This window comes from Vibrio sp. JZG120 (genome assembly GCF_053890955.1).
The window spans coordinates 56,901-114,571 of record NZ_JBSRRK010000003.1 but is presented as its reverse complement, the minus strand read 5'-3'; the positions used below and the strand labels follow the sequence as shown (position 1 = coordinate 114,571).

The window sequence follows — 57,671 nt, the reverse complement described above, 5'->3', positions numbered from 1 at the left end:
GCAATGCTCGCATCAGCGCCATCCACCTCTTTAATGGTTACTGTGAAAGATTCTGTGCCCTCATAAATACCATCGGTGAGCGTCAGTAAGTCAAGAGCAGCTGAAGATTGACCCGCAGGAACTTCAACACTCAGAACGCCAACAAAATCTTTTCCATCTTGGGCCACGCCACTATATTCGACATGAACCGTAACGCTCTCATCTGCAACTTTATCAAGTGTCAGCGTAAAGCCTGCCGTTTCACCTTCATTTACGCTGTTTTGATCGGCACTAATACTAACTAAAGGTGCAGGATCAGAATCCACAATATTTGCGTTACCAGTTGCAATACCATTACTGGTGACACTACCGATTTCCGTAACCGTCAGACCAAAGCTCTCATTACCTTCATGGACATTATCTAGTTTGGTCGGGACTGCGACTTTAATTTCAGCGACACCTGGAGGTATAGTAACGTCTCCATTAGGCGCTATATCTAATGCTTGAGTTTGACCATGAGTATCCACATAGGTCACTACCATAGTGCCTAGATCAACATCTTCTGCAGTATAGCTATCATTTGTTGTTGACTTCAGATTGACGACAACGGCCTCTTGAACAGGGTTAGAGAGTAAAACGGTAAATATTGCGTTAGTTCCTTCAATGACATCGCCGGCATCTACTACGCTAAGTTCTGTACTATCATTATCAAGAACTGTTGCCGTCCCCGTTTCACCGCCGAGCTCAAGAACGATCGTTTCACTGCTTTCCACAACCAAATCATCAATAGTCGGAATCGATATTTCGAAGCTACTTATACCTGCAGGAACAATCAAGTAACCACCTAAGAAAACAACACCATTTGTGTAGGTTGCATTTGATAGATTTACGTCATTCTTATCAACTGAAGAACCTTGAGCAAGCATATCAACTTGGTACTTAACAGCAGTACTGGTGACTTCATCTAGAACAACCGAAAACGTGACATTGTCACCCTCAGTCACGCTATCACCGACCACAGACAGACTTGGCCCATTTTCAGCAACATTACCATCTAGCATTTCATTAACGATATTGACTGTAGATGGATCGCTAACGCCACTTTCAGAGTCGACGGCCGCATATCCAAAGCTGTCTTCGGCAGGAACACCTTCTACATAACGTAACTCCCAGTTACCTTCATTTTTCGTAGAAAAATCTAACTGAGTAATGACCGAACCTTCAGGAAGAGCTAGATCTTTCCCATAACCAACGCTTGTTTCTTGGAATAGCATGAAGTTGCCTTCAGGCTTCAAAAACTCGAACGTTTGAGTCTGTTGGACATTATTTGAATCTAAGTATGTAACCGTAATAAGCGCTGCGTTGTCATCACCGTAATCAAACAATCCACCTAGTCCATCTAGTCCAAGGTTTACGCTGCCCACAGGGTTGTTAGACAAATCGATCGTAATCGTTTCACCCTTCTCAATACCTTGCCCATCATTGTCAGCGATACCATTGCCGATGTGTGACACCTGGCGGTTGTACTGCGCAAGCTCACCGCTATCAGAAGAAATAGTGATAGAGGCTCCATTTGCTAAATGCTCAGTACGGGAATGTGATGGACCACCATCTTCACTTAATCCCCAGTTATTGAAATCTGTTGTAGATTCCGAGCCATTAGGCGTATTTGGACGATCTTTGATACCTAATAAGAAGCCAACATTATCAGCTTCATAGTAAAGGCTGTCTTTGTCATAAAGCGTATCGCTTACTTCTTTAATTTCGTGCAACTCACCATCACTATCTTTAAAGAACAACGTACCTGAGGTTGGCAGTTCAGTAATTCGGACATGTAGATCGTTGCCTTTTAAGTCGTCTTCAACATCCGCGATATGATCTTGAGAGTCACCGCTACCCAGAGGGTTCGTATCGGTATCAAACACAACGTGCGTAAGCTGATCATCGGCCACATGCGTAAAGTCTTCACTGTCAGGTTTGTCGTTTACTGGCGTGACATCAACTTTAACAATGGTGGATTCACTGACACCACCGGAGGTGACGATATAGGTGAAACTGTCTACCCCGTGGTAGTTGTCGTTCGGCGTGTAGGTCACGGTGCCATCAGGGTTGACCGAGACAGTACCGTTAGCTGGGCCTTTATTGGTATCAAGCGACACTACTTTATCGTCGCCGTCAAACGTGTCGTTACCTAAGACTTTAATGATGGTTGGCGTGTCTTCCACGACTGTCGCGCGGTCAGATTCAATATCCGCCACAGGTGCAACCATGAAGTTCACCGTTTGGCTGATGCTTTCACCACTTGGATCAGTAGCAGTAAACGTTAGGGTTTCTGAGCCGTTCCAGTCTGCAGTCGGAGTGATATTGGCAACGCCATTCACAATAGAGACTTGGATGTTGTTATTGCCAGAGACGGAGAATTCTAGCGAGGAATCGGAATCTTTAAATACTTCATTCAAGTCGATCGTGTATGCATCGAAATCTTCCGATAAAACTTGGTCTGCAATCGCATTTTCAACAGTTGGTGCATCGTTAACACGATTCACAATCAAACTATCACTGTCGTTAGCCGTTGGATTAACACCATCCGATACTGACGCGCTTATAGTCAGATCTTTAAGGTTGAGTTCATCGTTGTTAACTGCATCAACACCCGCTTGAGTTAGTTTGACTTCATTGCCAACCAACACGAAGTAACCGTTTGAATTGTTTTCTAAAGAAACGGTTAATTGGTCTTCTGGCGTATCAGAATCAGCGACTTCCAACGTCGCCACTACCGTATCCGTGTTCACTGCGTCTTCAGTAATGCTTTCCACGGCATCGACCTTGATGGTTGGCGCATCGTTTACTGGATTAACGGTAACGGTCACCTTCGCTTGATCAGTCAGCACACCGTCGGTGATGGTGTAAGTGATCTCAGCATCACCATTGAAGTTTTCTCCCGGAGTGAAGACGAGTTTTCCATCCACCACTTCAACCGTACCCTGCTCTTTAGGTACAGAGGCTGATTCAATACTCAGCTTATCGCCATCCACATCGCTGTCGTTTGGCAGGACATCAATCGTCACTGGTGTGTCTTCGTCAGTAATCGCCGTGTCATCTTTTGCCACTGGCGCATCGTTGACTGGCGTCACATCGACGTTCACCGTGGTGGATTCCGATACCCCACCGGACGTAACGATGTAGGTAAAGCTGTCTGCCCCGTGGTAGTTGTCGTTTGGCGTGTAGGTTACGCTGCCGTCCGGGTTGACCGAGACCGTGCCGTTAGCTGGGCCTTTATTGGTATCAAGCGACACTACTTTGTCGTCGCCGTCAAACGTGTCGTTACCTAAGACCTTGATGATAGTTGGCGTGTCTTCAACAACCGTCGCTTTGTCTGCCACGATGTCCGCCACAGGCGCTACCGTGAAGTCCACCGTTTGACTGACGCTCTCGCCGCTTGGATCGGTAGCAGTAAACGTTAGGATTTCTGAGCCGTTCCAGTCTGCGGTTGGTGAGATGGTCGCGATGCCATTTTCAATCGAAACCAACACGTTGCTGTTGCCGGACACTGAGAAGCTAAGCACGGAGTCGCTGTCTTTAAATGCGTCGTTTAAATCAATCGTGTAGGTCGCGAAATCTTCCGATAACACTTGATCTGTAATGGCATTATCAACTGTTGGCGCATCGTTAACACGATTCACAACCAAGCTATCACTGTCGCTAGCCGTTGGATTAACACCATCCGACACTGACGCGCTGATAGTCAGGTCTTTAAGGTTGAGTTCATCGTTGTTAACCGCGTCAACACCCGCTTGAGTTAGCTTGACTTCATTGCCAACCAACACGAAGTAGCCGTTTGAGTTGTTCTCTAAAGAAACGGTTAATTGGTCTTCTGGCGTATCAGTATCACGAACCGTTAAGGTTGCGACTACCGTATCAGTGCTCACTGCATCTTCAGTGATGCTTTCTACGGCATCAACTTTGATAGTTGGCGCATCGTTTACTGGATTAACGCTAACTACCACTTTCGCTTCGTCGGTCAATTGACCATCCGTTACGATGTAGGTAATTTCAGCGTCGCCATTGAAGTTTTCTGCAGGAGTGAAAACGAGTTTTCCATCCACCACTTCAACCGTACCCTGCTCTTTAGGTACAGAGGCTGATTCAATACTCAGCTTATCGTCATCCACATCAGTGTCGTTTGGCAGAACATCAATAGTAACTGCGGTGTCTTCTTGTGTCGTAGCGATGTCATCTTTCGCCACTGGCGCGTCGTTGACCGGCGTCACATTGACTTCAACGGTAGTGAATTCGGATACACCGCCTGATGTCACGACATAAGTGAACGTATCTTTGCCGACGTAGTTGTCATCTGGTGTGTAGGTCACCGTGCCGTTGTTATTCACAATGACGGTGCCATTTTTAGGACCATTATCGGCGTCCAAAGACACCACTTTATCAGTGCCTTCGAACGTGTCGTTACCTAAGACGTTAATGATGGTTGGTGTGTCTTCGACTACATCCGCACTATCAGCCTCAATGTCAGCTACTGGTGCTACCGTAAAGTTCACCGTTTGACTGATGCTTTCACCGCTTGGGTCTTTAGCTGTGAAAGTAATTGTCTCTTTGCCATTCCAATCCGCAGTCGGAGTGATGGTAGCAACACCATTCACAATAGAAATTTGGATGTTGTTATTGCCAGAGACTGAGAATTCTAGCGAGGAATCGGAATCTTTGAATACTTCATTCAAGTCGATCGTGTATGCATCGAAATCTTCCGATAACACTTGATCTGTAATGACATTATCAACTGTTGGCGCATCGTTAACACGATTCACAACCAAGCTATCACTGTCGCTAGCCGTTGGATTAACACCATCCGACACTGACGCGCTGATAGTCAGGTCTCTAAGGTCGAGTTCATCGTTGTTAACCGCGTCAACACCCTCTTGAGTTAGCTTGACTTCATTGCCAACCAACACGAAGTAACCGTTTGAGTTGTTTTCTAGCAACACCGTAAGCTCATCTTCCGGCGTGTCAGTATCGCGAACCGTTAAGGTTGCCACTACCGTATCAGTGCTCACTGCGTCTTCAGTGATGCTTTCCACGGCATCAACCTTGATGGTTGGTGCATCGTTTACTGGGTTAACGGTAACGGTCACCTTCGCTTGGTCAGTCAGCACACCGTCGGTGATGGTGTAAGTGATCTCAGCATCGCCATGGAAGTTCTCTGCCGGTGTGAACACCAGTTTTCCATCAATAATTTCGACTGTACCTTGTGTTTCAGGTACAGACGCTGATTGGATAGACAGCGTATCGCCATCCACATCGGTGTCGTTTGGCAGGACATCAATCGTCACTGGCGTGTCTTCGTCAGTAACAGCGGTATCATCTTTTGCCACTGGCGCATCGTTGACTGGCGTCACATCGACGTTCACCGTGGTGGATTCACTGACGCCCCCGGAGGTAACGATGTAGGTGAAACTGTCTGTACCGTGGTAGTTGTCGTTTGGCGTGTAGGTTACGCTGCCATCAGGGTTGACCGAGACCGTGCCGTTAGCTGGACCATTGTTGGTATCCAGCGACACCACTTTATCGTCGCCTTCGAACGTGTCGTTATCTAAGACCTTGATGATGGTCGCCGTGTCTTCCACAACCGTCGCTTTGTCTGCCACGATGTCCTCCACAGGTGCAACCGTGAAGTTCACCGTTTGGCTAGCACTCTCACCGCTTGGGTCGATGGCTGTGAACATTAACTCTTCTGAGCCGTTCCAGTCCGCGGTTGGGCTGATGGTCGCAATACCGTTCTCTATTGAGACATTTACATTACTATTACCAGAGACGCTGAAGGTCAGATCGCCATCCACATCGCTGAAAGCGGTATTTAGATCGATGGTGTATGGCGTGAAATCTTCCGCCAAGGTTTGGTCTGCGATGCTACTTTCAACTACAGGCGTGTCGTTCACGGCATTCACCGTAACTTTTACAGTCGCTTGGTCAGCTAGAGAACCATCAGTAACGGTATAAGTGATTTCAGCGTCGCCATGGAAGTTCTCTGCCGGTGTGAACACCAGTTTTCCATCAATAATTTCGACTGTACCTTGTGTTTCAGGTACAGACGCTGATTGGATAGACAGCGTATCGCCATCCACATCGGTGTCGTTTGGCAGGACATCAATCGTCACTGGAGTATCTTCGTCAGTAACAGCGGTATCATCTTTTGCCACTGGCGCATCGTTGACTGGCGTCACATCGACGTTCACCGTGGTGGATTCACTGACGCCCCCGGAGGTAACGATGTAGGTGAAACTGTCTGTACCGTGGTAGTTGTCGTTTGGCGTGTAGGTTACGCTGCCATCCGAGTTGACCGAGACCGTGCCGTTAGCTGGACCATTGTTGGTATCCAGCGACACCACTTTGTTGTCGCCTTTGAACGTGTCGTTACCTAAGACCTTGATGATGGTCGGCGTGTCTTCCACAACCGTCGCTTTGTCTGCCACGATGTCCGCCACAGGCGATACTGTGAAGTTCACCGTTTGGCTAACGCTTTCGCCGCTTGGATCGGTAGCAGTAAACGTTAGGGTTTCTGAACCGTTCCAGTCCGCGGTTGGAGTGAACGTAGCAATGCCATTGACGATCGCCACTTGAATGTTGCTGTTGCCAGAGACGCTAAACGTTAACTCGCCATCGGCGTTATCCACATCGCTGAAAGCGGTATTTAGATCGATGGTGTATGGCGTGAAGTCTTCTGCCAAGGTTTGGTCTGCGATGCTGCTTTCAATCACAGGCGTGTCGTTTACCTCATTCACCGTGACTTTGACCGTCGCTTCGTCAGTCAACGAACCATCGGTGACGGTGTAAGTGATCTCAGCGTCGCCATTAAAGTTTTCTGCCGGTGTGAACACCAGTTTGCCATCAATAATTTCGACTGTACCTTGGTCACTCGGCACAGACGCCGATTCAATGCTTAACGTATCACCATCGATGTCAGTGTCGTTTGGCAACACATCAATCGTTACTGAGGTATCTTCCTCTGTAATTGTTGCGTCATTAAGGGCAATAGGCGCATCGTTAACTGAGTTTACTGTTACCGAGACTTGAGCTTCATCCTCTAGCTCACCATCTGAGATGGTGTAGCTAATAGTTGCATTACCATTGAAGTATTCAGCCGGAGTGAAAACAAGCTTACCATCGACAATCTCAACGATACCTTGCTTTTCTGATACAGAAGCAGAAGTAATGGATAAATCGTCACCTTCAATGTCACTGTCGTTAGCGAGCACATCAATTACAACCTGGGAATCTTCGTCAGTTTGAATCGCATCGTTAGTCGCTATTGGCGCGTCATTAACAGGCTTAATATCTAAATTAGCAGTGCCATTAATAACACCCCCATCGTCATCAATGATGTCATAGGAGAATGACACTTCAGTATCATCATCAGCTTCTGGGATATAAGTCCAAGATCCATCGTTGTTATCAATTAAAGTGCCATTCCCACTCTCAATAGTGACGTTTGTAACGATAAGAGTATCAGCATCGTCAATATCGACATTCGATAGTAATTCTTCGGTAGTTATCGTGATGCGATCGCTATCTTCTTCGATAGCGCTTAATGTCACTGGAGAATTAGTAAGTGGTTTATTTGAGCCATCTCCACTGGTTTCTATATTTGTTGCGAAAAAGTCATTTAAGGTCAACGCTTGTGTTTCAGATAAACCGAGGGATTCCAAGCCAATAGTTTCAAAATTTGTTGAGGCCAGTACTTCAGTGCCATCCCGTGCAATCGTGGCACTATTTTGTAAACTTGAACCACTGTTTTCACCCGCAGCTGGCGCGAGTTCTTCATCAACTATAGAAGGGTCTTGACCTTGCTCAATAGCACCAATAATTCGTGCCACATCATCTGAAATATCTTTTGAGCCTTGCTCTTCAGTTAGTTGAATGTTCAAATTTAGAGGTGCAGCATCTGTCGTTGCCACTACCACTTCACCTGGTAGGGGCTGTTGTCCTTCTGTTAGGACTCTCAGCTCCCCATCTAAACCTATTACGACGACTTGATTACCGAGTGACACTAACGCTGTACGATCCATATAAATCTTAACCCTAAATAACTGTCAAGTTTTTGACTAACAATACTAATTTGCTATATATTGCCTGATTATATAGTGCAATAACAGCAATTTGATGCTCAATTAAGTAATTATGTGTCATACATCAATAGGAATCTATGCGCATATTTATCTTGTTTTAATAAAAGCCACTCAACTCTTGTTAAACATCAATTTCACTTTAAAATCGGGATCCTTATTCAAAATTTAGACCCACCAAATGAATTGATTTATCAAGAATGAAACAAATGAACAATGAATCAACAGGTTACTTCTTCGTGTATTAATGTTATTGTGCGCTAAATTATTGACGCCCTTATAGGTATCCCACTTATAAGCCCTCTCACCTCGAGAAATTTTATTATTATCTAGGAGAATCACAGTGAAGTGGACTCGTGCCAACGCCTTTTGCATTGGTGTGTTCGCAGCTAGTCATGCTTTTGGGCAAACACTAGAGCAAGCGGTTGAAAACACATTAAAAACCAATCCTGACATCAAAAGTGCGTTCAATGAATTCGTTAGCAAGCAGTATGTGAATGAAGCATCTGGCGGTGCTTACCTCCCATCCGTAGATTTAGACGCCGGTATCGGTTATGAAGGCATTAACCCAGCAGAAGCAGGGCGAGATTCAACGGATCTGACAAGAAAAGAAGCGACCGTGACACTAACCCAGTTGATATGGGACGGTTCTGCGACACTTAACGATATGGATCGAACAGCAGCTGACGCAGAATCAGTTCGTTATCAACTGCTCGCTGATGCTCAAGACACGGCACTCGAAGTGGCAAAGGTTTACTTAGATTCAGTAAAAGCTTATGAAATTCTTACACTTTCAGAAAACAACTTGAAGGTTCATAAGAAGATCTACGAAGACATTAAAAAGCGAGTTAACTCAGGACTTGGGTCTACCGCTGACCTAACTCAAGTAGAAGCTCGTTTAGCAAAAGCTCACGGTAACTTGGTGGCGGCTCAGAACAACTTATATGACAGCCACACCACGTTTACACGCCTTGTCGGACAGTCCCCACAAGGATTGATTTTTCCGCGAGCGGACCAGAACTTTATTCCCTACACCATAGATGAAGCAATTGACTTGGCATTTGAATCGCATCCAGTAATCAAAATTTCGATGGCAGATGTAGACTCAGCTAAGTTCCAATATAAGCAATCTAAGGGAACTTACTATCCAACGATATCTGTAGAAGCGGCTCAAACGTGGCGTGATGATGCAAGCGGTATCGAAGGAAGCAGTGATGAAACGACAGCGATGCTGCGTATGCGTTACAACCTCTTTAATGGTGGTAGTGATGTCGCCAATGCTGAAAACTTTGCCTATCAACTAAACAAAGCCAAAGATTTACGAGAACGCGCATACCGCAGCGTTGAAGAAGGGCTTCGTCTATCATGGAGCGCGTTAGATTTAACGCTTCAGCAAAAAGAGTTTCTGGCGGATCACGTAGATTCGGCATCTGAAACTGTTATCGCCTACGAGAAACAGTATCGCATCGGTAAACGAACCCTTTTGGATTTGTTAAATACTGAAAACGAGTTATTTGAAGCGAGAAAAAACTACTTGGATGCTCGATATTCAGAGCAATACGCGAAATACCGTGTAATGAATGCGACCGGCCAATTGTTAAATGCCTTGCGAGTCGATGTGCCTACGGAATGGAATGAAAAGGTGGAGTACTAATCATGAAACCAATGAAAATTCTATTTGCATTAAGCCTTCTCGCCGTTACTCAACAGGTTGTTGCTGAAGACGAGTATGACTATCGACCTGTACCAAGTGCAGAGCAAATCGCTGACCTTCAAGATGAAGATAACGATGGCGTCATCAACGCTCGAGATATGTGCCCTGGAACACCGGAAGGCTCAGAAGTCGACAATGACGGTTGCGGCGAATACATTAAAGCATCAGATAACATGCAAGTGAGAATACTTTTTGCCAATGATTCTGATGAAATCAATCCCGTGTTCAGAAGACAAGTACGTGAACTGTCCGATTTTTTAAAAGAATACCCTACTACGTCTATCGAACTGCACGGCTACGCGAGTAAAGTTGGTGGCTCTCAGCACAACCAAGATCTATCAGAGAGACGAGCGCGCAATGTCCGTGAGGCGCTATTGAGCTACAACATCGAACCGAGCAGAGTTCGTATTGTTGGCTTTGGTGATACTCACCTAGCGCAACAAGGCACCGATGAAGTCAGCCACGCTTTAAACCGCCGAGTAACTGCTTCTGTCGTTGGTTATAAAGGCGAGATTAAAAAAGAGTGGACAATATTCACTACCCTCCCTGAAAGGTAAAAATGTCTGTATTAATGTTTGTTTAAACAAGCATTAATAAATCTAGGACGACATAAGAAAAGGAGCTTCGGCTCCTTTATTTTTACTCATTGCAATAACCGTATTATGCTTTAGGAATCGGCACTTTAGTGTTACCCTAGCGGCGTCATAACAACGAGAGTTTTGAAATGAGCAAACTTACATCAGATATCCAAGCAAACCTTGACCTTTTTGTTGCAGAAACGAAAGAAAACCAACTGGTTTGGGGTTTACGCAATGAAGAAGGTTGGCTATCTTGCGATTCAACTGAATTCGAAAACAGTGAAGTCATGCCTTTCTGGTCTTCGAAAGAAGATGCAGAAGCGCACAATGTTGAAGAATGGGCTGACTTCACTGTACTAGAAATCCCACTAGATATCTTTGTTGAAGATTGGCTTTTAACTCTTGCAGAAGATGGTGTTCTTGTTGGTACTAACTGGAACGATCAGCTAGAAGGCAAAGAAATGGAGCCTCAAGATCTAGCAAAGCTTTACATTGCATAACGATTTCTAGACCTCAACTTTATGTTGGGGTCTTTCTTTTGATGCTCTTTTTTTGATATATCGACCAAGTGCATAGTTTTCCTATTCTTTTTCTTCGTACACCCAACTCAATCACAACGCTGATCAATTAATAGCGCTATGATTCTCCAATTCCAAAGCAACAAAAGAACATAAGGCACGTTTAAATATGCGCACGCTCTATCCTTTGCTTGCGTCACTCTTACTCGCCCCGGTATATGCTAGTGACACTCAAGATATTGAGCCAGAACAAAATATCACGCAGTGGCACGCCGTTTATCAAACCACATTGAGAAGTAATCCTGACTCAGCATTAAGCATGCTTCAAGATCGATACCACACCGCGAAATCGCACAGCGAAAAACTCTACGTCAGCGGGCTGATTTATGAATACATGTCGAACATAAAGCAGCCGTACTATGGAAGCAGCCAAGTTCTCAACAATAACTTTGCTCAGTTAGAGTCAGAGTACATTCTTGCCTTAAATGAACGTAAGCATGGTAGTTATGACGCCTCAGTAAATAGCTTTTCTTCATTGCGACAAAAAATGAAGCAGACTTCAGATTCTGAAGGCAAAGCTTTGATGAACTATCAGCTCTGTTATACGTTGAATCAACAAGGTCGTTATCACAAAGCAAACTTTTATTGCTCGTCGTTAGAAAGCCATCTAAGTCAACAACACCAAGAAAACTTCCCTATTGATCTCGCGTTACGTGTGGTAGCGAATAACTATAACTATCGTGGTGACTATGAAAAAGCGCTGAGCCTTTATAGAAAGCTGCTGGCCAACATGTCTGCTCAAAGCGATCCTTCTGGCATTTACAATGACGTCGGAAATTTGCTAGCAGAGCTTGGGCAGTTTGAACAATCAGAACAATATCTCATCCAAGCCCTACTCGCTCGTCAAGATGAAGGGACACCACTCAAAGTCGCCCAGGTCGAACATAGCCTTGGGGCAATGTATAAGAAATCCAAAGAATTCGATAAAGCCATCAATCATTATCAAAATGCATTAACAATACTCAACCAGCTCCAATACCCATATGGTCAAGGGTTAAGCTACTTAGGGCTGTCTGCGGTTTTAGCCGAAAGTGGGCAACTGGATACCGCAGTAGATTACATTAGAAAAGCTTTAGACATTGCTGAAACGTATGAAAATACGCACCTCGAAACGGAAGGGCATTTAGCTGCTGGGTTCGCGTATTTGAAAAACCATGCTACTGAAAAATCGATTGCACATGGCAAAGTCGCGTTAACACTAGCGATCAATAACTCTAGGCCATTATTACAGGCACAAGCTCAATTACTCCTTTCCAAAGCGTACCAAGCCCAAGGTGATTATAAACTGGCATTAGAGCACCACGAAGCCTATTCAAACATTGAATTGGCCAACCGAGACGCTAGCAATATTAAAGCATTAGAGGCATTAGACCTCACAAAGAAAGAGTACGAATATGATCTTCAAGTCGCTCGGTTGAATAATGAAAAAAGCTTAAATCAGCATCAATTTGAGAAGCTTACCGATCAAAAGCGCACTTATAATTTTGTGGTTTCCTGTTTGTTGGTCTTGCTCATTCTGGCATTGATACTTCAGCGACAAACACGACAAAAAGCTAAAATAGATAGTCTAACATGTTCGTTGAATAGAGCGGCAATTATAGAGACCATCAAAGGCCAAACCTCCAAAGCGGACGAAGACTTCCGCTATGTTATAGCATTAATCGACCTTGATGACTTTAAGACGATAAATGATCAATACGGTCATCCGACTGGCGACTTGGTGTTACAGCAAGTTTGCCAAGTGCTTAAAGCTAAGCTCAATAAGGGAGAGTATATCGGCCGTTTGGGTGGAGAAGAGTTTATCTTATTATTGAAAAACGTCGATGAAATTGACGTTCCTTTCCGGGTGCAAAGCCTACACAAAACGATTTCAGAGAAGCGCGTACGCACGGTAAATAATAGTGATCTGAGTGTAACTGCTAGCTTGGCCTATCTATCAACATCAATGCCGCTTACCAACTTTGATGAACTTTATTCGATACTAGACCAAGCTTTATACCAGGCTAAAAAGCAGGGAAAAAACATCATTATAGACGCATACGATGAGCCAATTAGCCTAAGTTCTGACTATGTTAGCCAGTAAAACAAGGCACGACTAAACGTCAGCAGCCTGCTTGTTCACAAGAGACTGCATTACGGTCTCTTTATTGTTTAGGTAATCATCTAAGCCAGCTTTGCGCAAATCGCACGATGGGCAATCACCGCAACCATCACCAATGACCCCGTTGTAGCAGGTCAACGTATTTTCACGAACCAGTTGCAACGCGTCATATTGATCAGCTAACGCCCACGTTTCTGCTTTATTTAGCCACATTAGCGGTGTTTTGATCGTCAGATTACGGTCCATCCCTTGCACCAAAGCCGTGTTCATTGCTTTCACAAAATCGTCACGACAATCTGGATAACCACTAAAGTCAGTTTCACACACGCCAGTAATTACGGTTTCAGCCCCAATTTGGTAGGCGTAGATTCCTGCGAGCGTTAAAAATAGGATGTTCCGGCCAGGAACAAAAGAGTTTGGTAGGCCATTTTCTTGCAATTCGTGTGAGACAGGGATGTCATCACGCGTGAGAGAGCTAATCGCAAGTTCGTTTAAAAGGCCAACATCCATCACTTTATGCGCTTTGACGCCAAGATCCTTTGCGATCTTTTGTGCCACTTCTATCTCTAACCTGTGGCGCTGACCATAATCAAAAGTAATGGCATGAACTTCATCAAACTCTTTAAGTGCTTGAACCAGACAAGTCGTGGAATCCTGACCACCACTAAAAACAACAACGGCTTTTTTCATTTCTCTCTCCGCTCTTAAGCAATACTTAGGTATTTATGAGTTTGAACAGACAAACGCCAATTGCGAGCGATGCACGTTTCAATACACAATTGCGTTGCACGAGGCTTTTGGCTAATAGGCTGCAATGCAATGACAGTCTCAACCGTGACATTCGCATTTGCCAATAGCTCATCAAGATGGTCGATGTCTTTTTGCGTACCAACTGGGTGCTTAATCTCATTCGCACGTTCTAACGCGCTATTGAGAACTGGCAGTTTACCCTTCATTGCCACTTTTGGGGACACGGTCACCCATGTATTTTCTGACGTGATGACTTCTGATGTGCCACTGGTTTCGATTTGGCATTGGCAACCCATATCCTCAAACGCCTTTGTTAAAGGGCGTAGATCATAAATACAAGGCTCCCCACCAGTAATCACGATATGTTTAGCATTAAAGCCTTGCAGTTGATATTGCTCTACGATGTTCTCGGCAGATGCGACGCACCATGTCGGAGAATCTTCCGTCTTCACCAAAATATCACCAATTTGACGTTGGTCATTCTCATCTGCATACCAAGTTTGTTTGGTATCGCACCATGAGCAACCAACCGGACACTCTTGAAGGCGAACAAAAACAGCAGGTACTCCAGTGAAAACCCCTTCCCCTTGGATGGTTTCAAACATCTCATTTAGCTTATACAACGTAGAACTCACTCAACTCATAATACTTCGAGGCGAAGACCTTAATGGACACACGTGTCTAGGTCAATTTAAACCAAAAATTAATTGTTAAAATAGACCATTTTGTAGTTTCATAGTCGCGGTGAGCGTAGGTTTCTGGTTAGCGTTATACCAAACCTTATTCACTTACAGTTCCCAAAAACTTTAAGGTAAGAAATGATGTATAAACTGATCGCATTAGATATGGATGGCACACTGCTTAATAGTGATAAAGCAATCTCTGAAGAAAACAAACAAGCGATCGCAAAGGCTCGAGAAGCAGGCGTTACTGTCGTTCTCGCTTCTGGTCGCCCATTAGAAGGAATGCAAGGCAAGCTCGACGAACTGAATATCCATTCCGATAAAGATTTTGTCCTTTTCTACAATGGCTCTATGGTTAAGAACGTAGGAACAAATGAAATCATCCACCAGCAAATCATTGATGGTAAGGCAGCAAAATTAGTCGCTCGTAAAGCGAAAGAATTAGGCGCTTATGTGCACGCATTCAGCCAAGTACATGGCTTGATCACCAATGAGAAAAACCCATACACTGACATCGAAGCCAACATTAATGGCTTAAATGTAACAGAGATTAATTTTGAATCGCTAGAAGATGATCATCCAATCATCAAAGCAATGATGGTTGCCGAGCCAAGTAAGTTAACTGAGGTCATCGCTGCGCTGCCGTCTGAAATGCGTGAAGAGTTTACGGTGGTTCAAAGCGCTCCGTTCTTCCTGGAATTTCTTAACCCAGCGAGCAACAAAGGTATTGGTGTTGCTGCAATTGCTGAGTATCTAGGTATTCAACCGGAAGAAGTGATCTGTATGGGTGATGCTGAAAATGACCACCACATGCTGAAGTACGCTGGCCTTGGTATCGCGATGGCAAATGCAATGGAAGAGACCAAACAAATCGCTGATTACATTACGGCAAGTAATGATGAACACGGTGTAGCTAAAGCGATTGAAAAATTCGTCCTTAACGCTTAATTCCTCCGCCGCAATGGCGTCAGAGATACGCAAAGCCACATTGTTGAGCTACTCAACGTACAAAAAAGCCTTGCTGTAAAGCAAGGCTTTTTTTTACTCGTATGCCTGAGAAAGAAAGCATACAACCATCAATCTAGCACTGTTTCTCTCTGTTGTTTTTCATGAATCAGCTTTCTTGCAAGCAAGATAAACAGCAACATCAACAATGGATAATGCAACGTCGACAATACCAATGACCACAAACCACTAAACGAGACAACAGAGATTGAGTATAAATAAAGTTGCTCAACGAATACCAACGCAAGCGTTACAAAAATCATCTGACGAGAATCCAAATGCACTTTTGACTCTCTAAACGTCATAACCAATGCTGATGCCGTAATTAAAATAGCCAACCAACGACCAAACACAGGTAATGGCCAGATAACAGAGATGACCGCCGTTACCGCAGTCATAATGAACCAGACGCCTTTTGAGCTCAGCACTTGATCAACATTCACGTCTTGATTTGTTTCCAATCGCAGAACATGCCAGGCCACCAAGCTTCCTAACAGCGCACCAAACAACATATCTAAGAAAAAGGCGCTACCAAGGAAAAACTTACATAACATAATAGTAAGCGTGATGAGCATCATGACAGCGGTCGTACCATTCAAACCGAAATAATGTGTTCTCTGAAATAAAAAGGTTAAAACACAAAACCAAACGGCAATAGGCAAACTTGGAAAACTAAATCCAAAGCTGTGTGTTAACTCCATCATTGGTATATAGACATGCGGGCGAGGAAGCGCAAAGCCCTGTTGAGCTACAAGTACCATCAGGGACGTCGCGCTAATAGCGAAAAAGAGTCGGAATACAAATCGACTGCCAAAACGCATCATTACTAACGGAAATAGAAAAAGCAGTATCGTAGGTTCTGTCAGTTCTATAACAAGATTTGAGATCTGATTCGCTACCTCGAAACTCGTTTCTGATAAAGCTCCTACCCAGCTTTGTAAGTCTTTCATCCACCTCAATTCAATCTGACGAAATGAAGGCGCGGATTCGATCAGCTGAGTCACATAAGATGCGGACTGCTGAGTAGCTTGTTCAAAAAACTGAATGGCTTGTGGCCATTGAGCGGGATAGCGGTACAAAAATGATGGCAGCTCGGATGGTCCAAGTAACATTGCAGATGCGATTTCTACTCCGTAGTGAGGAGCAAACCAAATAGGTAACTCATTCCCACCTAAGGAATTGTTCATCGAAAAAGCAATAATCTCAGAGTCTGATATGCAATCGTAATAAACCGCGGTGTCTGTTCTGCCAAGTTCCTCCCCAACCGTGACCACTAAACCCGTTTCTTCCCACGTTTCTCGTTGAGCAGCAACTTTGGGGGATTCTCCATCAATAATTGTCCCACCAGGTAGAGAAATCTTATCCGTCAATATTTCATGAACTAGCACTAACTTGTCGTCAGCACGAACAACGCAGAGCGCCCCTTTTACTTCGCTCGCGGCAGCTTTAGCCGTAGAGATTGGTGAAACAGGTAACAAAATAAAACAAAGGATGAGTAATAACAGCTGTCTCAACACAAAATATGACCTTAAGTAAACATTATGATAGCCAATGAATAATGGCAGTTAATCTTATCTTTTTCGATAAAAATTAAGTAACGAGTTATGCCAAACAACGTTGATCGAATAAAGCATGATCTTGAAGCTCATTGGAGAGTAATTTAATGCAAACCTGACAAAAATCAGACAAAACATGAAATGTTGATCGCAATTCTGCCAGTTATATGAAGGTAGCGTCAGGATAAAGTCATACACATTTTATGGGTTCTCAAAGTTGGAACAATAAAAAAGGGCTTATTATTCGAAAACAATAAACCCTGCTTATGATAATTATGCGCTGTTCGTTGAAACCAAGAATGAATTCTACCTCAAGTCACCAACGAATCAGCTTTTGAATGCTTGATGGTTAGTTAGACTTGCAATGTGCGTCGCGAACTTCTTGCCAAACACCCCAAGGTCCAGAGTCTGCTGGGTTATCGCCTTTAGTCCACCACTGCGCCTGCCACACTTTGCCATTCCAAGTAACGTTATCCCCTTTGAGATACACCGTACTCGCTTGCCATTCTGCTGCGCAGTTATCTGTTGGAGGCGTTGTCACTGTTTTCGCTTGAGCCGACACTAGCGCCTGATATTGTGTGCTGGTCTTATCAACGTTGAAGTTCAAAGCAACTCTTGCTTCTCCCGCCTGAGCTGCTCCAAATTCGACATCGACACGACAACTTGCATTCATGGCTAACGTCGCCTGAGAACACTGATCATTAGCAATAACGGCAGCATCAGCAACGCCAGAAGCAAGCGCGCGAACGTTTTCTACAGTGAACGTCGTGTTACCTGAATTTTTGATAACAAAACTATGTTGCTGCAACTCGCCAACATTAAATGATGCCAATATCTGTTCGGTGGTATACCCAACAGAAACATTCTCTTTCGGAGGTGTAGTCGTGCCAATGACACCATTAACAAAATTACGCATGGCGGCGATATCGCTATAAACACCATACATACCCGGACGAGCACAACCTATTCCCCAACTGACCACACCAAGTTGAGTAATTACGCCACCACGATTAATAACGATTGGACCACCGCTATCTCCCTGACAGGAATCTATCCCGCCTTGAGGAATTCCCGCGCAGAAAGACACCTCTCCAACGGTTGTGTAATTACCACCGGCTTGACGACAAGTCGAGTCCGACACGAGCGGAACGTCAACCTCTTGCAACCGAGATGGAGAGCTTCCTCCTTCAGAGGTTCTCCCTAAACCTGCGACTGTAAGCCAATCTCCGATGCTGGCGTATTGCGTTAGACTGCCATCGGCAATTTCAACCGCAGCAACACCTTGAGGTACAGAGTCTAACTTTAAGACTGCGAGATCATGAGAAAGCGTTGCTCGGCGATATGCCGGGTGCATGTGGATTTCACTGACGTTAGCTCGAACACCGTCAGTGCCATTGTAAACGACGCCACCGATTTTAACCGCAATCTGATTCGGTGAATCACCCTCGACACAGTGGGCCGCAGTCAGGACGTAGCCATTCCCAATATAACTGGCACCACAATATGATCGGTTACCATAACGGCTGACAATTTGGGTGTAGAATCTCCACTCACTAGGATCAGCAGTGATGCCGCCTACGATCTGGGGTTGTATAGTGTGATTTTGTGTCTGTGACAAATCATCAGCACTTGCGAACATTGGCAAAACAGCCAACGCAAGTAACGATTTTGTTAGTTTCAAAATATTGTCCTCTTGTTTTTGTAAGCACGATCCTCGTGCTACTAATAAACAAGCAGACAAAAACGCCAATACCAATGTGGGCGCATATTAATTTACTAACATTGCGAGCAACTTATAGAGAAAAGTCTATTGACGAACTGAATGATTTCAATTCGCTAGAATGTGTATCACAATATTAAAATTAAGCATGGTCATTAGCTCAACGGCTTTCTTAGATAGTGAATATGGTGTGCAAACCCTTGTTTTTCATACAAAGAGACTGCACCTTGGTTAAAGTGCCATACTTCAACAAACATCTGTTTTGCACCGTAATCAGAGAACGTTAACTCAATTTTGTTAATCAATGCCTGAGCCGTGCCTTGTTTCCGAAACTCAGGTAACACATAGAGCTCATCCACACTTCCCATCATAACCGGCTGACTGACGGTAGAAACAAGTTCACAGAAATGACCAGAGATAAAACCAATAATTTCATCTCCTTGTTTTGCTACATAAACAAGACATTCAGGATCATCAATGTATCGAGCAATACTTTTTTCTTGCTCTATCTCCTCTGCAGTTTTGAACAGCTCAGGAGATTGAAGATGATGCTCATCATGCAGCTCAAACATAAGGTCGTTGAGCGACTCAAGGTCGCTAAAACACGCAGATTTAATTACAAACGTGGTCATACAAAGGGTCACTAAAAATTGAATGGCTGTAGTTTGTGAGGAAAATGCCGTATTGGCAAGTCACAAAATTGCCTGCACGAGACGTTTACGTTATCTACAAACAAAAAAGCCCCTGCACTTAATAAGCGTACAGAGGCAGAACCAACCTACAGAGTTCGAGGATCAGGGGTTAGTTAGAATTGAGTTTTAATTAACGTCTTAACACTCGTTCAATTTCGTTCAAGCTACTTGGGTCATCAATCGTTGACGGAACGGTGTATTTTTCACCATCGGCTATTTGACGTATGGTTCGGCGCAGAATTTTACCCGAACGTGTTTTCGGTAGGCGATCTACAACCAATGCATGCTTAAAGCAGGCAACTGCACCGATCTCACTACGTACCTTGCCAACAAGCTCACCTTCAAGATCAAGCTCGTCCACTTTGACACCATCTTTAAGTACCACAAAGCCCAGTGGAAGCTGTCCTTTCAGGTCATCGTGAATACCAACTACCGCACATTCTGCGATGGCTGGGTGTCCACCGACAATTTCTTCCATTTCGCCTGTCGATAAACGATGCCCCGCAACGTTAATCACATCGTCGATACGACCCATAATAAACAGGTAACCATCTTCATCCAGATAGCCGCCGTCACCCGAGACATAGTAACCCGGGAACTGGCTAAGATAGCCGGTATCAAAACGGTCATGGTTACGCCAAACGGTCGGTAAACAGCTTGGTGGTAACGGACGTTTTAGCGCGACAAAGCCTTGTTGATTTGGTTTCACCGGTTCACCAAGCTCATTCAGAATCTCGACCTGATAACCCGGAATTGGCTTCGTCGAAGAACCCGCTTTAACTGGCATCATTTCAACACCTGTTGGGTTGCCCGCGATAGCCCAACCCGTTTCCGTTTGCCACCAGTGGTCAATAACGGGTTTGTCTGCTTTGCTCTGAACCCATTCCAGTGTTGGAGGGTCAAGGCGTTCTCCTGCCATAAAGATGGTTTTCAATTTAGAGAGATCATACTGTTTTAAAAACTCACCTTCTGGGTCTTCTTTCTTGATCGCACGGAACGCTGTCGGGGCAGAGAACAACGCATCTACTTTGTATTCGTCACACACTCGCCAGAACGCGCCAGGATCAGGTGTTCGGACGGGCTTGCCTTCGAATAGGATTGTTGTGCAACCGTGAATCAGTGGCGCGTAAACAATGTAAGAGTGCCCTACTACCCAGCCAACATCAGATGCCGCCCAAAATACGCCATCTTGAGGAATGTTGTAGATTGCGCTCATAGAGTACTTCATCGCGACGGCATGGCCACCGTTGTCACGCACAACGCCTTTTGGCTTACCTGTCGTACCAGAAGTATAAAGAATGTAGAGTGGATCGGTTGCCAACACCGGAACACAACCGTGTGGCAACGCTTGGTTGTACTCTTGCTGCCAATCCAGATCTCTTTCTTGGTTTAGATCGGCTTCGCACTCAGGACGCTGGAATATAAATACTTTTTCAGGCTTCCATCGGCTGTCCATAATGGCCTTGTCTACCATTGGCTTATATGGAATAACTTTGTTGATCTCAATCCCACACGACGCCGTCATGATGACTTTCGGCTCTGCATCTTCAATTCGTACAGCAAGCTCATTAGGTGCAAAACCACCGAATACAACGGAGTGAATCGCCCCCAAACGCGCGCAGGCTAGCATCGCCATTGCGGCTTCTGGAATCATCGGCATGTAAATAACGACTCGGTCGCCTTTTTCAACGCCTTGGGCAGACAGCATGCCGGCAATTTTTGCCACTTGGTCACGCAGGTTACTATAGGTATACGTGGTTTTATTGCCGGTTACTGGCGAGTCATAAATGAGTGCCGTATTATCACCGCGTCCTTGCTCGCAATGGTAATCCAATGCTAACCAGCACGTATTCATTACTCCATCTGGGAACCAACGTTCGATGCCGTTCTCATCAGATTTCAAGATGGTTTTAGGAGATTCGAACCAATCGATATTCTCCGCTTGAGCGCGCCAAAAACTCTCCGGTTCATTCTTCGCCCATAAATATTCTTTTTCGTATGAAGACATATTGCTTCCTCCAGTATGTCCTGACATTGCTCTCGTTCTATTCAAAGACCGTTCTTTTCACTCAAAGACATCAGAGGGTACACGCACAAATCCCTCCATTAGTATTCTCGCACTTCGGCTCATGATGGCTTTTTGTACCACCCAGCCCTGTTCAGCTTGCTTCGCTTGTGCTCCAACTTTTAACGTTCCTGAGGGGTGGCCAAAAGTCACTGACTCTTTTTCACCGCCACCAGCAGCCAAGTTCACCAGCGTCCCCGGCACACACGCCGCTGAAGCAATCGCCACAGCTGCGGTTCCCATCATTGCATGGTGAAGTTTGCCCATCGACAACGCACGAACCAACACGTCTATGTCTGTATCATTGACCGCTTTGCCACTTGAAGACTGGTAACTTTTCGGTTTAGAAACAAACGCAATTTTCGGTGTGTGCTGGCGTGTTTGAGCTTCTTCTAAACCAGAAATCAGACCCATTTTTAATGCGCCATGTGCACGGATAGATTCGAACATCGCCAATGCTGCATCATCGTTGTTGATATCGTCTTGTAGCTCAGTGCCCTGATAACCAATCGATTCAGCATCAATAAAAATGGTTGGAATGCCCGCATTTATAAAGGTGGCGTTAAACGTACCTACGTCCGGTACCACTAAATCATCGACTAAGTTGCCTGTTGGGAACATGCTGCCTTCGCCATCAGAAGGATCAACGAAATCGACTTGAATCTCGGCGGCCGGAAACGTCACGCCATCGAGCTCAAACTCGCCGGTTTCTTGGACGAATCCGTTCACAATCGGCACATGAACCAAGATAGTTTTGCTGATGTTCACCTGCCAAACACGCACCGTCACAATGCCATTTTCTGGAATGCGATCTTGTGGAATCAGCCCAGCATGAATGGCGAAAGGACCGACAGCGGCAGACAAGTTGCCGCAGTTACCACTCCAATCGACGAATGGTTTGTCGATCGACACTTGTCCAAACAAGTAGTCAACATCGTGATCGGCTCGGCTACTGCGAGAAACAATTACTGTTTTACTGGTGCTTGACGTCGCACCACCCATGCCATCAATTTGCTTTGCGTACGGATCTGGGCTGCCGATAACACGCAACAAGAGTTTGTCACGAGCTTCGCCTGCCACTTGTGCTTCTTGTGGCAAATCGTCGAGGTTAAAAAAGACCCCTTTACTTGTACCGCCACGCATGTACGTCGCCGGCACTTTGATTTGGCTCATTTGATTCGGAGTTTTGCTTTCCATACCCACTCCTTATTGCGCCAAGAAATCTTGCGCGAAACGCTGCAAAACACCACCTGCGTTGTACACGTGAACTTCGTCAGCGGTGTCTAGGCGGCAGGTAACAGGAACGTCAACTTTATCGCCGTTGCTACGCGTGATAACCAAGGCCAGATCCGCACCCGGCTTGATTTCACCAACCACGTCATACAGTTCCGTACCATCCAGTTCTAACGTATTACGGTTTACACCTGGTTTGAATTGCAACGGCAGTACGCCCATGCCAACCAAGTTAGTACGGTGAATACGCTCAAAGCCTTCAGCAACAATGGCTTCTACGCCTGCCAAACGAACACCTTTTGCTGCCCAGTCACGAGATGAACCCTGACCGTAATCCGCGCCGGCGACAACAATCAATGGTTGTTTACGATTCATGTAGGTTTCAATCGCTTCCCACATGCGTACAACCTGGCCTTCTGGTTCGATTCGCGCTAGAGAACCCTGAACCACTTCACCGTTCTCTTTCACCATTTCGTTAAACAGTTTCGGGTTAGCAAAGGTCGCACGTTGCGCCGTTAAGTGATCGCCACGGTGAGTCGCATAAGAGTTGAAGTCCTCTTCCGGAACGCCCATTTTCGCTAAGTATTCACCTGCCGCGCTGCTCGCCATGATAGCGTTGGATGGTGACAGGTGGTCAGTCGTGATGTTGTCGCCCAGAATCGCTAATGGACGCATGCCAGACAGTGTTCTTTCACCCGCCAGCGCACCTTCCCAGTAAGGTGGACGGCGAATGTAGGTACTCATCGGACGCCAGTCGTAAAGCGGACTAGAGCTTTTCTCTGCGTCATCCAGCTTAAACATCTGAATGTAAACTTGCTTAAACTGCTCAGGTTTAACATGAGTACCGACAACTGCATCGATCTCTTCATCGCTTGGCCACAAATCATTGAGATAAATTGGTTTGCCGTTTTGGTCCGTGCCCAATGCATCGCGTTCGATATCGAAACGAATCGTACCCGCTAGCGCATAAGCGACAACCAATGGTGGTGATGCAAGGAAAGCTTGTTTTGCGTAAGGATGGATTCGGCCATCGAAGTTGCGGTTACCAGACAGAACGGCTGTCGCATATAAATCGCGATCAATGATCTCTTGCTGGATTTTTGGATCCAACGCGCCACTCATGCCGTTACAAGTGGTACATGCGTAACCGACGATACCAAAGCCAAGCTTTTCTAACTCTGGTAATAGGCCCGCTTCTTCCAGGTACAAGCGTGCAACTTTAGAACCCGGAGCAAAAGACGATTTCACCCAAGGTTTGCGTACAAGGCCGAGCTCATTGGCTTTCTTCGCTACAAGACCAGCCGCAACCACGTTTCTTGGGTTACTGGTGTTTGTACATGATGTGATAGCTGCAATGATAACTGCACCATCTGGCAACTCGCCTTCTTTCTCTTCCCACGCACCAGAAATGCCACGCTGCGCCAACTCAGATGTTGGTAAACGGCGGTGAGGGTTTGACGGGCCGGCCATGTTACGACTTACTGATGATAAATCGAATTCCAGTACACGCTCGTAAACCGCTGTATCAAGATCGTCAGCCCAAAGACCGGTTTGTTTTGCGTATTTTTCTACTAGAGCAACTTGCTCTTCATCTCGGCCAGTTAGTTTCAAGTAATTGATGGTCTGCTCATCAATATAAAACATGCCAGCTGTCGCGCCGTATTCTGGTGTCATGTTGGAAATGGTTGCACGGTCTCCAATCGTTAGATCGCGTGCACCTTCACCAAAGAATTCAAGATATGAAGAGACCACACGCTCGTTACGTAGGAACTCAGTAATCGCCAGAACAATATCCGTTGCGGTAATGCCAGGTTGACGTTTACCCGTTAGTTTTACACCGACAATATCAGGTAGACGCATCATTGATGGTCGGCCAAGCATTACGGTTTCAGCTTCCAGACCACCAACACCGATCGCGATAACACCGAGGGCGTCTACGTGAGGCGTGTGACTGTCTGTACCCACACAGGTATCTGGGTAGGCAATACCCTGCTTCGCTTGCACCACAGGAGACATTTTCTCCAAGTTGATTTGGTGCATGATGCCGTTACCCGCAGGAATCACACTGACGTTTTCAAACGCTGTTTTACACCACTCGATAAAGTGGAATCGGTCTTCATTACGGCGCTCTTCAATCGCGCGGTTTTTGTCGAAGGCGTCAGGGTCAAAGCCCGCATGCTCAACCGCTAAAGAGTGGTCGACGATCAGCTGAGTCTCAACCACAGGGTTCACTTTTGCAGGATCGCCACCCTGATCCGAAATAGCATCGCGCAGACCCGCTAAATCGACTAGAGCAGTCTGACCAAGAATGTCATGACAAACAACGCGTGCTGGATACCAAGGAAAATCAAGATCACGTTTACGTTCAATTAACTGTTTCAGGCTATCCGTCAATGTGTTCGGATCACAGCGACGGACCAGTTGCTCAGCTAGCACGCGGGAGGTGTAAGGGAGTTTTTCATAGGCTCCAGGAGAAATGGCATTGACGGCTTCGCGTGCATCAAAGTAATCCAGTTGAGTTCCCGGAAGCGGCTTACGATATTGGGTATTAATATTTGTGTTCATGGTTTGCTTCCATTCAGTCTGTACATCTTGCCTTCATCAACGTTTTCCATTGCTCCAGAAACATCGTGATGAGAGGGGCTCCTTCCTCTGTCAGAGAGAGGTACAAAGGAAGGAGGTGGTCAATCAAAGCGTATGTGCCCTAATTGACCTTCGCGCTAGCGATTCTCGATAGGTACCCATTCTTGATGATCTGGGCCTGTGTAATCAGCACTTGGGCGAATGATGCGGTTATTGGCACGTTGCTCATAAACGTGTGCCGCCCAGCCCGTTAAACGACTCATCACAAAAATTGGTGTGAACAGCTTGGTTGGAATGTCCATGAAGTGGTAAGCCGATGCATGGAAGAAGTCCGCATTACAGAACAGACCTTTCTCTCGCTTCATCACTGATTCCACACGCTCAGAAACAGCATATAGATGTGTATCACCGACTTGCTGTGACAGCTCTTTCGACCATCGCTTAATCAACGCGTTGCGAGGATCACTTTCGCGATAGATGGCATGGCCAAAGCCCATGATCTTGTCTTTGTTGGCCAGCATTTTCATGATGTTCGCTTCAGCCTCGTCTGGCGTTTGCCAATCTTCAATCATTTCCATCGCCGCTTCGTTTGCGCCGCCATGAAGTGGCCCGCGAAGCGTACCGATTGCTGCCGTGATACAAGAATGAATGTCTGATAACGTTGATGCACAAACACGCGCTGCAAAAGTTGATGCGTTGAATTCATGCTCAGCGTAAAGGATTAAGGAACAGTGCATCACTTGCTTGTGCAGCGCTGATGGCTTTTTATCTGTAAGCAATCGCAAGAAGTAACCGCCGATGCAGTCTTCGGTTTGATCTTCTGTATCGATACGAACGCCATCGTGACTAAAACGATACCAGTAACAGATGATAGCTGGGAAAAGCGCTAGCATACGTTCCGTCGAATGCAATTGCTCATCGAAGCTCATTTCTTGCTCTAAGTTTCCTAACACAGAACAACCAGTGCGCATCACATCCATTGGATGAGCAGTAGCAGGAATAAGCTCTAACGCTTGCTTAAGCTCAGTTGGTAAGCCGCGAAGGTTTAAGAGATGTGTCTTGTACGCATCCAGTTCTTTCTGAGTTGGTAAGTGACCGCGTAACAGAAGATGTGCAACTTCTTCAAATTGAGCATTATTGGCAAGGTCAGTAATATCGTAACCGCGATAAGTCAGACCGGTCCCCGTTTTTCCGACAGTACATAAAGCTGTGCTTCCGGCGCTTTGACCGCGTAGGCCTGCACCACCTAACTCTGCTTTCTTTTCTGCAGTTTGAGACATTGTTTGAACTCCTTTTCTGTCTGGCTTTGCCCTCTTTGGAGCGTTTTTTAGCCAGACGAATTTCACGTTATTGAATTAGATAAATTCCGATTATCTTTTCTTGGGCTTCCGTCTATCTTTTCTTTTCCCCGCTATTTCCCTTCAGAGAATAGCTGGTCAAGTTTGTCTTCGTAATCGTGGTAGTTCAGGTGCTGATACAACTCTTTGCGTGTTTGCATTGAATCAACCAAAGCTTCCTGATTGCCCACTTCTAGCAAATGCTTATAAACCGTTTCAGCGGCTTTGTTCATGGCACGGAACGCACTTAATGGGTAAAGCACCATATCGACTTTCGCTTTTGCAAGCTCATCGCAGCCGTACAGTGGCGTTGCGCCGAACTCGGTAATGTTGGCCAGAATAGGAACGTGCTTTCCAGTTGCTTGCTCAAGTGCGTTTGAGAACTGAAGGTACTGATCCAGCTTGGTCATTGCTTCTGGGAAGATCATATCTGCGCCTGCTTCCACACAGGCAATCGCACGCTCAATTGCACTGTCCATACCTTCAACAGCTAGCGCGTCAGTACGAGCCATAATCACAAAGCTTTCATCATTGCGTGCGTCAACCGCGGCTTTTACGCGATCAACCATCTCTTGCTGGCTGACTATTGCTTTGTTCGGACGATGCCCACAACGTTTCTGTGCGACTTGATCTTCCATATGAACCGCAGCAGCACCCGCCTTTTCCATTGCTTTGATCGTGCGAGCAATATTAAATGCGCCTCCAAAACCGGTGTCGATGTCGACCAATAGCGGTAAATCACACGCGTTAGTGATGCGGTCAACATCGACTAGTACGTCGTTCAATGTTGTAATACCGAGATCCGGCAATCCGTATGACGCGTTTGCAATACCGCCGCCAGACAAATAAATCGCTTGATGCCCCAAGTTTTTCGCCATCATGGCGCAGTAAGGGTTAATGGTGCCGACAATTTGCAGCGGATTGTTTTGTTCAATGGCGAGTCTGAACTTCGCTCCCGGTGTTAAGCTCATGACGAATTCCTTCTAGTCTTTGTCTAAACTTTCTGTATGTATAATTTGCGATTGGATGAGCTTTCGACTTCCTGAGATGTGTCTTCTCATCAGCATTTCTGCAAGCTCTTCATCGCGATTGCGAATGGCTTCCAGAATGAATTTGTGTTCAGTCAGCGCTTCATTTGGACGAGATTGCGCGCGCGGTGACTGATAGCGGTACATGCGTAACAAGTGGTAAAGCTCGTCGCACAGCAGAGAAATCAGCTTGCTGTTTCGGCTTGCTTGGATGATGCGATAGTGAAAATCAAAATCTCCATGCTGATGGAAGTAAGAGGCTCCTTCCACTTGATCAATGTGCTTAGAATGTGTCGACAATAGCATTTCCAAGCTCAAGAGCTCCTCTTGCGTAATATGTCGCGCTGCTAACCTTGCCGCCATACCTTCTAGCGCTTCGCGAACCGCATAGAGTTCTATCAGCTTTTCTGGAGAAAAAGTGGTCACTCTAGCCCCGACATGAGGAATACGTTCAATGAGCCCTAGCCCCTCTAAACGCATTAATGCTTCACGCAAAGGACCCCGGCTGACTTGATATTTCTTCGCCAGTTCAGGCTCCGAGATTTTATGACCAGGCTTAACATCGCCATTCACAATGACTTCAATCAGTGTTTCTGTCAGTGTTTCTGACTTGGTGTGTTCTTTCTCAGAACCCAGTACTTTATAACGAGTTTTCAACTCAGAGTTCATACTCAGATACTCACGTTACCGACATCAAAATGTCTACAATTTCTTAACCTGAATATAAAGTAGTCGATCAAAGTGTCGACAATCAAGTAAATTGTCGACAATTTAGACTAAGGTCGTAATTTAAATCGAAGAAAATCGTCTATTACGGGCTTAATGGAGGGATAATTGCGAAGGAAAAAATAAATTGTCGACAGCAAAACACCTCTTAACATTATGATATAAAAGAAAAACAATTAAGCTGTCGAACAATTAAGGATACAAAAGGCTATTCTTTAGATGAAAATTGCTCAAAAACTTGCTGCGATGTCATCTTTTGTGAGGTGGGATTGAGGTCATAATACGCGGGCTTTTCATCGGTAAAGATCTCTAATGAGAGTTTGAAATCTGGATTGTCGAACAAACCAGCGGAGAGAATGTACTCGCCTGTCGGTAACAAATGATAGAAAAGGTTTGTGCCGCATTCGCCACAAAAACCTCTCACCGCCCAGTCAGACGATTGATAACGCTTTGGCTCGGCCCCCTTAAACGTTACGTTAGGACCACAATGCACAGCATGGAGTGCTCCACTCGACCATTTTCGACACATCGAGCAGTGGCATAGACTCACTTCATTCTTAGCATCTGCGATCACTTCAATAGCGCCGCACAAACATGTCCCTTTCATTCTCTGTTTCCTTATTCGTTTGATGTCATTCCATTATGACGCAATTGTTAGCACGCACGCGTGATGTGCAACCAATTTTTCAGCGTGAACTTTATGAACAAAATACCCATTATGCTCAATATTCTCTTTATCGACGTTTTAAAGACATCGATTTAACACTTAATTAACCTTTGATACATCAGTATCCAGTTCGAGTTAAAGGCTGAAACAAAAATAAGACTCATCAAAAAATAGAGTCACCAACATAAGGAACGTGAACATGTTAAAGGTAATCAAACCGACGCTCGCCGCATCGATCATCGCAGCTTCATTTTCATTTAACGCTTTTGCTGCTGATGTAGAAAAAATGCATTTCTTGATCCCTGGAGGTGCCGGTGGCGGCTGGGATATGACCGCACGAGGTACAGGTGATGTGCTACTCAAATCAGACATCGTTGAGACGGTATCTTTTCAAAACCTTTCTGGTGGCGGCGGCGGTAAAGCCATTGCGCACTTGATTGAAACGGCAGATCGCCAAGAAGATACGCTGATGGTGAATTCAACACCGATCGTCGTTCGCTCTCTAACAGGTATTTTCCCTCAATCCTTTAGAGATCTCACTCCCGTTGCAGCCACCATTGCGGATTACGGTGCCATCGTAGCCTCTGTTGATTCGCCATACAATTCTTGGGAAGACGTAGTAAAAGCATTTGAATCTAACCCTCGCAAAGTGAAAATTGCGGGTGGCTCTGCTCGTGGCTCGATGGACCACCTCGTCGTTGCCGCCGCATTTAAAGGCGAAGGATTTGATGCGCGTAAAGTGCGTTACATCGCTTACGATGCGGGCGGTAAAGCCATGGCAGCCCTTCTTTCAGGCGAAACTCAACTGCTCTCTACGGGCCTAGGTGAAGTATTGGAGATGTCAAAATCTGGTCAAGTCAAAGTGCTAGCGGTAACTGCACCAAAACGCCTAGAAGCCGCACCAAACATCCCTACGCTAACAGAATATGGTAACGAAACTGTCTTCGCTAACTGGCGTGGATTCTTTGCTGCACCAGGTACTAGCCAAGAAAAGCTGGATGAATGGAATGCAGCATTTACCAAAATGTACAACACTGACGAATGGCAAGTCGTCCGTGACCGCAATGGTTGGATAGACAACTACAAGGCGGACAAAGCGTTCTTCGCGTTCCTTGAAGAGCAAGAGCAGCAAATGGGTGACTTAATGCGCGAGTTAGGCTTCCTAAAGTAACAGTCGAACTGGGTCCCTCAGATACCAACCTCACCCAATAACGTGGGGTTGGTATTTCCCCAACTGTATTTGCACTCTAAGTTTCACCGTATATGGATATTGTCGACAATCGGCATGCACACTCCTTTGTTTATATACCCAAAGCAGCTCGACTAGCAGCGAAATGCTTAATTGTTAATGGTTTAGTTTATTCATTAACGTCCATATGCGGTCTTTTTTATTTTTGTTAGGAGTTGAATATGTCTCGTTCAACCAACTTTTTCACCAAAGAATATTTGCTCTGTCGTGACCGTGTCGGCGCAATGATCTTTCTACTCTTCTGTCTTTGCTATGGTTATCAAACCTCGCAAATTCCATTGTTCCCTGGTGATGAATACGAACCGTTCACCGCACGTACTTTGCCAACCATCCTGACCTACGTTGGTGCAGGCCTTTCTTTGTTATTACTGGTAACAGGACAACCAGATAAACAAAGTGGCGCGGTGCTGACCTTTAATTGGAAGTTACTGATCGCTTTCTTGGTTTTGATGGCGCTTTACGGCGTGGGCCTGACTTACCTAGGCTTTGTGATAGCTACTGGCTTCTTTTTATTGGCTGGCTTTTATCTGCTGGGGGAAAGACGTAAACCCGTTCTGTTCGGCGCGTCGTTTCCATTCGTGATCGCGTTCTATTTATTACTCACTCAAGGTTTGGACATCTATCTCGAACCGGGTTTGATTTTCACCATCTGGTAGACAAAGAAAGGACTGAATTATGTTAGATGGAATTCTACAAGGTTTATCCACTGCAGTAATGCCAATGAACATCATGATGGTGATCGTTGGTTGTTTCGTCGGTACATTTATCGGCATGTTACCTGGGCTTGGGCCGATCTCAGCCATTGCTTTGATGATCCCAATTACTTATGGCCTAGAGCCATCTTCTGGCCTTATTTTGATGGCGGGTGTTTATTACGGTGCGGTATTTGGTGGTTCTACGTCGTCGATTTTAATTAACGCGCCGGGTTGTTCTTCAACCGTGGTGACAGCATTCGACGGATACCCAATGGCTCAAAAAGGCCAAGCAGGTAAAGCATTAGCTTTGGCAGCTTATTCTTCTTTCACTGGCGGTACGCTATCTGCCATTATGTTGCTTGTCGCAGCTCCGGCATTGGCTAGCGTTTCACTTAGCTTCCAATCGTCGGACTATTTTGCGTTGATGCTACTTGGGTTATCAGCAGTCGCAGCTTTTGCTGGGAAAGGTCAGGTAATCAAAGCGTGGATGATGACCATTCTTGGTTTGATGCTATCTACAGTTGGAATCGATAAAGGCGTAGGCGTTGAACGCTTTACCTTCGGTTTAACGGATTTAATGGATGGCTTTAGCTTCTTGTTGCTTGCAATGGCGACATTCGCACTGGGTGAGACGCTGATGGGCATTCTTAAACCATCAAAAGACACCAGCGATGAAGAACAGGAAAAGCTGAGTAACATTGGCTCAATGAAAGTGACGAAGGAAGAAATCAAAGACGTCGCGCCTGTTTCAATTCGCTCTTCAATATTAGGTTTCTTCACTGGCGTTCTTCCTGGCGCAGGAGCAACCATTGCGGCTTTTTTAAGCTATGGTATGGAGCGCAACCTCGCACCTAAAGAGAAAAAGGAAGAGTTCGGTAAAGGCAGTATCCGTGGTTTAGTCGCGCCAGAATCAGCGAACAACGCAGCGTCTAGTGGTTCATTTGTTCCACTGCTAACGCTTGGCATTCCAGGTTCTGGTACAACAGCAATAATGCTCGGCGCGCTGATCGCTTATGGTATTCAACCTGGTCCTCGCCTGTTTGTTGAGCACCCAGACGTGTTCTGGTCGGTGATCATTTCCATGTACTTCGGCAACATCGTACTCGTGATCCTGAACTTACCGTTGATTCCGTACATCTCAAAGCTTTTGGCGGTGCCTAGAACGGTACTTCTGCCGATGATTTTATTCTTCTCAATCACCGGAGTTTATTTGGTCTCATTCAATACCATGGATGTGTTCGTGATGCTGATTGTCGCTATGGCTGCCATTGCACTTCGACTCGCTAACTTCCCACTTGCGCCTTTATTGCTGGGTTTCATCCTTGGGGGATTAATGGAAGAGAACTTACGCCGCGCATTAATGATTTCAGACGGCGAATTGAGTTTCCTATGGGAGCGCCCTATTACCCTTACCTTTACTGTTTTGGCCGTATTGGTACTGGCAAGTCCACTAATCGTAAAGCTGATTCAAAAGTTTAAAGCACAACCAGTTAGCGTTGAGCAGTAATAGCTACCTCTTTCAACCTAGATAAAGCCATCCATCGTGATGGCTTTATCTTCCCCCTCCAAATCGTTCACTTATTAAGCAACAATGATATTGACAATTCATCACCTATATATAAGAGTAGTTGCATGAATACACACTTAGCGCAACTTAACCAACGAATTATCATCATTCCATAGGAATGGTGGGGGATTTGATGCGCTCAATATTTATCGAACCCACCCATAACGGTGGGTTTTCTGTCTCTGCCGTATGGGGAATTTTCTCTTGGAGGCGTTCACATGCAAAAAGTAGCGGTTTTTGGTAAGCCCGGCAGCGGAAAATCGACAATAAGTAAAGCAATCGCGTCTGCTACCGGTCTCCCTCTTCATCAATTAGATTCCATAGTCTATAAACCAAACGGTGAGCCCGTTGAGCGTAACGTTTTTGATGAAGCACATAGCAATATACTTCACTCAGATCGTTGGATCATAGATGGTCTGGGGCCTATCAGCTCCTTTAATGCTCGTTTAGATGCAGCCGATACTCTCGTTTATATTGATCTACCATACTCCGTAAGCTATTGGTTTGTGACGAAACGTCTCCTTAAAGGACTATTCATTAAACCCGAAGGTTGGCCTGATGGCAGTTCGGTATTGAAAGGGACATTACAAAGCTACAAAGTTCTTCAGCAATGCCCTGCATTCTGGAATGATGACTTTATGTCTCGTCTCGAAGGGTACTCTCAAAGTAAAACCGTTCATGTCATCAAAAACGTCACAGAACTGAACAATTTTGTTTTAGAGCGGGTAAAGTAAACTTCATATCAGAACACTAGAGCATGTGAGATGGGACATCTAAAGCTCTAACAATGAAAAAGAACATAACAAGGATTGTTTATGCTTTTAGAACTGGCGCTTTTATTCGTTGCCGGCGTAGTTGGTGGGATCATTAACTCCATTGCGGGAGGCGGAAGCTTTATTACTTTTCCGGCCCTATTGGCGGTTGGTGTGCCTCCAATTATGGCCAATGCAACAAATACTTATGCTTCATGTGCGGGGTACATTAGCGGAGCCGTTGGCTTCAGAGAAGAGATCATGAAGAACAAGCAAGAACTGTTGTTCACAGTCTCATTCAGTTTAGTAGGTGGCGCTGTCGGAGCATATCTGCTGCTCAACACACCAGAATCGCTATTTTTGGAAGCCATTCCTTGGCTGCTCTTGTTTGCCACCGTGCTTTTCCTGACTGGTTCTCGTTTAACAATGCTTATCAAAACTGTCGCGAAAGAGCACAAACACGCAGGAACACTCGGAGCAATCGCTTTGGGTCTATTACTTGTTGGTGTCTCTGCTTACGGTGGTTTTTTCAACGCAGGTTTAGGGGTTATTGTTCTGAGTTATCTGGTAGTAGCAGGTCACCAAGACATTAATTTAATGAACGGTTTGAAATTGCTGGTATCTACGTGTGTTTCACTCATTGCTATCGTGATTTTTGTTGCGAATGGTTCCATTGACTGGCGCACAGGTAGCGTTGTTTTGGTCGGTACGTTGGTGGGGGGTTATCTTGCAGCTCGTGTATCTCGTCAACTTAATCCCAATCATGTTAAAGGGTTTGTTGCTCTTTCTTCTATTCTGATCACTATCTACTTTTTCATTGATGTTTATGCTTAAGTAAAACTTGCACATGTAGATAACACTCCTATAAAAAACGCCATCGCGAATGATTAATGCTGATCGCTGAACGAGGTTTTTGTGTCATTACAGCGAGCCTTGGCGTGACTAGGGATCTAATAGCAGTACGCTGAGCGGCTAATGAAACAATTTTGACCATAAAGGGCTCGGATAGAAGATCCTGTATCACGCTCCTCCGTCGCTGTACAGGATGACGAGAGACATAAATATGCCACTCGCTGTTAAACGAGTGGCATTAGTCGCGAAAGATGGCGTTTTACATCAATAAGAAGAGAAAGTAACGGTTACTTAATCAGCCCTACTTCTTTGTAGTATTTGAGCGCACCTGGGTGAAGAGGCGCAGATAAACCGTCTTTTACCATTTCCTCTTTCTTCAAGTTCGCAAACGCTGGGTGGAGACGGCGGAAATCATCGAAGTTTTCAAATACCGCTTTAACCACGTTATAAACCACATCTTCTGGTACAGCAGTAGAGGAAACAAACGTCGCACCCACACCAAAGGTTTGAACATCACTATCTGTGCCACGATACATACCACCCGGTACATTTGCGACGCGGTAGAAGCTATTGTCTGCAACCAATTTTTCTACATTAGGTCCAGCTACCGTTACGATATTACTATCACACGACGTAGTGGCTTCTTTAATCGCTCCACTTGGGTGACCAACGGTATAAATCATCGCATCAATTTTGTTATCACAAAGTGCTTTTGATTGCTCTGCTGCTTTTAACTCAGACACAAGCTTAAAGTCATCGTTACTCCAGCCATACTGGCTCATTAACACTTCCATGGTGCCTCGTTGACCTGAGCCAGGGTTACCAATGTTGACGCGCTTACCTTTCAAATCATCAAAAGTTTTGATGTTCGCGTCTTTACGTGCAACGACAGTGAACGGTTCTGGATGAACGGAGAATACGGCGCGTAGTTCTTTAAAAGGCCCGCTTTCCTTAAACTTACTGGTTCCTTTGTAAGCATGATACTGCCAGTCTGATTGAGCGATACCGAGATCCAATTCACCAGCACGAATAGTGTTGATGTTATAAATCGATCCCCCGGTACTTTCTACCGAACAACGAATACCGTGCTCTTCTCGCGATTTATTGACTAAGCGACAAATTGCTCCACCAGTCGGATAATAAACCCCTGTTACGCCACCAGTACCAATCGTGACAAACGTTTCTTCCGCAGACGCAGAAAAGCCTGTTGTGAGTGCCGCTAAAGAAGCAGCAAGTGCGATTTGCTTAAACTTAAACATTGAACATCCTTTTTACCTGTGTTGATGACCGTTTAAGTATAGCAACCGTTAACAATTTGATAACGTTTGAGTTCTCATCTTTGAAGGTTGAATTATAGATATGTACTTTTTCATCAACGTAACCTACTGATAAATAATATCTATACTTGAATTGCACAAAAAAAGCGTTGTATAAACAACGCTTTGTAGTTAATGAGATGGACGGTTACACCGTTGGGACTGACGCTCGCCACGCTTGGTTCTGACTATCTGAGATAGAACGGAACAAGTCACGTAGCTCTTTCAATAAACCTTCTTGGAAACCAATGTTTTCATCGGCTTTCTGTTTGGCTGCTTGTGCGCGAGTCGCTTGTACTTCATCATCTTTGCTGCGCGCTTGCGCTTTGGTTTGCTCTACATTCGATGCTGAGTTTGCCATCTGGCCCAAAGCTTGAAGAATAGCGTTCTTCGCTTGGTTTGAGCTCATCAACTTATCGAACTTACGGCCACCACTTGTCAGCTGCGCTGTCGTGTCTGCGATATTGTCTTTCGCTAGTGAGTGCGCACGCTTAACCTGATCTTGCTGAGTTTTAGACAAGCTATTGTTATTCAATAACTCTTCTGCTTGATCGAAGCCAGCTTTTTGCGTTTTCAGTACATTATTGCTCGCCATTTCATTCTTGATTTCTTTCCCTGCTTTGAAAGAACCAAGGGCACCAATAATTGCGGTAGCACCCGCTAATACACCCGAAACGACTGCCATCGCGATCATCGCACTTGCCGAGTTGTTTAGTTCTGCCGCTTGGCTTTCTAAACTCGCGACGTTTGCTTCAACAGCAATTTCACGTTGTAGCACTTGCTGCTCACGGCTCAGCTTTGATACTTGATACAACAATGTTAATAGCGTCAACGATTGTGATACCGCATCTGATGGTGACTTGATCACCTCCTCACCGTTAAGCGCTTTCATCGTTGTGCTCATTAATGAGCTCACCGTCGGTGCAAGAGCGCTCATTAGGTTTGCAACAACTTGAGCTTGGTTACTCACTGTAGGAGCTTTAGGCGTCTCTAACTGGTAGCGTGCTGCACCAGAAACACCTGACTCACTTTGGCTTTTAACGGCGCCTGCTTCAAGCTTTGTTTCCGGCGCTTTTTCTGCTTTGTTGGTTTTAATGGTATCGCCTAAACCATACAGTTCGCCGCGTCCCGTTCCGCCTACTTTATCTAGCATAATAAACTCCTTATACCGTTGCAGGACGGCTTAACACCGTTTGCATGGTTTCACTTTTCGCTTGGATCATTTGCATGATGACGCTCATCAGCTCTTGGAAATCTTCCATCAACTTGCCAATTTCTTCTTTAAGCTTGTCGATGACGGCCTGGCTTAAGGTCATTTTGGCGCGAAGGTCCGTGATATCTGCCTGAATCTCAGTTACGTGAGCATTGTTAGCGGCATGAACACTGTCCGTAGCGCCTTTACCTACGTTGACGGCAATATCGACAGTTTCTGCTCCGTAACGAATCGCTTTTGCGGTCGTTGTCGCGGCTTTTGAGCCCATGTCCGCCACTTTCGCCATATTTGCAGCTGTTTTCGTAGCGATTTCTGTGACCTTTTGAGCTATCTTGCCAGCACCTTTTGCTGCAAGTTTCGCGATACCGCCAGCTGCTGCACCACCAAACGTCACAACAGCTCCGATAACCGCGACTGCGATTTCTAATGCCATTACGACTTTGTTTAGCACATCGACATTTACGCCCGCTTCTTTTAGCGCATCTTGAACGGCTGGCTCTTGCAGCGCCATGCTCACAGCTCCCATGACGCCACCAGCGATCATAAGAGCACCAGCTGCTGCACCAACACCCGTTGCCACCATTACGGCACCAACAACAATAGAAACCACCGCACTGATCCAACCAAAGATCTTCGCTGCTAAGCCTGATTTTTGGGCTTCTTTTGCAGCGGCTTCCGATTCTTTGATTTTGTCTTGGTTTTCCACCATCTCTTTTTCGTGCTTAGCTTTTGCGACCTTCACTTCCTGAATTTTCAGCTCGTTTTGAGCACTTTTCAGTTTATCCGTGATAGCAGCAAGCTCTACTTCAAAATCATCAGCAGAACCTGCGATGATTTTGACTGCAATCGAACCTGTTTGATCTGCAACTGCATGGAGAGATTTTGCAATGGTATCGACGATCTTTTGCAGCTGTGCCATGGCTTTTAGCGTCACATCATTCACTTTGTCGCTAACAGCTGCGTTAGGTGCATCTAACTGAACTTTTACTTTTCCGGTGTTCAGTACATCTGCATCTTTACTCTTCACGTTTTCTACCGTCACAGAAGGCGTCGCTGTAGACGCCGTTTTCTGCACGTTATCTAACGTGGCTTGGCCAGATTCAGGGCTATAAACCTGTGTCTGGATGCGGTCAAGTGCAATAGAACTCATAGTCTAATTACTCCTTTTTATTTCTCACCGCTTCTAACATGATGCCTGCACGTTCATGCAAATCTGCATATTGTGATTTTCCGGCAGACATCTCCTTCGCGCTGTAAAACCCACTCTCTGCTTCTGTCAGTTGTTCCAGTTTCAGGTGACATTCAGCAGAGTGAAAAGGTGGACGTGGATCATTTACGTCCACTAGCGCTGCGTAGCTGTAGGCGTCTATTGCCTGCAGATACTCACCCAACTCCTGACGAGCCGCGCCAAGGCCAATGAAAAATCGCGCCTGATAATGATCAAGCATGCTGAGTAATTGAAATACTTTCGCTGCTTGCTCAATCTTTCCCGATTGGAAAAAGTTGTAACCTACGGCATAAATATGTTCGATGGTGTCCTGAGACACATCGTGCAACATTTTTAGCGTGCCTCCCTCTTCCAGAAAAGACAGCAGCTCTTCTGCTTGCATTTGGGATGGATCGGTCGCGTTTGTTTTAGTCATGGTTGGTTATCCTTAAATGGCTCGTAGGATTTCTTGTAAAATACTGTGGTACTTCTGAACAAACTTGTTCATTGCTTCAACGGTCGAGTTGTATTGGGAGCTTGTATCATTTAGCTCTGTCGTTTTGATTTGAACTTCGTCGTTGAGTAGTTTGGATTTGTCACTGACCGAACTGGAAAAGTTAGATAGTTTTTTCGACTTCTCTTCGTCTTGGTACGACGCACCATCACCGATAGTAATACCTTGTTTTTGAAGAAAGTCTCGATGGCTTGTTATCTTATTATCCGTCAAATACTTGTACTCAGGTGAAGCTTCAAAATCCGTTTGATTACTGTAGTTAAAGTCACTCGCTTTGAAGTTACTTTCTGGATCTCCCGGTTTATAAACTCCATCAACACTTTGCGTAGAGTGAATTTTCGACTGAACAACACCAAAGATTTTTAGTTGCACGGTTAAATCTTGCAGTGCTTCCTTTTGCTCGTTACGTTTTTCTAAGCGATTTACGCGACGCTCGTTTAAGGCAAACAGCACGCGCTCATCAAAGCGATCACCAATACTAGATTCAACGACAGCCAGCAAATCACGAGCCGTCAAAGAGTGCTCTGCTCTCACCTCGCGATCCGCTTTCTCTTTATCGGTGATATTGAGTAGACGCTCTTTCAATGCCCCTAAGTTCTTGCGCAATGCCTCATACCGCTCGGTAAACGAAGCCCCGGTAGATTCACCTTTTACTATTTTTTCAAACTGTAATCGGATGTCTCGTTCGGTGTTTTCTTTGATTAAATTAACTTGAGCTGCCGTTATTTGTGTCTTTTGGACATCGGCTATCGCGCTATCTTGGTAAAAGTTGTCGATTTCTATCTTTGTTAAACTCACGGCGAAGTTGGCGAACAAGCCAGAAAGCGTCAAAGGTTCGGTTCCACCAATGACAGTGTTAAGTGCCGCTTTAAGATTTTTCGTTCCAGCCGCATCCCCATAAGCTGCGCTATATTGGCCTTTCACTTGAACGGCCATTTCATCTAACGCTTCTTTAAGCTGCTGTTTAGAAATACCAGGAGTCCAGGTAATTCTGTTAGCTAGCGCACTTGCGTCATCGGTGCTTAAAGTAATACCGATGCCTTGAAAACTACTTTTTAATTGAGCTGAGACTTGAAGAGCGAAACTCTCTTTAGTCAACAGGAAATCCGAGCTCTTCAGTTGCGCGAGATTAACGGAACCTAAGCTACTAAAGGCATTGCGAAGAAAAGAAATAGAAGCATCTCTCACTTCACGGGAGCCCATTTGATTAGCAAGCTCTGCAACAAAAAGAGAAATTTCTTTGGTGGCATTAGCCAGTTTTGTCTCGGATAGGTTGGCGATCTGCTCCGCTTGGTTACTCTGAGTCCCCAAATTAAATTGACTAACAAACTCAGTAGATAACGAGCTATCTACGTTTTCCGTCAGTAACTTACTAAACCAAGCCTGAAACTGATTTGATAGCGTTTGGTTTGTTTGAGCATTAAACTCGGCTGTGGTTAATTCGCCATCTGAGTTAGCACTTTGTAGCGACTTTATCCAAACAGATGCGGTGTCGGTCAATGATATATTAGCAAACGCGTTATTTTTCGCTTTTAGGTTTTCAAGTGTATCAACATAAAGCGCAATGCTTTGTGATTCCGTTTGTCCCGAGATAGTTGGCAATGAAGAGATTAGAGAGGCAAGTTGCTGAGTCTCTGCTTCACCCAGTACAGGTGTAAATGCCTCTTTCAAGTTTTGTTGGAAAGTGGGTAATGGTGCACTACTCGCAGCTGTGTCTGTTGCTCCTGTCGTAGAGCCAGTCGTTTTCATATTCGTCATTTCCAAACCTCTAAATCATCATGCCGCGCATCACTGTGGGACGCTTTCTGCGTTTACCTGACGTACCTTGTAGCTGATTTTGTTGTTGCCGGCGGCGCTGGACTTCGTCTATTAGCTCTTGCTCTGCACGTTTCATGGTATCTACTGGCGCTTTTATGCCGCCAAGTAAAACATCACCCGCAACAGGACCAACACCTAAGCCTTCCAATAGCTCGTTAAAAATATCGGTTCTGTCTTCAGCTTTTCTAATGGCAAGCTCAGCGTTCTCAATCGCATCGGTAAACGGTTGCTTCATCTTGATTCCTATCTTAAAGCGGGTCATCTCATCGGTGCTGTCAGTAACAGTCGTGAGTTTTTACTTTTTCAACTTTTTCAAAGGTCTATAATCTGCTAGGCGTAAACAGTACCAGTCGTCTAGCTCATCATGGCTTGCACCGCATGCTTTTAGATAGAACTGGGCTAATCGCTGACTGCTCATATTGCTGCCACGTAACACATCGACGTTTCCGCGAATGACCCAATCGGAGGGATAAAGTTGAACAGCATGCTCAGCTAAGAGAAATAAGCCTGCAAAAGGGTTACTCAACCCTAGGTTTGGATGCACACGTTTCAAAAGAACGATGATGATTTCACCGTCCTCCACACGAAAAACGAGCTCTAAACCCTCAACTTCAATTCGATAACCAAGTTGAATTTCACTTTTTTGCCAAAAGTATGGCGTCACTTCGATCCCCGCTTGCGCAAGCGAGAGCATTAGTTTTGTTTTCATTACATCCCCACCCTTCCAAGTGGCTGAATATTGATTTGCTGAGTTAATTCTTGAAATGACAAAACGGGCAGATCGTAGTATTCCGATTCAATAAGCTTTCGCACATATCGGCGTACATCCATAGACACAACTAACACAGGCTTATTCGGCATGCGGCTTAAATCACCAATGGTCTGTTTCACATCACTCACAAATTGTTGCGTTACTGACGGGTCTAACGCCAAGTAACTTCCTGCAGAGGTTTGACGAATACCGCTGCGTATTGTGTCTTCGAGACTTTGATCCAATAAGTAAGCGGGCAACATGTTTTGTCCACTCGCGTATTTGTAGCAAATGTAACGTTTTAAGCTGGAACGAATGTACTCCGTCAGCTGTACAACATCTTTCTCTTTTTGGCCCCACTCAACCATGGCTTCCAAGATCACGCGAAGGTTTCGGATGGAAATGTCTTCAGAAACCAAGCGTTGCAAGATTTCCGTCATTTTTTGTAACGGGACAATGCGTTGAGCCTCTTTAACAAGCTCCGAATAACTGCCTTCCATCTGCTCCAATAGATAACGCGTCTCCTGAATACCAATAAAGTCTTGTGCGTACTCCTTGAGAACATGAGACAAGTGGTACGTTAAAATTCTGTCGGGTGTGAGAAAGCCGACATGGCTAGTCGTGAGTTTTTGCTCGTAACTTTGTGCCACCCAAATGCTAGAAATACCGGGTAGAAAATCTTCATCTTGCTCATAAGGCACGCCTAATAAGTCGATCTGCTCATTCCCTTCTGTCACCAAGAGTTGGTCTTTTACAATTCGTCCTCGTGCAACCGGAACTTCTTGTAACTGAATTAAATATTCGCCATTTTGCATCCCCTCGTTAAAACGCAGGTGGATACCCGGGAAAGGCACGCCGAGGTCGAGATATAGTGCGCGCCTCACCCTTGCTAGCTCTTCATTCAATGCGACCGCTTCCAAGCTTTCCTGAAGGCTCGCGTCAAGATCAATTAAGAGCGGGACCGTCATGGCGAACTCTTCTTGCTCACCTAATTTACCTTTACTGTTTCTAGATGGGGTTGGTTTGCTTGGCTTCGCTGCTGGTGAACCCGCCCCTTGCGAAACAAAGCTTGATAAGTCGGTAGTATCTGATTCAGCCTGTTTTTTCTGTTGATAGAAAAGGAAGAAACCACCACCACCAACCACTGTGGCCAAGACCAGAAAAGTAATTTTTGGAAAACCAGGAATCAGTGCGAACAGCACCAAAAGCACACCGCCAATGAGGAGTGCACGCGGCTGAGCAATGACCTGACCACCAATGTCCGAGCCGAGATCAGAAGAATCTTCATGAGATACACGCGTCACGATAATACCGGCCGTAATCGCGATAAACAGCGCCGGAATTTGCGATACCAAACCATCACCAACGGTCAAAATCGCAAACAACTCAAGTGCTTCAGAAGCACTCATGCCTTTTTGCGTTACCCCGATAGTGACGCCACCTAAGATGTTGACCACAATGATGACCAAACCAGCAATGGAGTCGCCTTTAACGAACTTCATCGCGCCATCCATCGAGCCATACATTTGGCTTTCTTTTTCAATCAGTGATCGTCGGTGCCGTGCTTCGTGTACGTCAATCACCCCAGCGCGCATGTCACCGTCAATACTCATCTGCTTACCAGGCATGGCATCAAGTGAGAATCGCGCACTAACTTCTGCTACCCTCTCTGAGCCTTTGGTGATCACCATAAACTGAACAATGGTAATGATCAGGAACACAACGATACCGACCACTAAGTTACCGCCCACAACGAAGTTACCGAAGGTATAAACGATTTGACCAGCATCGCCTTGCAGCAAGATCAAACGGGTTGTCGTGATAGATAAAGACAGACGAAACAATGTCGTGATCAGTAGCACCGCAGGAAATGCAGAGAACTCAAGCGGCGTGGTGATGTAAATCGCTAACATAAGCAGAACCACCGCAATGCTCATGTTGGTGCCAATCAGCACATCCACCAGCGCGGTAGGCAGTGGCAATATCATCATAAAGACGATCGCGAGCAACATCACGGCAAGCATAATGTCTTTACGTTGCCCTACCTTGTTTAAAATATCGATCAACTTATTCATGTGGTTCACTATTTAAAGATTGCAGATAGCGTCGGTGCGCTTGGCGTGCCCCATCGACGTCATTTTGTTTCCAACGAGCTTGGCTTAAGCAAAACCAGAGTCCTGCCGAATCAGGTTTAAGGTCGGATTTTAATAAGTGCTCACATACTTCAACAGCACGGGCATATCGACCACTTTGTAAACACGCCACTGCGAGCGTTTGCATCGCCTCTTTGTGTTGCGGGTCTATCTCTAAAACCGCGTCGAGAATAGAGATGGCATACTCTGGCTTTTGGTATTGAACTTGTAGTGCAGCGTGAACAAGCAACAGTTCAATGTCTTTGGATCTCAACATGTTGGTTAGACCTGGATAAGGAGATTGAGCGCCATGGTGAGGTAGCGCTGATCCAGTTGCGTGCTTTGTAACGTTTCGGATGCTTTGATAAAAGAAGCGGAGCCTGAATCCTGTGCAAGAACTTGCAACTGAACCAACGTTTCATCGAACTGTTGGCGGTACTTTTCTGGACGCAACAATTCTGAGTGCAACAATTTTGGCTTGGTTAACGCGATTAGGTATTGGTCTGAAGGCCTGAGGTCATAGAGCTTCTCTAAATGCGTAGCGACCGCCTGTCCATCAGGAAGTAATTGAAACCGCTCAGGGAAATCGGCCTTAACCTCACTATGAGTAACATGCGTGAAGGTTTCTATGCCTACATTTAAAGTACTTACTCGAGTCATGAGCCTGCCACATCGTTATGTAGACGAACCAAAAGCGTAAACGCTTGTTCTAAAGTCGGAAGTGTGACCTCTTCTCCGTTTAACCGCGCGGAAAAAACCAAAGTTTGCTCATCTAACAAACCAGTTTTAATTTCGAAAGGCCAGCCTTGATCGGCATGACACAAACTGAGTGCGCTTTGAATGATGTCACTGGTTTGATGCCAAGATAACGCTTGAGACAACATAAAGAATAGCTGCTCCCCGTGTCGCTCAATATGTAGTGTACCGCTTTGCTCAAAATCCAGCTGCACCCGTCCAGCTGATGAGAAATCGACGGCATCAAGCCCCATTCCTCGGCAAAATTCATTGACGGATGCATCAATCCAACTCATCTTCCCACGCTTCCTCTTCTTCTATATCAATGGCTTCGTCTAGCGCCTTTTGTACCGCTTGTATTAAATTCTGTCGTTGTTCTTCATCGGCGAATACATCAATAGGGATCGCGCGAACTAACTTGTGGAACTCTCGAAAAAAATCGATTTTTTGTTGTACCGCCGTCAATTCCATTGCGTTGGCGACTTTCCAAATCTCATCACTGCTTACCCATCGCTGCTCTACCAACGCAATCACATCAGCCATCAAATTAGAAACTTGATAAGCCATAACTCGTCCTTTCCGGTTTTAACATTTGGAACAACTGACTCACGCGATCTTGCAACGTATTTAGAGTTTTGAGTTTTTGCATATCGGACATCAACCACTGCAACTTAACAGAGTCGATACTGCTGCCTTGAACACTAAGATCTGCACTCATGCCTTGCAGCATAAAGTCAACAGCGGTCGATACCTCCTGCTCACCAAAGCGCGCCACTACGTCTTGATAAGCGGCTCCGAGCCCTTGATAACTATGAACGGTATCGCGATAGAAACCGCGCAGCTGGTGTAATGAGCTAAACTCTTGCTCTTGGCTGTACTCATCAGCAAAGTTTGAGACGCGAATTTCCGTATCAATTTGAGCCCAAGAATCTGGGTTTTGCTCGATTCTCAGAATCGCTTGGTCAATCAGCGCTAGTAGATGTTTACTTTCTGGGCTCGCACTCAAAAACTTTTTAACGGCTTTTAACGCAAGGTATTGATGGCTTTTCTCCTCTGAAAATCCATTCAAATAAGCTTGCAATTGAGCGATGGTCGAGATATTTCCTCCCGCCATTTTTGCAGCCAAATCTTTGATCTTTTGGTTCTTTTCAAGATCAGGGACTTTTCGCAGATAGTCAGAAACGAGTTCGTGCGCTTCATTAACTCGAACGCCACTGTCTTTCACTTTACGCTTGGTCAAATCTTTTTCTGCTTTTTCGGAACCGAGTGAAGTGAGCTCTTCCATCGCATCAAAAAGTGATTGTGTGGCATTGTGAACACGGACCGTTTCACCGCGGTAATTGCCTTTTCGTGAAGCGTCGGTACGAGACGATTCCAACCCGTTTTGGATAGACGCATCAAACTTTGGGTTTGTTGCGATATGATTGTTGATAATACTCATTCACTTGCACTCCTTCCGTACAATACAGGCGAATTATAGGAAGTGCGCTTTCTCGAAGCTGTCAAAATCAGACGTGTTTTTTTAGTGCGTTTTCAGTTTTCTAAAAACTCCCGACTGATATTCACTATAAATACCCCCTCATCCTTTCTATCCTCCCAACATCAATCATTGCGCATATTTTTACCTTGAACGATTTCTCATACATCACTGATATCCAACAATCTGCGATCAGGCAAACTCGTCTGATCCAAATTCGCGGGCGCGTTACGCAAGTAACCGGCACCATCATCAAGGCCGTTGTCCCCGGCGTTCGTGTTGGTGAGCTGTGTGAGTTGCGTAATCCTGATCAAACTCTGTCTTTATTAGCGGAAGTCGTTGGCTTTCAACAGCATCACGCTCTGCTCACACCGTTAGGAAATATGTTTGGGATTTCCTCAAATACAGAAGTTAGCCCAATGGGAAAAATGCATGAGGTCGGCGTTGGCGATCACCTATTAGGTACAACGCTTGACGGGCTTGGGCGTCCTTTCGATGGTACGCAAAGTCAGGAACCAAGTGCTTGGTATCCGGTTTATCGCGATGCACCGCCACCAATGCAACGTAAACTGATTGAAAAGCCAATCTCTCTTGGGGTTCGATCCATTGATGGACTACTAACCTGTGGTGAAGGTCAGCGCATGGGCATTTTTGCAGCGGCGGGCGGTGGTAAAAGTACCCTCCTCGCAAAACTGATTCGATCCGCAGACGTTGACGTGACCGTTCTCGCCTTGATTGGTGAACGCGGACGCGAAGTGCGCGAATTTATTGAGCATGACCTGGGCGAAGAAGGAATGGCCAAATCGGTTTTAGTGGTCGCGACATCCGATCGCCCGGCCATGGAACGTGCCAAAGCCGCTTTTGTTGCCACTTCTATTGCTGAATATTTTCGTGACCAAGGTAAACGCGTTTTACTGCTGATGGATTCTGTAACGCGTTTCGCCCGCGCGCAGAGAGAAATTGGACTAGCCGCAGGCGAGCCACCAACACGACGCGGCTATCCGCCTTCCGTTTTTGCCGCTTTGCCAAAGCTGATGGAACGAGCCGGTCAATCTGACAAAGGGTCAATTACAGCGCTGTACACCGTGTTGGTTGAAGGCGACGACATGACAGAACCTGTCGCCGATGAAACTCGCTCCATTTTAGATGGGCACATCATTCTCTCACGCAAACTTGCGGCAATGAACCATTATCCCGCCATTGATGTACTCCGATCAGCAAGCCGCGTGATGAATCAAATAGTTGAACCTGATCATCAGGCGTCTGCTGCTCACCTTCGCGAAATGTTAGCCAAGTACGAAGAAGTTGAGCTACTGCTCAAAATTGGCGAGTACCAGCATGGGGCGGATAGCCGAGCGGATATGGCGATTGCACAAAGTGATGATATACGCGCCTTTTTACGTCAAGGAACGCATGAGCCAAGTGATCTTGATGGTGCTATCGCTCAACTAAAAGGGATGGCGAGCCGATGATCGAACGGTTATTAGAAATCAAACAAATTCGAGCTGAGCGTGCGGATAAAGCCGTTAAGCGCCAAGAATACCGAGTATCAAATTCGGCAGCACAAGTTCAAAAGGCCGAACGTTCCGTAGCGGACTATCACGTTTGGCGTCAGGAAGAAGAAGAACGACGTTTTGCCAAAGCAAAGCAACACACACTCGTTCTCAAAGAGTTGGAAACATTGAGACAAGAAATCGCGTTGTTGAGAGAGCGAGAAGCCGAGCTTAAACAGCGCGTTGCCGAAGCAAAAAAAGCGCTTGAGTACGAACGCTCGGTACTTAAAGAAAAACAAAAAGAGGCACGGCAAGCCCATAAAACCAAAGAAAAATTCGTTCAGTTGCAACAACAAGAACTCGCGGAACAGTCGCGAGAAAGACAATACCAAGAAGAACTCGAACAAGAAGAGTTTCGCACTGTCGATATTATTTAAAGGTTCATTATGCGCATTACTCCAACAGAAGAAACACCGAATACGCTGTACAAATCAACGCCAGAAAAAAAGCCCTTGGAGCGAGAAGCTGAGCTTCAATCACAGTTCGAGCGTGCAATGACGGAGAAACCTAGCAAGGAAGAAGAATCTACCGTTGCGAGCAAAAAAGACACTCAGAGCAGAGACGAGAGCCTTCCGTTAAGACATGAAGCATCTCAAACCCTAGACAAACAATCGAAACTTTCTAACCAAGAAGCCAGCACTTATAGAAATACCGCTACATTAAAAGGCAAAAGTGACGTCGTCACAAAGAAAGGCGTAGAGAAACCACAAGACGACGCAACAAATAGCGAAGAACGCCTGATTGAAAACAGTAAATTGCATGAGAAAGATAAAAAACTTGAGAGCGATCAGCCTCCAAGCTCATCCTCGCTTGAGCGCGTTGGCCCCCATTCTCAAGCACAAGCTTCTCTCGACGGTTCTCTCCCTAAAAAGGCCGTAGGAAAATCGCTCACTCAAGATGCAATTAACAATGCCAACTTCACGACGAAACAAACCGAAACGACACACAATAAGCGTGCAACGCAGCGACTACAAGACACAGGCAAACTAACAGATAAAACCGATAGTCGTTCTGAAACTAAATCGCTTGAGAAAGTCGAGACGAAAAGCGCACTAGTGGCCGTTAAAGCGGATGACGAAAAAGCAGAACCTCAACACCTTGCGAGCGCGGCAACACAAGGCGATGTCATTTTAAAGAGTGTCGCTTCACAGGCTCAGCCGGCCCCAGCTCGAGAAGTAAACACGTTACTCCAACAACTGGTGGACAAAATCTATGTTTCGCTGCCAACCGCATCGGACAACAAAGAGGTTCGGCTGTTTCTGAGTGAAGGACAATTAAAAGGTGGCGAAATCCACATCAAGTTGGACGCGCAAGGTTATAGCGTGACGATTCGACAAGAGCATGCCCTTTCCATTATTAGCCAACAAGCTAGACAAGATCTTGCCGAACGCCTAAATCGATTTGGCGGTGATCAGCCACTTCGTCTAGCGATCAGCGAACAAACTCAACAGCTCGATCAACAACAACATGAACAACAACACTCACGCCAGAAACGTAGCGTGTATGAAGAATGGCAAGCGGAGAATGACCTATGACGCCGTTAACGATACCCAAAGTCGATTCAGACAGTATTGCGCTCAGTAATCAACTTTGTGCAAAGCAATGCCATTTCCAAGGGGCTGATGGTCAGAGCGTATCGATTACTGTTTCTCAAATCCCTTCATTTGAAGGATTCCGTTTAACCACGTTGATTGGAGGGCAAACGATCCAAGTGGATTTTTGTCGTGCGCAACTCCAGAAATGGCTTGAGTCTACTCTGAATGCTACTGCGTTTGAGTCGCTGCCTAACTCCCTCCAGTTAGCACTTTTGAGTTCTCAGATTGAACCGCATAGTGAGGCATTTAAAGCACTATTTGGTCAGTTGCCCATTCTTAGCCAGTTACAACCGTTAGAGTCGAGCCAAGTTCAAGAGCATACCTTGATGTTAACCCTCAATAAACCTAACGGCTCTCTTTGTTTGTGGGTTAGCGAAGGAGCAAACGTGCTGTTGGATGCACTACCAAACAGCGCTTCTCTTCAGGCGCGACATCTCGTTTTACCTGTGTGGTTAAGCCTTGGAAAGACCCATTTACTGTTAAGCGAATTTAATTCGCTCGAACTGGGAGATGTGATCTTTTTTGACGATTGTTATATCGCCCAACAACAAGCCATTTTTCAAGTATCTAACCAGAATCTCTGGCGCTGCCAACTGGATGACCAAATTCTTCACATTATTGAAAAAGAAACCAATATGAATGACGTAAACACTTCAGAAATATTAACCGACCACCAGCAACTGCCTGTGGAACTCACGTTTGATATCGGCCATCAAACCATCACTCTAGAACAGCTTAACCAGCTTCAGCCTGGGTACGTATTTGAGCTAAACCAACCTGTATCTAAGCCGGTAACATTGCGTGCCAACGGCAAAATCGTCGGTGAGTGTGAACTGGTTAATGTTAATGAGCATTTAGGTGTGCGCGTACTGGAACTGTTTGGTGGCACGCAGGAGCCAGCATGATCCAGTTACCTGACGAGCTCAATCTCATTGTCAGCTTAGCACTGCTGGCACTGATCCCATTTATCGCGATGATGGCGACGTCGTTTGTAAAACTCGCCGTTGTATTCTCACTGCTGCGTAACGCTCTCGGTGTTCAGCAAATTCCACCGAACATGGCGCTGTACGGATTGGCGATCATTTTGTCTATTTTCATCATGGCTCCCGTCGGGTTTGAAACCTATGACTACGTGAAGCAGCATGATATTTCTCTTGAAGATTCTGCAAGTGTGGAAGGCCTCATTGAAAGCGGTTTACAGCCTTATCGAGAGTTTTTGAAAAAGCATATTCGGGAAACCGAAGCCATATTCTTTACCGATGCTGCGCGCACATTATGGCCTCAAAAGTACGTGGACCGTTTAGAGTCAGATAGCTTGTTACTGTTGCTGCCAGCGTTTACGGTCAGTGAGCTTACCCGTGCTTTTGAGATTGGCTTTCTATTGTACTTGCCGTTCATCGCTATCGACTTAATTGTTTCGAATATCTTGCTCGCTATGGGCATGATGATGGTATCGCCAATGACCATCTCTCTCCCTTTCAAATTGTTGCTTTTTGTCTTGCTTGACGGCTGGACGAAACTCACCCACGGCTTAGTGCTGAGTTACGGTTAATCACGGAGAAAGTATGCATTCTGCTGAAATCATTCATTTCACGACTCAAGCATTAACCCTAGTTTTGTACTTGTCGTTACCGCCGATTTTAGTCGCAGCATTGGTCGGCACATTGGTGTCGCTGATTCAGGCGTTAACTCAGGTCCAAGAACAAACGTTGGGGTTTGTGGTCAAGCTTATCGCAGTAATTATTACGCTGTTCGTCACAACACAATGGTTAGGGGCAGAGCTCCACGCCTTCGCCTCGCTTGCCATGGATAAAATTCCTCAAATACGATGAGTTATCACGACTTACACCAGGCTTTATTTTTGTATAGCCTGACGTTACCTCGGTTAATGGCATGCTTCATCTTTTTGCCTATTTTGAGCAAGCAAATGCTAGGCGGCACCATGGTGAGAAATGGTGTGCTTTGCTCACTCGCACTGTTTATATTTCCGATGATTAATCAACAAAGCTTGCCCGCAGAAACCGACGGCATTTGGCTGATAGTTATTTTGGGTAAAGAGGTATTAATTGGGCTATTGATCGGGTTTGTTGCTTCTATCCCCTTTTGGGCAATAGAAGCGGCTGGCTTTCTGGTCGACAACCAACGTGGTGCTGCCATGGCAAGTATGTTTAATCCAACGCTAGGCTCGCAATCGACGCCAACCGCAGTGTTGCTGACCCAAACGCTGATTACCCTGTTCTTCTCTGGCGGGGGCTTTGTCACTTTTATCTATGCGTTATTCAAAAGCTACACATCTTGGCCGATCGTGGACTTTTTCCCAACCGTTAGTGATGCATGGGTGAGCTTCTTCTACGCACAATTTGAACAGCTTATGTGGCTTGGTGTGCTGATGTCTGCCCCATTAGTGTTGGCAATGTTTCTTGCTGAGTTTGGTCTGGCTCTTATCAGTCGTTTTGCACCGCAATTGAATGTTTTTTTCCTTGCCATGCCAATAAAAAGTGCCATCGCGAGTGTTTTACTGATCGTGTATCTCGGGTTAATGATGGATCACTTTGAAGTACAGTTTTACGGAATTACCCGATTCGCAGAACAACTCAATACCATTTGGCAATAACGCTTAGGATTCTTTATGAGCGCAGAAAAAACAGAGCAACCCACCGCAAAAAAGTTACGCGATGCCAGGCAGAAAGGTCAGGTAGCCAAAAGCCAAGAAATCGTATCGTCTGCATTAATTTTGGCGCTCATAATTGTACTGTTTGCGTTCGCCGATTATTACATGTCGCACATCTCAGCGCTTATTCTCCTACCAAGTAAGCTTGCTTATCAGGGCTTCCAAGATGCGCTAGTCGATGTCGCTATTGCCATCGCAAAAGAAATTGCCTATCTACTCGCCCCGATTATTCTGGTTGCTGCACTCGTCGCCATCTTTTCCAATATGGGGCAGTTCGGCTTTCTATTTAGTGGTGAATCCGTTAAACCCGACATCAAAAAGATCAATCCCGTCGAAGGTGCCAAACGCATTTTTTCGCTTAAGAGTGTGATTGAGTTTATCAAGTCGATCCTTAAAGTCTCTCTTCTTTCCTGCATTATCTGGGTGACCTTACGCGGTAACATCAACGCTTTGATGCAAATTCCAACTTGCGGGCTAGAATGTGTCCCGACCATTACTGGCGTCATGATTAAACAATTAATGATTATCTCTTCGGTAGGTTTCATCGTCATCGCTGCAGCTGATTTTGCGTACCAAAAATTTGACCACACGAAGAAACTCAAAATGAGCAAGGACGAAGTGAAACGCGAATACAAAGAAATGGAAGGCAGCCCTGAAATCAAAAGTAAACGTCGTCAGTTGCACCAAGAGCTACAAGCCTCCAATCAACGCGAAAACGTTAAACGCTCCAATGTATTAGTTACAAACCCAACGCATATCGCGGTTGGTCTGTACTACAAAAAAGGCGAAACTCCCCTGCCCGTCATTACCTTGATGGAAACCGATGCGGTAGCCAAACGTATGATCGCAATCGCCAAAGAGGAAGGTGTTCCTGTGATGCAAAAAGTCCCTCTTGCTCGCGCACTATACGCGGACGGCAACGTCGACCAGTACATCCCAAGCGATCTTATTGAGGCAACCGCCGAAGTGCTTCGTTGGCTGGCATCATTGGAGTCCGATAAGACGCTGAATTAAAACGATTTAGAGAGTAAAGGCTATCGTACGAAGAACGGTTATCACTTTTCTATACGTAATGATATTTTAAATATGTCATCCTTCGCTATAGGTTTCAGCATATCGAATTTGCCTACTTTTGCTTGTTTCAATGAAGCACTTGGTTCATGAAAAGTCGTGTTTACTAACGTCAATAGTGGTACTGTACTGGACAGTTTTACTTTCACCTCTAAACCACCTAAAGCTCGGTAATAAACCACGCCAGCCACAACAAAGGTGGATTTTTGCTTGGGTTGATTTATTTATGCGCATATCTACCGAAAAGAAACGAACTCGAATCATCAAAGTTGCCACTGACCTTTTTATAAAACAAGGTTACAAAGACACATCACTCGATCAAATCGTCGCGATTTGTGGAGGCTCAAAGCAGACGTTATATCGCTATTTTTCGAACAAAGAAGGGTTATTTGTTGAAGTTTTAGCATACAATACCAAAACCAGCTTAGAGTCCGTCTTCCAGCTTGCCGACAAGCAATCGGAGCCTTTACAAGAAACATTGAATGACTTCGCCAAGAAGTACCTAAAAGGTGTATGCTCCAATCCTATGCTATCACTTTATCGGATCGTTTCGGCTGACTTCAACAAACATGATTCCGTACCAAATCAATTCTGGCAGACAGGGCCGCATCGCATTCATCAATATCTCATCGACTTTTTAAAGAGTGAAACTGTCAGCTCACAGCTCGATGTTGAAAATGCCGACCTCGCTTGTGAGCAACTACTTGCGTTAATTAAACTTGATTACCAGAACATGGCACTAATTGGCTTCGATTTTCCGACAGATGAAGAGTTAGATGCACATACGAAAAAAGCGGTCACCGCCTTCCTAAATCTATACCAAAGATAAACTCACTAAATATAAAAGGGAGCATCATCGCTCCCTTCTTGTTTCTATGGCTTAGTGAATCTCTCGCTTCGCCGCCAGTTTTTTACCGATTATTAAGATTGGCGCGAGAGCAAAGACCGAGATAATAAACATCAATAATGAATTACTCAGTGCGAGAGTGGTCGCCTGCTCTTTGACAATAAAACTAATTTGGCTCATTCCTAATGCCGAATTTGGCAAGTGTCCATGAGTCAGAATCGTACTGCTCAACGCATTTTTATAAGCACCAAAAGCATGATTCACATCATCTAGCGTTCGGCCAATCTCTCCAGCAGCTTGCGCACTATGGCTTTGCATTACCCGTGAGAACACGGCACCAGCGATCACACCACCAATGGTACGAAAGAGGTAGAAATTGGCGATGCCTTCTAAACGCTGCCCGACCTGGAAGTACATCAAGACTGCAATGGTCACAGACACATTCAATAAGCCGACACCAAACCCACGCAACATCATCGGAACGGACAAAGATTCCGTACCAGCAAAGCTAGGTAACTGACTAAACTTATGTACCGAAAGTATAATCATCACCACACCAAACGGGACGACTGCATCCGCTAATGGACGGCGGAAGTAATACACCAGCACACTGACTAGCATACCACCTAGCATGGCATAAAATGCCGGCAATTGGGCATATCCAGCATTAAGGTTGTTGTACTGCAACGCCATTTTCAAAAAGCTAGTAAACAACACATTGCTCGCCATAACAGCAAAACCTGCCAAAAAAGCGTTGTACATAAAAACATTAGTTTTCAACTTACTATGCAGCTGTATTGATGCTGTATTTAAAGGACTGGTTCTCACAAAGTAATACACCACTAATAAAGTCAGAGCCGCGGCAATCGAAGAGGCTTTAACAAACCATTCCGAGTCAAACCAGTTGTAATAACTGCCTCTCATCAATAGAAATACAACGAGGCTTATTGTCAGGGCAAAAACTAAATAAAACCAACAGCCAGATTTGGGTTCGGCCTCGATTTGAATCGACTTAGGATTGTATATGCATGCAATTACCAAAGCAGAGAAATACAGCCAAGCCGACACGACACACAACAGTGACCAATCAAATATTTCGACAATATTGGCCACTACCCAAGGGTAAGCGCCGATCGGTAGCAAGGTTGAGAATACTAACGTTAAAGCAATAATGGCTGGTAGCCAACGCTGTTCAAAAAAGTGGAGCAGGTAAAGGTTTAATACCACCATTAACATGCTCATAAAAAAGCCACTCGAGAGCCAAGTCAGAGTGAACACCAGTTCTTGCTGTCCGCCCCAGTAAAGTACAAGATTGCTCGCTAGGCCTACCAATAAAATGGCATGTAAGAGAATTAACGTACCCAATCTACGCACCAATATTGGTGTGAATATAAAACCTAATACCTGGGTAATCATAAAGCCGACTTTAACCAGAGCAACTTCATCGACAGATAAGCCTGACGTTGCCGCCATCTCATACGATAACTCGGTAAACATCACGGAGTTAATACCAAAAGCAGCAATCGCAAAAAGCGTCAAAATCAGCAGCGGTGAACGTTTTTCCATTGCAGTTAACCTTGTGCCGCGGTCTCGATCGATACTTCTGCAGACAACCCCGGATAGACTCGTTGACTCAACTCTTGAGGGATCTCTAGCTCAATACGTACTGGCACACGTTGTACTACTTTTACGAAATTGCCTGTCGCATTTTGGGGTGGCAATAAACTAAACTGTGCACCAGTCGCCGGGGTTATCGAAGAAACACGGCCATGCAATGGATGGTTTGGAAACATATCCAATACCACTTCAACCTCTTGCCCAGGCACAACGTTCTCAAGTTGTGTTTCTTTAAAGTTTGCCTCTATCCAAACATAATCTGGCACCATCACGATGAGCCCCATTCCTGGTTGTACAAACTTGCCGACTTGCACTTGTCTATCTGCCACATAGCCATCGAATGGTGCACGCACCGTGGTTCTTTCCAGTGAAATATTAGCCAGTCGTAAGTTTGCTTCTGCTTTTTTACGCTGTGCTGTCAGTTGCAACTTCTCAGTCATCAATGTGTCGAGCTGTTTTTGCTCAGCAGCTAAGCCCAATTTAGCGGTTTCAAGATTACTGCTTGCTTCAATAGATCGCGTTTTTTGTGCTTCAAACTGATTTTTGCTCACAGATTGCTTTTGTACCAAACGAGAAAGACGTTGAAACTCCGCCGCTTGGTGTTCGGCATTTGCACTCGCGCGGCGAATACCTTGCTTCGCCTGCTCAATTTTCATTAACTGCATATCCGTTTTGATTTGATTTGCAGTAAGCTCCGATTTCGCAACATCTAGTGCTGCTCGAGCAATTTCTTGGTTGGCAATAAAGTCTTCATCATCAATGACAAACAAAGGAGTTCCTTCTCTTACCCACTGGTTATCTTTGACAAAGATTTCGCTTACTTGCCCCCCAACCTCAGGTGAAATGGCCGTAACGTCTGAATGAACATATGCGTTATCCGTCATTACAGTATTCGGCTGGTATAAGGCACAGCCAGCAGCAAATAACGAACCAACAACAAGCGATAAGGCGATAACTTTCTTCTTCATGTTTGAAACCCATTTTATGATTTTCACAAACTGTACTGTACCGTACAGTTTTAGTAAAGACACATTTGATCATTGCCAATCAAAAAGATCAATCTCATTGATTTATCATGAACTTCTTGAGAAAAGTGTTTCGAATGAAAAGAATTAAAATCTAACCATTTGTAATGTAAACAAAAAACACATTTAAACTGAATAAGTAAAGAGAGGACTGCAACTCCCCTACCTTTATTGAAGCTTGCTCCCCAACTCGGCGCATCAGTCGCAAACATTTGACTGGCCGAAGTTTTCGAAGCTACCTCACCAATTTTCATTAGCACCTCAATCTGACACATCAACCCAACGATAAGCACAAGCTAGTAGCATTTTCTTCAAACGAATTTGACATCGCCCAATATAGTTGTGTATACAACCATATTGTTCGTTCATGTTATTTGGTGAAATTCTCCATGTCCCAATACAACCATCATCAGTCCCTCGGTCACCTTACGGGGCTTGCTAGTCGTCTGTTTAACCGATTACTCACTACCCGTTTCAAAGATGCTGGTATTGATATGACAGCAGAACAATGGGGTGTCGTGTTGCTGTTGCGAAACAACGGTGCTCTTTCTCAAAGTCAGATTTGTGAACTGTTGTACTTAGAAAAATCGAGCGTCAGTCGCTCAATTGATGGGCTTGAAAAGCGCGGTTGGACAGAGAGGAAACCTTCGCCAACGGATAGTCGAAGCAAGTTAGTCGTGCTAACAGAAAAATCTTTAGACACCGTTGATACATGTGCAAATATCGCTTCGCTAGTACTGCAAGAAGCCCAACAGAATCTTGCTGATGCCGACCTAGACAACAGCAAACAGCAACTTTCTAGCGTGGTAGCGAACTTACGCAAGCTTAACGGACAAATTTAACTTATCAGCGTACGTTGCGACAGAAGCTGGTTTAACAGTCAGGCTCAACCTTGGAGAAATACGATGACAAAACGCAATGCTTTAATTACAGGTGGCGCTCGTGGAATTGGTGCAGCAACAGCAAAAGCACTCGCTGCAGATGGTTACCGAGTTTTTATCAACTACGTAAATAGTACTGCGGTCGCGGAAGCGTTAGCTCAAGAAATTCAAAACGCCGGTGGTGAGGCGTACACTTTAAAAGCTGACGTTCGAGATGACGCACAAATACAAGGAATGTTCGACAGCATCGCAAATGAACATGGTGGCGTTGATGTTCTTGTCTCAAACGCAAACATGAGCTTTACCGCTAAACCTTTCACTGAGCAGTCGTGGGAAGAGTTTGCACAAAAGCTCAATGACGAAATGCACGCTGCATATCAAACGGCAAAGTTGGCGGTAGAAAACATGAAAGCCAACCAGTTTGGTCGCTTAATTTTTATCTCTAGCACCTTATCAGAAGCCCCTGCACCAAGCTTTATTGCTCATGGTAGTGCAAAAGGTGCACTTGATAGCTTTAGTAAATACCTCGCTCAAGAACTTGGTCCTTTCGGGATTACGTCTAATGTCGTTGCTCCGGGCCTTGTAGAAACAGACGCAACAAAAGGTGCTCCTGAAGAGTTTAAAGAAACCATTCGAATGTTCACACCAACGCAGAAAATTGCCACACCTGAAGACGTAGCAAACACCGTGAGCTACTTGGCAAGTGAAAAAAGCGGACATATCACGGGCACATACAATCCAGTATGTGGCGGCGCATACCTACCATAGCGCCAAGTGTGCTAGGCACAAAAAGGCATGTACCCATGCCTTTGTATCTTTAGGTATTGCTTTGCAACGCGCAAGCTTCCTTCATGGGCGGTTTTGTCTGAAGAAAAATAGAAAGTCCTATCTATTTCTTATAATCGGTGTATAGTGAGCTCAGCTCCTAACCGTGAGCTATTGATGAAATATTTAGTTCGAGTCTCTTCTTAGTTTTCTTTCGAGTCATTTCGTTACTCAACTCCTG

49 protein-coding genes (1 of these 49 only partly in view) are annotated in these 57,671 nt (G+C 45.3%); 21 read left to right on the top strand and 28 right to left on the bottom strand.

What is annotated here, in order from left to right; translation table 11 throughout:
* Positions 1 to 8,054 carry the 5' portion of a tandem-95 repeat protein gene (locus tag ACWPOD_RS08465; RefSeq protein ID WP_456231777.1) on the bottom strand. It extends 4,816 nt beyond the left edge of the window, so only the first 8,054 of its 12,870 coding nucleotides appear in the window; the start codon lies at positions 8,052 to 8,054; its stop codon lies beyond the left edge, outside the window.
* 400 nt (positions 8,055 to 8,454) lie between these two features.
* Between ACWPOD_RS08465 and ACWPOD_RS08460 the strand changes: the two genes are divergently transcribed.
* The 4 genes from ACWPOD_RS08460 (at position 8,455) to ACWPOD_RS08445 (ending at position 13,064) form a co-directional block, all read left to right on the top strand.
* Complete coding sequence (locus tag ACWPOD_RS08460) at positions 8,455 to 9,765, top strand: TolC family outer membrane protein (RefSeq protein WP_005395046.1); 1,311 nt, start codon at positions 8,455 to 8,457, stop codon at positions 9,763 to 9,765.
* A 2-nt stretch (positions 9,766 to 9,767) separates the two neighbouring features.
* Positions 9,768 to 10,382, top strand: a complete 615-nt coding sequence (locus ACWPOD_RS08455) for an OmpA family protein (protein WP_046874949.1) — start codon at positions 9,768 to 9,770, stop codon at positions 10,380 to 10,382.
* A gap of 167 nt (positions 10,383 to 10,549) precedes the next feature.
* Positions 10,550 to 10,903 carry a DUF2750 domain-containing protein gene (locus tag ACWPOD_RS08450; RefSeq protein ID WP_005395049.1) on the top strand — a complete coding sequence of 118 codons (354 nt, stop codon included), beginning with the start codon at positions 10,550 to 10,552 and terminating at the stop codon, positions 10,901 to 10,903.
* A gap of 187 nt (positions 10,904 to 11,090) precedes the next feature.
* Positions 11,091 to 13,064: a diguanylate cyclase gene (locus ACWPOD_RS08445; protein ID WP_456231776.1), complete on the top strand. Its 1,974-nt coding sequence runs from the start codon at positions 11,091 to 11,093 to the stop codon at positions 13,062 to 13,064.
* 12 nt (positions 13,065 to 13,076) lie between these two features.
* On the opposite strand, the gene queC is transcribed toward ACWPOD_RS08445, so the two are convergent.
* Positions 13,077 to 13,772, bottom strand: coding sequence for a 7-cyano-7-deazaguanine synthase QueC (gene queC, locus ACWPOD_RS08440; protein ID WP_258459577.1), 696 nt, complete (start codon positions 13,770 to 13,772; stop codon positions 13,077 to 13,079).
* Between the two features lie 14 nt (positions 13,773 to 13,786).
* The gene (queE, locus tag ACWPOD_RS08435) at positions 13,787 to 14,437 is read right to left on the bottom strand and encodes a 7-carboxy-7-deazaguanine synthase QueE (protein ID WP_053807456.1); all 651 of its coding nucleotides are present in this window, start codon (positions 14,435 to 14,437) and stop codon (positions 13,787 to 13,789) included.
* Between the two features lie 216 nt (positions 14,438 to 14,653).
* Between queE and ACWPOD_RS08430 the strand changes: the two genes are divergently transcribed.
* Entirely contained in the window at positions 14,654 to 15,463 is an 810-nt protein-coding gene (locus ACWPOD_RS08430; RefSeq protein ID WP_046874945.1) for a Cof-type HAD-IIB family hydrolase, read from the top strand.
* A 128-nt stretch (positions 15,464 to 15,591) separates the two neighbouring features.
* On the opposite strand, the gene ACWPOD_RS08425 is transcribed toward ACWPOD_RS08430, so the two are convergent.
* The 10 genes from ACWPOD_RS08425 to ACWPOD_RS08380 all read right to left on the bottom strand — a co-directional run bounded on the left by ACWPOD_RS08425 (position 15,592) and on the right by ACWPOD_RS08380 (position 29,067).
* On the bottom strand, positions 15,592 to 17,037 hold the full coding sequence (locus ACWPOD_RS08425; protein ID WP_281190180.1) for a bifunctional NUDIX hydrolase/phosphatase PAP2 family protein: 1,446 nt from the start codon (positions 17,035 to 17,037) through the stop codon (positions 15,592 to 15,594).
* Positions 17,038 to 17,425: 388 nt separating this feature from the next.
* Entirely contained in the window at positions 17,426 to 18,757 is a 1,332-nt protein-coding gene (locus ACWPOD_RS08420) for a trypsin-like serine protease (protein ID WP_456231775.1), read from the bottom strand.
* Positions 18,758 to 18,951: 194 nt separating this feature from the next.
* Entirely contained in the window at positions 18,952 to 19,428 is a 477-nt protein-coding gene (locus ACWPOD_RS08415) for a GNAT family N-acetyltransferase (protein WP_053807459.1), read from the bottom strand.
* 190 nt (positions 19,429 to 19,618) lie between these two features.
* Positions 19,619 to 21,496 (bottom strand): propionyl-CoA synthetase, encoded by a 1,878-nt coding sequence (locus tag ACWPOD_RS08410; protein ID WP_456231774.1) that lies wholly within the window; start codon positions 21,494 to 21,496, stop codon positions 19,619 to 19,621.
* A gap of 57 nt (positions 21,497 to 21,553) precedes the next feature.
* A complete protein-coding gene (gene prpF, locus ACWPOD_RS08405; protein WP_456231773.1) occupies positions 21,554 to 22,750 on the bottom strand; it encodes a 2-methylaconitate cis-trans isomerase PrpF in 1,197 nt (398 codons plus the stop codon).
* 9 nt (positions 22,751 to 22,759) lie between these two features.
* Positions 22,760 to 25,351: a Fe/S-dependent 2-methylisocitrate dehydratase AcnD gene (acnD, locus tag ACWPOD_RS08400; protein ID WP_258623305.1), complete on the bottom strand. Its 2,592-nt coding sequence runs from the start codon at positions 25,349 to 25,351 to the stop codon at positions 22,760 to 22,762.
* Positions 25,352 to 25,506: 155 nt separating this feature from the next.
* The gene (gene prpC / locus ACWPOD_RS08395) at positions 25,507 to 26,649 is read right to left on the bottom strand and encodes a bifunctional 2-methylcitrate synthase/citrate synthase (RefSeq protein ID WP_005395067.1); all 1,143 of its coding nucleotides are present in this window, start codon (positions 26,647 to 26,649) and stop codon (positions 25,507 to 25,509) included.
* Between the two features lie 131 nt (positions 26,650 to 26,780).
* On the bottom strand, positions 26,781 to 27,677 hold the full coding sequence (gene prpB, locus ACWPOD_RS08390) for a methylisocitrate lyase (RefSeq protein WP_005395068.1): 897 nt from the start codon (positions 27,675 to 27,677) through the stop codon (positions 26,781 to 26,783).
* 12 nt (positions 27,678 to 27,689) lie between these two features.
* Positions 27,690 to 28,403 (bottom strand): GntR family transcriptional regulator, encoded by a 714-nt coding sequence (locus ACWPOD_RS08385; RefSeq protein ID WP_005395069.1) that lies wholly within the window; start codon positions 28,401 to 28,403, stop codon positions 27,690 to 27,692.
* Between the two features lie 265 nt (positions 28,404 to 28,668).
* Positions 28,669 to 29,067 carry a GFA family protein gene (locus ACWPOD_RS08380; RefSeq protein ID WP_046874937.1) on the bottom strand — a complete coding sequence of 133 codons (399 nt, stop codon included), beginning with the start codon at positions 29,065 to 29,067 and terminating at the stop codon, positions 28,669 to 28,671.
* A gap of 259 nt (positions 29,068 to 29,326) precedes the next feature.
* Between ACWPOD_RS08380 and ACWPOD_RS08375 the strand changes: the two genes are divergently transcribed.
* The 5 genes from ACWPOD_RS08375 to ACWPOD_RS08355 all read left to right on the top strand — a co-directional run bounded on the left by ACWPOD_RS08375 (position 29,327) and on the right by ACWPOD_RS08355 (position 34,224).
* The gene (locus ACWPOD_RS08375) at positions 29,327 to 30,298 is read left to right on the top strand and encodes a tripartite tricarboxylate transporter substrate binding protein (protein ID WP_005395072.1); all 972 of its coding nucleotides are present in this window, start codon (positions 29,327 to 29,329) and stop codon (positions 30,296 to 30,298) included.
* Between the two features lie 239 nt (positions 30,299 to 30,537).
* Positions 30,538 to 31,032, top strand: a complete 495-nt coding sequence (locus ACWPOD_RS08370) for a tripartite tricarboxylate transporter TctB family protein (RefSeq protein ID WP_048626438.1) — start codon at positions 30,538 to 30,540, stop codon at positions 31,030 to 31,032.
* A gap of 19 nt (positions 31,033 to 31,051) precedes the next feature.
* The gene (locus tag ACWPOD_RS08365; protein ID WP_048626439.1) at positions 31,052 to 32,578 is read left to right on the top strand and encodes a tripartite tricarboxylate transporter permease; all 1,527 of its coding nucleotides are present in this window, start codon (positions 31,052 to 31,054) and stop codon (positions 32,576 to 32,578) included.
* A 278-nt stretch (positions 32,579 to 32,856) separates the two neighbouring features.
* The gene (locus ACWPOD_RS08360) at positions 32,857 to 33,372 is read left to right on the top strand and encodes an adenylate kinase (RefSeq protein ID WP_456231772.1); all 516 of its coding nucleotides are present in this window, start codon (positions 32,857 to 32,859) and stop codon (positions 33,370 to 33,372) included.
* Positions 33,373 to 33,453: 81 nt separating this feature from the next.
* Positions 33,454 to 34,224, top strand: coding sequence for a sulfite exporter TauE/SafE family protein (locus tag ACWPOD_RS08355; RefSeq protein WP_301658839.1), 771 nt, complete (start codon positions 33,454 to 33,456; stop codon positions 34,222 to 34,224).
* A gap of 305 nt (positions 34,225 to 34,529) precedes the next feature.
* On the opposite strand, the gene ACWPOD_RS08350 is transcribed toward ACWPOD_RS08355, so the two are convergent.
* The 13 genes from ACWPOD_RS08350 to sctW all read right to left on the bottom strand — a co-directional run bounded on the left by ACWPOD_RS08350 (position 34,530) and on the right by sctW (position 45,369).
* Positions 34,530 to 35,501, bottom strand: coding sequence for a TAXI family TRAP transporter solute-binding subunit (locus ACWPOD_RS08350; protein ID WP_046874934.1), 972 nt, complete (start codon positions 35,499 to 35,501; stop codon positions 34,530 to 34,532).
* A 205-nt stretch (positions 35,502 to 35,706) separates the two neighbouring features.
* Entirely contained in the window at positions 35,707 to 36,711 is a 1,005-nt protein-coding gene (gene vopD / locus ACWPOD_RS08345) for a type III secretion system translocon subunit VopD (protein WP_005377262.1), read from the bottom strand.
* A 10-nt stretch (positions 36,712 to 36,721) separates the two neighbouring features.
* Positions 36,722 to 37,921: a type III secretion system translocon subunit VopB gene (vopB, locus tag ACWPOD_RS08340; protein WP_456231771.1), complete on the bottom strand. Its 1,200-nt coding sequence runs from the start codon at positions 37,919 to 37,921 to the stop codon at positions 36,722 to 36,724.
* 7 nt (positions 37,922 to 37,928) lie between these two features.
* Positions 37,929 to 38,414 (bottom strand): SycD/LcrH family type III secretion system chaperone VcrH, encoded by a 486-nt coding sequence (vcrH, locus tag ACWPOD_RS08335; RefSeq protein WP_005377258.1) that lies wholly within the window; start codon positions 38,412 to 38,414, stop codon positions 37,929 to 37,931.
* A 12-nt stretch (positions 38,415 to 38,426) separates the two neighbouring features.
* The gene (locus ACWPOD_RS08330; protein WP_456231770.1) at positions 38,427 to 40,250 is read right to left on the bottom strand and encodes a virulence-associated V antigen; all 1,824 of its coding nucleotides are present in this window, start codon (positions 40,248 to 40,250) and stop codon (positions 38,427 to 38,429) included.
* A gap of 10 nt (positions 40,251 to 40,260) precedes the next feature.
* Complete coding sequence (locus ACWPOD_RS08325; protein WP_005395092.1) at positions 40,261 to 40,545, bottom strand: LcrG family type III secretion system chaperone; 285 nt, start codon at positions 40,543 to 40,545, stop codon at positions 40,261 to 40,263.
* A 60-nt stretch (positions 40,546 to 40,605) separates the two neighbouring features.
* The gene (locus ACWPOD_RS08320) at positions 40,606 to 41,019 is read right to left on the bottom strand and encodes an LcrR family type III secretion system chaperone (protein WP_109170236.1); all 414 of its coding nucleotides are present in this window, start codon (positions 41,017 to 41,019) and stop codon (positions 40,606 to 40,608) included.
* Positions 41,019 to 43,145, bottom strand: a complete 2,127-nt coding sequence (gene vcrD / locus ACWPOD_RS08315; RefSeq protein ID WP_104969413.1) for a SctV family type III secretion system export apparatus subunit VcrD — start codon at positions 43,143 to 43,145, stop codon at positions 41,019 to 41,021. The genes ACWPOD_RS08320 and vcrD overlap by 1 nt, the downstream gene beginning before the upstream one ends.
* Entirely contained in the window at positions 43,129 to 43,470 is a 342-nt protein-coding gene (gene vscY / locus ACWPOD_RS08310; protein WP_301658835.1) for a type III secretion system chaperone VscY, read from the bottom strand. The genes vcrD and vscY overlap by 17 nt, the downstream gene beginning before the upstream one ends.
* 5 nt (positions 43,471 to 43,475) lie before the next feature.
* Positions 43,476 to 43,853 (bottom strand): type III secretion system protein VscX, encoded by a 378-nt coding sequence (gene vscX / locus ACWPOD_RS08305; protein ID WP_258687617.1) that lies wholly within the window; start codon positions 43,851 to 43,853, stop codon positions 43,476 to 43,478.
* On the bottom strand, positions 43,850 to 44,224 hold the full coding sequence (gene sycN, locus ACWPOD_RS08300) for a type III secretion chaperone SycN (RefSeq protein WP_301658833.1): 375 nt from the start codon (positions 44,222 to 44,224) through the stop codon (positions 43,850 to 43,852). The genes vscX and sycN overlap by 4 nt, the downstream gene beginning before the upstream one ends.
* On the bottom strand, positions 44,211 to 44,495 hold the full coding sequence (locus ACWPOD_RS08295) for a TyeA family type III secretion system gatekeeper subunit (RefSeq protein WP_012841775.1): 285 nt from the start codon (positions 44,493 to 44,495) through the stop codon (positions 44,211 to 44,213). The genes sycN and ACWPOD_RS08295 overlap by 14 nt, the downstream gene beginning before the upstream one ends.
* Positions 44,476 to 45,369, bottom strand: coding sequence for a type III secretion system gatekeeper subunit SctW (gene sctW, locus ACWPOD_RS08290; RefSeq protein WP_456231769.1), 894 nt, complete (start codon positions 45,367 to 45,369; stop codon positions 44,476 to 44,478). The genes ACWPOD_RS08295 and sctW overlap by 20 nt, the downstream gene beginning before the upstream one ends.
* Before the next feature lie 185 nt (positions 45,370 to 45,554).
* Here sctW and vscN point away from each other — a divergent pair, with 185 nt between their 5' ends.
* The 9 genes from vscN (at position 45,555) to ACWPOD_RS08245 (ending at position 53,124) form a co-directional block, all read left to right on the top strand.
* A complete protein-coding gene (gene vscN / locus ACWPOD_RS08285) occupies positions 45,555 to 46,877 on the top strand; it encodes a SctN family type III secretion system ATPase VscN (RefSeq protein ID WP_456231768.1) in 1,323 nt (440 codons plus the stop codon).
* Positions 46,874 to 47,335: a type III secretion protein gene (locus tag ACWPOD_RS08280; protein ID WP_048626446.1), complete on the top strand. Its 462-nt coding sequence runs from the start codon at positions 46,874 to 46,876 to the stop codon at positions 47,333 to 47,335. The genes vscN and ACWPOD_RS08280 overlap by 4 nt, the downstream gene beginning before the upstream one ends.
* 9 nt (positions 47,336 to 47,344) lie before the next feature.
* Positions 47,345 to 48,493 carry a type III secretion system needle length determinant gene (locus ACWPOD_RS08275; RefSeq protein ID WP_456231767.1) on the top strand — a complete coding sequence of 383 codons (1,149 nt, stop codon included), beginning with the start codon at positions 47,345 to 47,347 and terminating at the stop codon, positions 48,491 to 48,493.
* Positions 48,490 to 49,458 (top strand): type III secretion system cytoplasmic ring protein SctQ, encoded by a 969-nt coding sequence (gene sctQ / locus ACWPOD_RS08270; protein ID WP_395209907.1) that lies wholly within the window; start codon positions 48,490 to 48,492, stop codon positions 49,456 to 49,458. The genes ACWPOD_RS08275 and sctQ overlap by 4 nt, the downstream gene beginning before the upstream one ends.
* On the top strand, positions 49,455 to 50,105 hold the full coding sequence (gene vscR / locus ACWPOD_RS08265) for a SctR family type III secretion system export apparatus subunit VscR (protein WP_005377232.1): 651 nt from the start codon (positions 49,455 to 49,457) through the stop codon (positions 50,103 to 50,105). Before sctQ ends, vscR begins: the two co-directional genes overlap by 4 nt.
* Positions 50,106 to 50,118: 13 nt before the next feature.
* The gene (gene vscS, locus ACWPOD_RS08260) at positions 50,119 to 50,385 is read left to right on the top strand and encodes a SctS family type III secretion system export apparatus subunit VscS (protein ID WP_005377227.1); all 267 of its coding nucleotides are present in this window, start codon (positions 50,119 to 50,121) and stop codon (positions 50,383 to 50,385) included.
* Positions 50,382 to 51,167: a type III secretion system export apparatus subunit SctT gene (gene sctT / locus ACWPOD_RS08255; RefSeq protein ID WP_456231766.1), complete on the top strand. Its 786-nt coding sequence runs from the start codon at positions 50,382 to 50,384 to the stop codon at positions 51,165 to 51,167. Before vscS ends, sctT begins: the two co-directional genes overlap by 4 nt.
* 15 nt (positions 51,168 to 51,182) lie before the next feature.
* Complete coding sequence (gene vscU / locus ACWPOD_RS08250; RefSeq protein WP_048626449.1) at positions 51,183 to 52,238, top strand: SctU family type III secretion system export apparatus subunit VscU; 1,056 nt, start codon at positions 51,183 to 51,185, stop codon at positions 52,236 to 52,238.
* Positions 52,239 to 52,521: 283 nt separating this feature from the next.
* Positions 52,522 to 53,124 carry a TetR/AcrR family transcriptional regulator gene (locus tag ACWPOD_RS08245; RefSeq protein WP_047009923.1) on the top strand — a complete coding sequence of 201 codons (603 nt, stop codon included), beginning with the start codon at positions 52,522 to 52,524 and terminating at the stop codon, positions 53,122 to 53,124.
* Between the two features lie 51 nt (positions 53,125 to 53,175).
* Here ACWPOD_RS08245 and ACWPOD_RS08240 read toward each other — a convergent pair whose 3' ends face one another.
* Both ACWPOD_RS08240 and ACWPOD_RS08235 read right to left on the bottom strand, forming a co-directional pair.
* Positions 53,176 to 54,708 (bottom strand): MFS transporter, encoded by a 1,533-nt coding sequence (locus tag ACWPOD_RS08240; RefSeq protein WP_456231765.1) that lies wholly within the window; start codon positions 54,706 to 54,708, stop codon positions 53,176 to 53,178.
* 5 nt (positions 54,709 to 54,713) lie between these two features.
* On the bottom strand, positions 54,714 to 55,727 hold the full coding sequence (locus tag ACWPOD_RS08235) for an HlyD family secretion protein (RefSeq protein ID WP_005395128.1): 1,014 nt from the start codon (positions 55,725 to 55,727) through the stop codon (positions 54,714 to 54,716).
* Positions 55,728 to 56,173: 446 nt separating this feature from the next.
* Between ACWPOD_RS08235 and ACWPOD_RS08230 the strand changes: the two genes are divergently transcribed.
* Both ACWPOD_RS08230 and ACWPOD_RS08225 read left to right on the top strand, forming a co-directional pair.
* Positions 56,174 to 56,626, top strand: a complete 453-nt coding sequence (locus tag ACWPOD_RS08230) for a MarR family winged helix-turn-helix transcriptional regulator (RefSeq protein WP_005395130.1) — start codon at positions 56,174 to 56,176, stop codon at positions 56,624 to 56,626.
* Between the two features lie 63 nt (positions 56,627 to 56,689).
* Positions 56,690 to 57,433 carry an SDR family NAD(P)-dependent oxidoreductase gene (locus tag ACWPOD_RS08225; RefSeq protein WP_109170228.1) on the top strand — a complete coding sequence of 248 codons (744 nt, stop codon included), beginning with the start codon at positions 56,690 to 56,692 and terminating at the stop codon, positions 57,431 to 57,433.
* Positions 57,434 to 57,671 lie beyond the last annotated feature (238 nt).

Excerpts from the sequence above, each read along its gene's own strand:
- ACWPOD_RS08455 (WP_046874949.1), top strand. The coding sequence starts at position 9,768 with ATGAAACCAATGAAAATTCTATTTGCATTAAGCCTTCTCGCCGTTACT.
- ACWPOD_RS08450 (WP_005395049.1), top strand. The coding sequence starts at position 10,550 with ATGAGCAAACTTACATCAGATATCCAAGCAAACCTTGACCTTTTTGTT.
- ACWPOD_RS08445 (WP_456231776.1), top strand. The coding sequence starts at position 11,091 with ATGCGCACGCTCTATCCTTTGCTTGCGTCACTCTTACTCGCCCCGGTA.
- queC (WP_258459577.1), bottom strand. The coding sequence starts at position 13,772 with ATGAAAAAAGCCGTTGTTGTTTTTAGTGGTGGTCAGGATTCCACGACT.
- queE (WP_053807456.1), bottom strand. The coding sequence starts at position 14,437 with ATGTTTGAAACCATCCAAGGGGAAGGGGTTTTCACTGGAGTACCTGCT.
- ACWPOD_RS08430 (WP_046874945.1), top strand. The coding sequence starts at position 14,654 with ATGTATAAACTGATCGCATTAGATATGGATGGCACACTGCTTAATAGT.
- ACWPOD_RS08415 (WP_053807459.1), bottom strand. The coding sequence starts at position 19,428 with ATGACCACGTTTGTAATTAAATCTGCGTGTTTTAGCGACCTTGAGTCG.
- ACWPOD_RS08410 (WP_456231774.1), bottom strand. The coding sequence starts at position 21,496 with ATGTCTTCATACGAAAAAGAATATTTATGGGCGAAGAATGAACCGGAG.
- prpF (WP_456231773.1), bottom strand. The coding sequence starts at position 22,750 with ATGGAAAGCAAAACTCCGAATCAAATGAGCCAAATCAAAGTGCCGGCG.
- acnD (WP_258623305.1), bottom strand. The coding sequence starts at position 25,351 with ATGAACACAAATATTAATACCCAATATCGTAAGCCGCTTCCGGGAACT.
- prpC (WP_005395067.1), bottom strand. The coding sequence starts at position 26,649 with ATGTCTCAAACTGCAGAAAAGAAAGCAGAGTTAGGTGGTGCAGGCCTA.
- prpB (WP_005395068.1), bottom strand. The coding sequence starts at position 27,677 with ATGAGCTTAACACCGGGAGCGAAGTTCAGACTCGCCATTGAACAAAAC.
- ACWPOD_RS08385 (WP_005395069.1), bottom strand. The coding sequence starts at position 28,403 with ATGAACTCTGAGTTGAAAACTCGTTATAAAGTACTGGGTTCTGAGAAA.
- ACWPOD_RS08380 (WP_046874937.1), bottom strand. The coding sequence starts at position 29,067 with ATGAAAGGGACATGTTTGTGCGGCGCTATTGAAGTGATCGCAGATGCT.
- ACWPOD_RS08375 (WP_005395072.1), top strand. The coding sequence starts at position 29,327 with ATGTTAAAGGTAATCAAACCGACGCTCGCCGCATCGATCATCGCAGCT.
- ACWPOD_RS08370 (WP_048626438.1), top strand. The coding sequence starts at position 30,538 with ATGTCTCGTTCAACCAACTTTTTCACCAAAGAATATTTGCTCTGTCGT.
- ACWPOD_RS08365 (WP_048626439.1), top strand. The coding sequence starts at position 31,052 with ATGTTAGATGGAATTCTACAAGGTTTATCCACTGCAGTAATGCCAATG.
- ACWPOD_RS08360 (WP_456231772.1), top strand. The coding sequence starts at position 32,857 with ATGCAAAAAGTAGCGGTTTTTGGTAAGCCCGGCAGCGGAAAATCGACA.
- ACWPOD_RS08355 (WP_301658839.1), top strand. The coding sequence starts at position 33,454 with ATGCTTTTAGAACTGGCGCTTTTATTCGTTGCCGGCGTAGTTGGTGGG.
- ACWPOD_RS08350 (WP_046874934.1), bottom strand. The coding sequence starts at position 35,501 with ATGTTTAAGTTTAAGCAAATCGCACTTGCTGCTTCTTTAGCGGCACTC.
- vopD (WP_005377262.1), bottom strand. The coding sequence starts at position 36,711 with ATGCTAGATAAAGTAGGCGGAACGGGACGCGGCGAACTGTATGGTTTA.
- vopB (WP_456231771.1), bottom strand. The coding sequence starts at position 37,921 with ATGAGTTCTATTGCACTTGACCGCATCCAGACACAGGTTTATAGCCCT.
- vcrH (WP_005377258.1), bottom strand. The coding sequence starts at position 38,414 with ATGACTAAAACAAACGCGACCGATCCATCCCAAATGCAAGCAGAAGAG.
- ACWPOD_RS08330 (WP_456231770.1), bottom strand. The coding sequence starts at position 40,250 with ATGACGAATATGAAAACGACTGGCTCTACGACAGGAGCAACAGACACA.
- ACWPOD_RS08325 (WP_005395092.1), bottom strand. The coding sequence starts at position 40,545 with ATGAAGCAACCGTTTACCGATGCGATTGAGAACGCTGAGCTTGCCATT.
- ACWPOD_RS08320 (WP_109170236.1), bottom strand. The coding sequence starts at position 41,019 with ATGAAAACAAAACTAATGCTCTCGCTTGCGCAAGCGGGGATCGAAGTG.
- vscY (WP_301658835.1), bottom strand. The coding sequence starts at position 43,470 with ATGTTGAGATCCAAAGACATTGAACTGTTGCTTGTTCACGCTGCACTA.
- vscX (WP_258687617.1), bottom strand. The coding sequence starts at position 43,853 with ATGACTCGAGTAAGTACTTTAAATGTAGGCATAGAAACCTTCACGCAT.
- sycN (WP_301658833.1), bottom strand. The coding sequence starts at position 44,224 with ATGAGTTGGATTGATGCATCCGTCAATGAATTTTGCCGAGGAATGGGG.
- ACWPOD_RS08295 (WP_012841775.1), bottom strand. The coding sequence starts at position 44,495 with ATGGCTTATCAAGTTTCTAATTTGATGGCTGATGTGATTGCGTTGGTA.
- sctW (WP_456231769.1), bottom strand. The coding sequence starts at position 45,369 with ATGAGTATTATCAACAATCATATCGCAACAAACCCAAAGTTTGATGCG.
- ACWPOD_RS08280 (WP_048626446.1), top strand. The coding sequence starts at position 46,874 with ATGATCGAACGGTTATTAGAAATCAAACAAATTCGAGCTGAGCGTGCG.
- ACWPOD_RS08275 (WP_456231767.1), top strand. The coding sequence starts at position 47,345 with ATGCGCATTACTCCAACAGAAGAAACACCGAATACGCTGTACAAATCA.
- sctQ (WP_395209907.1), top strand. The coding sequence starts at position 48,490 with ATGACGCCGTTAACGATACCCAAAGTCGATTCAGACAGTATTGCGCTC.
- vscR (WP_005377232.1), top strand. The coding sequence starts at position 49,455 with ATGATCCAGTTACCTGACGAGCTCAATCTCATTGTCAGCTTAGCACTG.
- vscS (WP_005377227.1), top strand. The coding sequence starts at position 50,119 with ATGCATTCTGCTGAAATCATTCATTTCACGACTCAAGCATTAACCCTA.
- sctT (WP_456231766.1), top strand. The coding sequence starts at position 50,382 with ATGAGTTATCACGACTTACACCAGGCTTTATTTTTGTATAGCCTGACG.
- vscU (WP_048626449.1), top strand. The coding sequence starts at position 51,183 with ATGAGCGCAGAAAAAACAGAGCAACCCACCGCAAAAAAGTTACGCGAT.
- ACWPOD_RS08245 (WP_047009923.1), top strand. The coding sequence starts at position 52,522 with ATGCGCATATCTACCGAAAAGAAACGAACTCGAATCATCAAAGTTGCC.
- ACWPOD_RS08240 (WP_456231765.1), bottom strand. The coding sequence starts at position 54,708 with ATGGAAAAACGTTCACCGCTGCTGATTTTGACGCTTTTTGCGATTGCT.
- ACWPOD_RS08235 (WP_005395128.1), bottom strand. The coding sequence starts at position 55,727 with ATGAAGAAGAAAGTTATCGCCTTATCGCTTGTTGTTGGTTCGTTATTT.
- ACWPOD_RS08230 (WP_005395130.1), top strand. The coding sequence starts at position 56,174 with ATGTCCCAATACAACCATCATCAGTCCCTCGGTCACCTTACGGGGCTT.
- ACWPOD_RS08225 (WP_109170228.1), top strand. The coding sequence starts at position 56,690 with ATGACAAAACGCAATGCTTTAATTACAGGTGGCGCTCGTGGAATTGGT.